Here is a 55,398-nt window from a genome sequence, read left to right as displayed (position 1 = left end):
CCGGCGATCAGGCTGAACAGCGCCGCCCACAGTGCGTAATGAAAGGGCAGGAAGCTGCCGACCATGGTCATCAGCTTGACGTCACCGGCAGCCATGCCACCGACGGCGTACATGGGCAGGAACAGCGCGAAACAGATCAGCATGCCCAACAGGCTGTCGCCGAGCCCGCCAATCCCGTCTGTATAAATCTGGCTGGCCAATCCCAAGGCCAGGCCCAACAGCACCAGCGTGTTGGGGATGCGGTGGCGAAGCAGATCGCTCACCACCGCCACACCCAGTAGTCCTAGCAGCAATACCGTCGACATCAGCAATTCCATGGACATGATGCGTCTCCATCGTGCGGTTGGAGTTAGCAGGCAGAGCCTTTTACCGCGGCGCAGAGCGCAGTGATCCGATCATTCACCGCACCGCCCAGCAGAACAAACATCGCGGCAACCGCCACCGTAATCAGCCCACCGGCCACGGCATATTCCACAATGGTCAGGCCGTCTTCATCATCGATAAACTTAACTATCGAAGTTCTGAGTCTTTGAACTTTCATGTCATTTACCTCACTTCAACGGTCATAAAACCGGCTGATAAAGAACAATGCGAAGCCCATTGAGCAAATACTTCGAAGCTTTATCAGGCAATGCTGAAACCGGCGCCTCGATGGGCTTCATCCCATTCCCGAAAGGGAGCGGTTGTCAGCAGGCAGAGCCCTTGACCGCGGCGCAGAGTGCGGTAATCCGGGTGTTCACGGCGCTGCCCAGCAAGACGAACATCGCCGCCACAGCCACCGTGATCAACCCACCGGCCACGGCGTATTCCACAATGGTCAGGCCGTCTTCATCTTTGGCGAACTTCAGTACCGAAGCCTTGATAGTTTGAAGAGTCATTTCGCACACCTCATCGGGGTTGTTTTTCAAAGAGGCAGTACATTGCGAACTGCCTGATGCAACCCTAGTCAGCAGGTGGTCATAGCCGTTAGGAGGATTTTGCACATCGCTAGGATTTTTTTGCGGGAATGGAAAATGACTCGAATCGGGGAAATCCATCCCGTGCGGCAGCACAAGCGGGTGCTTGCAAGCGGCGCATGGCGGGGACGGCGCTAAAAGATCGGTTTTTTATAAAAAATTATTCGGCGAAGTGATAGCACTGTGACAATACTGCTAGCTAAAGGGCAGAAAGAACCTCTGGGTAGTCGTCCTATGGCGCCAAGTCTGACTGAAAAACCAAAGCTGTTATGGTTCGATCTGACTCACGATCGGTCCACCAAGGAACTCGTCTCCCAGTTCCAGGACACCTGCGACTGCACGCTGGCAAAGAACGCCATGCTGCCCGGCGGGGAACAGGTCGACATGATCTGCATCCACTTCGATCGCCCGGACACGCCGGGCCTGCGGCGCCTGTTGGAGATCAAGCGGACCGTTCCTGCCACCCCCATCACCATGTTCACCGTGCAGCACTCCGAAGAACTGGCGGTGTGGGCCATGCGCTCCAGCGTCTGGGAATACATGGTGGTGCCCTTGTCTACCGCCGAGAGAAAGCGCTACCTGACGGCCGTGGTGCAACTGTGCGAACTGCGTCGCAATACCAGTGGCCGGGGCAAGACCTCGCAGATCGACCACTCCCCGACCCTGCCGGACAGTATCCGCCTGACCTCCGGGCACCAGAAACACCAGGCCCTCAGCCACATCATGCTGTACATCGACCAGCATTTTCGCGAAAGCATCGATCAGCGCGATCTGGCCAAGCGCTGCGGCATGACCACATTTCGCTTCAGCCGGGTGTTCAAGGAGGCCAACGGGCTCGGCTTCACCGACTACGTGCTGAACAAACGCATGAGCTTTGCCAAGGAACTGCTCGATAACAGCCAGATGCCCATCACCAGCATCGGCTACGAGGCAGGTTTCAAGGACCCGTCCTACTTCGCCCGCGCCTTCAAGCAATACGCCAGTTGCACCCCCAGTGAGTACCGTCTTGCGTACCAGATGCGCAGCGCAAACCCTGCACCGCCACCTCCGGATGAGGCGGCTCTGGAAGCGATTGAAAACCTGGTGCACAGCCTTGAGGGGTGAGCCATGTTTGTTCAGCAAAGTACGTAGTCAGTGCGCAGCACCCAGGCTCATGGGGCGAGCTTTCTTCTCTCGATAGGAATGGACAGGACAATGCTGGTACGCGTCTCTCCGTACGCGTTGATTTTCGCAATGATGTCCTCGATCTCAGCCATGGATCTGGCGTAGATCCGGATCAGATAGGAGTCGTTTCCGGTGATGTGCAGGCACTCTACGACTTCGGGTATGTCGGTGAGCGTTGCTATTAATTTGGACTTCGCCGGCTTGAGAGTGGTGATGCCGACGACAGCTGATATGCCGTACCCCAGTTTGGTTGGATCTAACTGAGCGCAATAGCCCTTGATCACCCCTGAGTCTTCAAGTTTACGCAACCTGTCATTGGTGGCAGGAATAGAAAGACCTGCGTGCTTGGAAAGCTCTGTGATGGAAATGCGACCACAGTCCTGTACCTTACCCAGGATTTTGACGTCTATACGATCCATGTGCGTTTTCCCCGGTTAAAAGTATAAATTTTAATGAAAAGCCCGCGTTTTTCATTAAAAAAAACATGCACCAAAATAAAGCAGAGCGCTAGTCTATTTCCAGCCTGAAAGCCTGAGGGCAATCAATAGCCCTGCTCTTTAGCGTGACGCACTCATAATAAAATATTCTCTCCAGGGATGGTGTTCGCATGGAAGATGAAAAGATAAAGTGTGAAAAAAAGTCATACTCTTTCACCCAGCACATTGGCACGCAAGTGCTAAATCTGCGACGATTCAAGAAGGACCAGATCCTGATGTACTTGATGGGTGTCGGTCTCTTTTCGCTGGGTGCCAAGTGTTTCATCATCAGTCAACTGGGCACCGACCCACTAGACGTCTTGATCATCTCGATCGATAAAATATTTATGCTGGGCATGGGCATCTGTTCAGCTATCGTGTCCCTCTTCTTCCTGACATGGTGGATGCTCTGGAACAAAAAATACCCGCCGATAAGCCCCTTTATTACAACAACACTGACCGGTCTGTTGATTGATCTCTGGTCATGGCTGGGGCTCGGAGAGTATTTGATCGCGAGAATGAATGAGTACACGTTATTGGCGACGGGGCTGATGTTATGTGCCTATTCCTCCGCGTTGATCATCATGAGCGGTATTGGAATCAGAATCATGGACCTCGTGGTACTGACCATGGTTTCCAAGTGGGGCTGGTCATTCACCAAAGCCAAAATGATCATTGAAATCGGCATCTTTTCGAGCGGCTGGCTTTTAGGCGGCCCATTCGGCGTGGGAACGATTGCATTCCTGTTAGTGATCGGCCCGCTTATCCAACCCTTCATGAACATGAATGCCAAGCGCTTTTCACTCAAGAACCATGGATTGATTCGCGCTTCATCCGCCTACTAATACCCATAAAGATGATTGCCATTCATGGCGACGGGATTGTTTCGCCTCGACTTTTTCAACCGATGATATTGACAGCAACTTCCGTGATGAGGAGTGAGAAAGATGGACACTACAAAAAATAAGAACTGGACCTTGGAAAGCAGCCCGGCAAAACTGGAAGAAATACTCCCAGGGGGCGTCGTCAAGTGTCATCTTTCCCCGCGAAACTGTGTCATACAGGAGGGCAAGGTAGGTTTTTGCAAAGTGCGCGGAAACCGTGGCGGCCGACTCGTTACATTGAACTACGGCAAAGGCGTTCACAGCACGGAAGAAACGATTGAGACCGAAGCCGTTTTCCACTTTGCGCCTGGAGAGCGGATCCTGTCCCTGGGCAATATCGGCTGCATGCTCAACTGCGGTTATTGCCACAACTGGAAGACCTCGCAAGCCAAGTACGTCACCGACAAAGACGTTTACTACTACACCCCTGAACAAGTTGTGGAAACCGCACTCAAGCACGGAATACGCGTCATTTCCTGGACGTATAACGATCCCGTTGTCTGGCATGAATTCATCCTCGACACGGCAAAGCTGGCCAAGGAAGCGGGCCTGATCAACCTGTATAAATCGGCGTTCTTTATCAGTGAAGAAGCCATCGATGAATTACTGCCGGTCATCGATATTTTCTCGATTTCGCTGAAATCCATTTCCCCGGAATACTACCGCAAGGTCACGACCGGCTGGGTAGAACCGGTCCTCGCGGGCATCAAGAAGGTCTATGACGCCGGCAAATATGTCGAGGTCAGCACCTTGATGGTGACCGACATCAGCGACGACGAGGAAACGGCCCGGAAAATCAGCCAGTGGGTATTGGATGAGCTGGGCCCGAATGTGCCGCTGCACTTCGTCAGGTTCCACCCTGATTACAAAATGAGCAACAGCATCCGCACCCCTGTGGACCGGCTGCTGAAGGCTCGGGACGTAGCTCGCAGCATGGGCGTTGAGCATGTCTACCTGGGCAACGTGAATGATGTCGAGGGAACCAACACCAGTTGCAACAACTGTAACGCCCTGCTCGTCACCCGCTACGGCTTGAACGCTGAAATCATCGGGCTGGACAGCAAGGGTTGCTGCTCTCGATGCGGGCACGATGCGCATTTCAAATTACTGGGCGAACACCAGGCGAACGCTCCAGTCGAGCTGCGAGAGGACGCGCTGAGCGCTTACGAGAAACGCAAGTTCGAGTGGCATGGGGATATCGTGTCGCTGCACGCCCAAGTGCTCAATACCGAAGATTTCGAACAGACCGTCTACCTGCGGCGCAACTATACGGACGGGCACAACAGCGATTGGAAATCACTGACGCTGCGGCCGCATGAAAGCTATCGATTCATTATTGCCAAGGCACGCATCGATGAAACCGGTCCTGAGGTCTGGCTCCCCAACGGAGTGAACTCGAACCTTCATGAAGTATTCGACAGGGCTCACTTCCCCACGGAGTCGATTGAAGAGATTGGTATTTCGCAAAACGACATTACCCCGACCATTGGTTACGAGGGCAAGCAGAACATGTATGAACAGGTCATCAAACTGGTCAGCCAAGCATGAAAGTGTCCACTGAAATACTTCATATCAAGGTCGATGACCGGGACGCGCGTCCTTCGGTCACTCCTATTTATCAGTGCAGCGCCTTCAGCGCCGATTCGGCCTTCTTCTACTCAAGGAAGGCCAATCCCAATGTGACCGAATTGGAACAGGTTGTCGCGTCCCTGGAGGGCAGCGAATATGCCCTGGCCTACAGCACCGGGATGAGCGCCATCTACATGGTGTTGGAACTGTTGAAACCGGGTGCTTCGCTGGTCATCAACAAATACATCTATGGCTGCTCTTATAAATTGTTCCAGCGCTATGCGGCACGTATCGGCGCACACCTGACGATTCTGGATCTCACCACACAAGATGGGTTGAATGCCTTGCCGGCGAACGTCGACATGGTCATTTTCGAAACACCGACCAACCCGTTCCTGAAAGACATCGATATTCATGCGGTCAGCCGGGCCGTCAAGCAAAACAACCCGCAAGCACTGGTGGTGGTTGACAACACCTGGGCCACGCCGATATTTCAGAAGCCGTTGAATTTTGGCGCCGACATTTCACTGTACAGCGCAACCAAATACTTCTCCGGGCATAGCGATGTCATGGGTGGCCTGGTTCTGGTCAACAGCGAAATGATTTACAACCGCCTGCTTGAGGGTCGCTTTTATTCAGGCACGATATTAACGCCCAATAGCGCATGGCTGCTTCGCAGAAGCATGCAGACGTTCAACCTGCGCATGGAAAAGCACAGCCAGACGACAGCAAGCATGCTCAACTATCTGCGCGAGCTGCCTTTTATTGAGCATGTCTATTATCCACGCGTCGATGGCAAACAACTGACCGGTTACGGCGGCATTGTGTTTGTTGATATTCGGCCCGACCTGGTTCCCTTCTACAAAACGTTCACCAGCACGCTCAAATGGTTTGGCACGGGCACTGGAATGGCCTGCGTGACATCAATGGTTGCCCAGCCCTTCAGTGGCAGCCATGCCTCGATGACAGATCAGGAAAAAGCGGACATGGGCATCGAAAAAGGCCTGGTTCGATTGTGCTTTGGCCTGGAGGACCTGGATGACCTCAAGGACGACCTGCTGCAGGCATTCGAAGCCATGGAGAGGCAGGTCGATCAAGAACGCTCACTCGATCCTGCGTAGCGGGTGTTGATCATGAGCAACGGGCCTTCAATGGCTCGTTGCTTTTTATGGAGAAGCGAAAGTGTCCAGCGCATTCGAAAGCACGATATTCGACGACCCCATCCTGAACGTCATCCACCTACTGAACTCCATTGCCCAAGAGAACCCGGAGGCCATTTCACTGGCCTCCGGTCGACCCGATGATGAGCAGTGCGACCCTTCGCTCATCGACAGGGGCCTGGCCCAATACAAAGATCACGTTGCCGGCACCGAACAGTCACTTGCGACGCTGCTCTGCCAGTATGGAAAAACCTCTGGAATCATCAATGAAATAATCGCCAGCCATTTGCAGGTGGATGAAGCGATCAACGTTTCCGACCCTGAAAGCATTGTGGTGTGCATGGGCTTTCAAGAAGCCTGCACCTTGACGCTCCTGTCCATTTTTGAAGGCAGTGGGGTTTTATTGGTACCTGACCCGGTGTTTTCCGGCATCACGGGTATCGCAAAACTGCTGGGTATAAAAATAGTCCCCGTCCCCATGACGACCTTTCTTGATCCGATCGCCCTGCGCAGGCTCATTGAAGCGCTGGAATCCAGAGGTGAAAGAATCAAGGCGCTTTATGCGATTCCTGATTTCAGCAATCCTACCGCCGACAGCCTTTCCCATGACAACAGAAGAGCCATGCTCTCCCTGGCCGATGAAAAGAACTTTTTCATCCTCGAAGACACTGCCTACCGCTACTTCAGGTACGAAGGCGATGCCATTGCGTCCATGAAGTCCATCGATAGCCGCCGAGTGTTCTTGCTGGGCTCGTTTGCCAAATCGATTTTCCCGGGCTTGCGCATGGGCTATGTGGTCGCCCCAGAGGGCACTGGGGTCATGTCCTTCAGCAGCCGATTGTGCAAAGCCAAAAGCCTGATCACGGTGAACACCCCTGCCTTGTGCCAAGCGGTTGTCGCAGGCCTGCTGATCGAGCACAACTACTCGTTGAAAGGACTGAACCAACCCAGGGTGCTGTCTTATACAAAGAAAAGAAATCACATGCTTGAATGCCTTGAGCGCGAATTTCCATTCAGGATCGGCGCTCAAAGAGCGGTCAGCTGGAATCATCCGGCAGGCGGCTTCTTCATCAATGTGCAGCTGCCTTTCGTCTTTGGATATTCTGAAATGCGCGAGTGCGCCAGGCTGTTCAAGGTGATTGTATTTCCCACCACCTTGTTTTCGCTGATGAATGAGGCCACCACCCAGGTCAGGCTGTCGTTCAGCAATGCAACCGCCTCGCAAATCACCCAGGCGATAGGCCGTTTCAGGGCGTACGTCGAGTTCAGACTGCAATAAAACGTCCCCATGCAACGCAGGGGAGATACCAGGCTTATGCCTCGCTCAGCGAGGCATAAGCTCCAGGTCAGGTTCCCGTGGCGAGCATGACGCCAGTGGCGACCTGGTAGGCTCCCAGGATGGTGATGGTTGCCCCTGAAAAGTAGTTGATCAGCCTGAGCTTTGATTCGGCAATCCGCGCCTTGAAAATGGAGGAGAACCCACTCAACCCCAGCCACCAGGCAGCCGAGCCCAGGAAGATACCGGTCACCATCGGCAGCAAGGCGTGCTGGCCGCCTTGGTCACTGGCCATGCCGTCACTCAATGCGGCAAATATCGCGATAAACGACAAGATGGTCATGGGGTTGGACAGCGTCAGGAACAGCGTGGTCGAGTAGGCTTTGAACATATTGGCCCGCTCGCCCGCCATGGCCGTCGAGCCGCCCTTCGATCGTATTGTCTGATAGCCAATGTAGGCGAGGAACAGCCCTCCAAAGATACACAACCAGGGTTTGAAGCTGATGAGCGTCGCAATGATGGCCGTGACACCCAGGGCACCGATGAATCCATAGATCGAATCGGCTGTGGCCGCGCCCAATCCCGTCGCGAAACCGGCTCTCCACCCAAGCATCAGACTTCGCTGTATGCACAACAGCCCAATGGGTCCTACAGGGGCTGCAATGCACAGCCCAATGACCATCGATTTAACGAAAATCAGCATAAATGCATCTCCAGAATGGGTACTGGAAGGTTAGGAGAAGTGCATTTCTTTAGGAATGAACTATTAATCTTCCTAAGCGTTTTCCCTTAAATTTTGCAGGAAGTATTCTCACCTCCCCTTCAATATTAAGGAAAATCGTCGCCAGCCCCCGCAGACAACGCAAATCGATGGTTAAAGGCCCTTGAGCGCCGGATACATAACCTTGGGCATTGAAATGGCTTTTTTACGCGCATAAAAAAACGCCGCTCAAGTGAGCGGCGTTTTTTTGAATTTGGAGCGGGAAACGAGACTCGAACTCGCGACCCCGACCTTGGCAAGGTCGTGCTCTACCAACTGAGCTATTCCCGCAAATGGCGTCCCCTAGGGGACTCGAACCCCTGTTACCGCCGTGAAAGGGCGGTGTCCTAGGCCACTAGACGAAGGGGACACGCTGCCCGGAACACATGGTGTGTGTTCCAGTGCCCAGACCCGCCTCCGAAGACTTGGTTCTGGTTTCACTCAGCCCTGCCCGAAAGCAACGCTGTTTAAAATTGGAGCGGGAAACGAGACTCGAACTCGCGACCCCGACCTTGGCAAGGTCGTGCTCTACCAACTGAGCTATTCCCGCATTGGCGTCCCCTAGGGGACTCGAACCCCTGTTACCGCCGTGAAAGGGCGGTGTCCTAGGCCACTAGACGAAGGGGACACACGTACAACATTCACTACTTATAGCGTTTGGCTGAGTGCTTTACGCTGTAAGTGGCGCGCATTCTATGGATGGATTGAAGGGTCGTCAACCCCCAGATATAAATTTATTTAAATCAATGACTTCGCCCGGTTTGGAGGCGATCCGGACATTTTGCCCGCCCGGTCTCTGACGCCTATATTCTGTCACCCGCCGAGACGCTATAGTCGCGCCCGGCAAATGATGGCAATGTGCACCCACCCGGTTATGCTTCCCATAAACAGCACGACGCCCGTCTAATCGCGTCGCTCGGGCCTATGCGCTTAAAAGCCAAGCCACTACACTCATGACATGCGTACCACAATAAAGAGGTCTTACCGGTGACACCACTCATGATCACCCTGCTCGTCGTAGCCGGGATCGCCCTGTTGATCGCCATTGGCTACATGAACCACGTGGTGGAAAACAACAAGCTGGAAAAGGCCCGCACCAAGGTAGAACTCAACGACCGCATGCGTCGCTGTGGCGAGCTCACCGAAACCTTCCCCGGGCAATTGATGACCCCGGCCCTGAAGTTGTTGATGACGCGCCTTGAGATGAACGTCTGTCAGCGCTTGCTGAACCTGGACAAGACCAATTCCGCGGTCAAGGCACGCCTGGACGAGTTGAGCGCACTGGCCGCCCAGGGTGAATCGATCCCGGTGAACAATCCACCGGCACCGATCCAGACCGAAGCCAAGGCCAAGGACGTACGGTTTCTGCTCGAGGCCTTGCACGGCCAGATCACCCGCGCCGCCCAGGACGGTTTCCTGCCGCCTAACGAAGCCAAGCGCTGGATTCGCGAAGTACGGCACATTCTGGTGCTGCTGCACATCGAGTTCTTCAACAACCTCGGCCAGCAAGCCCTGCAGCAAGAACAACCCGGGCAGGCCCGCCTGGCCTTCGAGCGCGGCGTGCAGTACCTGCGCAAGCAACAGGAACCCCAGGTCTACGCCGAACAACTGGCCTACCTGGAGAAACTCCTGGCCCGCGCCAATGCCCAGGTCCTGGCCAGCACCCAGCCGGTCGAAGGCGAGGTCAACCAGTTGACCGAAGGGCTGAAGGACGCCGAAGTCAACGACGAGTGGAAGAAGAAGAAGGTTTACGACTGAGGATTCATTGTCGGATACGAATCATTTGTGGCGAGGGGATTTATCCCCTCGCCACAAGGGGTTGCGTCGTCTTTGTCACAACTTGAAATGCCCCACCATCCCTTTCAGCTCAACCCCCAACTGCGCCAGCTCGATGCTGGAAGCGGCATTGCCGCGCATCGCCAGGGAGGATTGATCGGCACTGGCGCGAATGCTGGTGACACTGCGATTGATCTCCTCGGCCACCGAACTCTGCTGCTCGGCCGCCGCCGCGATCTGTTGGTTCATCTGCTGGATCAGTGATACCGCCGCCGCAATACTGCCCAAGGCGCTTTCGGTCTGCAGTGCATCGCTGACCGCCATCTTCACCAACTCGCCGCTGCTCTGGATCTGCTGCACGGAAGCCTGGGCCGCTGAACGCAAGGCGCTCACCAGTCGCTCGATCTCCTCGGTGGACTGTTGCGTGCGCCTGGCCAACGCCCGCACCTCATCGGCCACGACCGCAAAGCCCCGGCCCTGCTCCCCGGCCCGGGCCGCCTCGATAGCGGCATTGAGCGCCAACAGGTTGGTTTGCTCGGCCACGCTCTTGATCACACTCAGCACCGTGCCGATGTTCTGGATCTCGGCGCTGAGGCTTTCGATGCTGGAGCTGGCCGACGTGGCCGAATCGGCCAACTGCTCGATGCGCACCATGCTCTGACGCACCACTTGCTGGCCGCTTTCGACCTTGTCGTCGGCAGTCTGGGCCGCTTGTGCGGCTTCTTCCGCGTTGCGTGCCACATCATGCACAGTCGCCGTCATCTGGTTCATCGCCGTGGCGACCTGCTCGGTTTCCTCTTTCTGGCTGCTGACTTCCAGGTTGGTCTGTTCAGTCACGGCCGACAGCGACTGGGCCGAATTGGCCAACTGCTCGATACCGGCCTGTAGACCGCTGACGATACTGCTCAGCCCCGCGCCCATCTGTTGCATCGCCTGCATCAACTGACCAATTTCGTCCCGGCGCGTCACTTCGACCGTGGCGCTCAAGTCACCCGCCGCAATCTGCTGGGCCACGCGAATGACACTGCGCAGCGGCGTCACGATCAGCCGGGTTATGACCCACGCAGCGATCAATCCCACCAGCAACGCCAGGGCCGACGAACCGATGATCAGCAGTGAATTCTTCTTCAGTTCGGTCTGCATGGCATGGTCTTCGGCACTGAAGGCCTGGTCAACCCGCGCCACCACTTGATCGGCCCGCTCGTGCAGTTGCTGGTAGACGACTTTTTCCTTCGCCAGCAGGCCGGTGTATTCGGCCAATTGTTCATTGAACCCGGCGATATGCCCGGCCACTTCATTCAGCACGGTCTGGTAACCGGGGTCCTTGACGGTGGTCTTGAGCACTTCGGCCTGTTTCATCGCCTGCTCGGCCTGTTCGATGCTGCCTTCTGCGGCGCCCTCGACATTGCCTTTGCGGCTCTGGTCCAGGCGGACCCGCGCTTCGTTCATGGCCTGCAACATCAAGCGTGATACTTCGCTGACCTGGTTGGCCTGCTCGATGAACTCGGCCCCCTCCTTGCCCTCGGAATCTTTCAAGGTATAGGCGCCGTCATCCGCCAGCCCGGCCTGCAACACATCCAGGTTATTGGCGACGCTGGACACCGACCAACTGGCCATTTCCAGCGCCAGGTCCTTGCTCTGGCTCAACCCGACAAATTCGTCGAACGCCTTGCGATACGCGGCCAGCGCCTGCTCCACGTCGTTCATCACCGGCACGTTGGCAGCCGACTGCACCTTGAGTTCGTTCGCCTGGGCCAGCAGTCCATCGACGCCCTGGCGCAGGGCATCGGCCGTCTTGGGATCGGAGCGCGAGGCGTATTCCTGCTCCAGCAGCCGAACCTTGAGCAACCCGCTGTTGAGGGAGGACATCTGTTTCAAGCCATCGAAGCGATAACTGATGGTCTGCAGGGACCAGACACCGATGGCCGCGACCACCGCGGTCAGCAACAGCACCAGGACAAATCCGATACCCAGTTTCTTTGCCATACCCAGGTTGGCAAAACGTCCTTGCACGGCCGAAATCATTGCGCTCAGTCCTCTGCCAGTGTGTGTTGATTGCAGATTCGCAACGAGACGCCCTGCAGCACAAGATGCTGGCGTCGGAATAATGGCAAAAAGCTACAGCCGCGTCGTTTTCAGGACACTAGAGGTCGATCCAGAGCCGCGGCCCGGAAGAACGCCTGCGCCCTGGGGTCACGGGCATACGCCACGTTGATCCGTAGCCAGTCGCTGTCGGCGCCCGAAGGGCTGAATGCGCTACGCGAAGACAGCAGCACGCCGAAACGCCTGGCCAGACCTTGTACTCCAGCGTAGTCACACAATGGCGGTCTTGCCCAGATGAAAAGCCCGCCGGCCGGTTTGCCGAAGACCTCCCAATCGGCGTCTTCCAGAACCTGCAACAGCGCCGCCATATCGGCGCCCAGGCGCTGCCGCTGGCGCTGGACCAACTTGCGATAGGCACCATTGGCCAGAAGGCAGGCAAGGACCGACTCACAGAACCGCGATCCACCCATGCTGGTAATACCCTTGACCTCGCTCAGGCGCGCGATGATGGAGGGCCCGGCCACCACGAAACCGACGCGCAACGAACTGCTCAGGGTTTTCGAGAAGCTGCCCACGTAGACCACCTCGGGGTCCAGTGCCGCCAGCCGGGTCCGTGCCGAGCTCTGGAAATCGCCATAGGCATCGTCTTCGATCACCAGTACGCCGTGTTCCTTCGTCAATTGCAGCAGCCGTTGAGCAACAGCCGGAGCCAGGCTGCTGCCAGTCGGGTTATGGCAGGCGCTGTTGACGAACAGCGCAGTGGGCCGGTGCATCGTCAACAGGTCTTGCAGCGCATCGACGTCCGGGCCGCGCGGGGTCCTGGGCAATTCGATCATGTCGATGTCGTGCAACCTGAGCAGGTCGAACAGGCTTGAATAGCCGGGGTTCTCCACGACCACGCAGGAACCCGGCGGCAACAGCGTCCGTACGATCAGGTCCAGCCCGTGGGTCGCTCCGGTGGTGGTCAGGATCAGGTCTTTATCGGCCTCGATATTGAATTGTTTCAAGCGCCTGGAAAGTTGCTCACGCAGGGCGGGCAGCCCCAACGATGTGCTGTAGTTGAACAATCCCGCCATGTCGGTGCGAGTGACCTGACGGATCGCATAGCCCAGGTCATCGCTTTCGCGCCAGCTCTCGGGCAGCCCGCCACACCCCAGCTTCAATTCCCATTGCGAGCTGTCGCCCCCGTCGGCGAACGTGTCCTGCTGTCGATTCTGATCGTTGGGCTCGGGCCCGGGCGACGGGGGTGGTGCGACAAAAAAGCTGGAACCATGGCGGGACGCCAACAGGCCCTGGGCGACCAGGCGTTCACACGCTTCATTGACGCTGGACTGGCTGAGCAGGTTCTCCCGCGCCAGTTGACGGACGGATGGCAGCCGAGTTCCCGGTTGCACCGCATCCTGTCGGATCCAGCCGGTCAGCGCGTCGACGATTTGCTGCACGACAGGCACCAGGGCCTGTCGGTCGATTCTCAACTCCATGAGTAACCAAGCTCCTAAGCGTTTGTTTTATTTCCGGAAACAGTTAAGCACAGGCCGCTATGGGACGATGTACGACAACGTCGCCAAAACCGTCGATTCTCACCCTTTGAAACACATTGAGGGCCGTTCCGAGGTTTTTTCGGCCCTACACGAAAAAGCCCGCAACCAGTGCGGGCTTCGTCCTACAAGCTGAGGGACACGTCCTCAGAACGCCGTGACGCCGCCGTCCACCGCCAGGGAATGGCCCGTGGTGAAAGCCGCCCCGTCGCTGCACAAATACAGCACGGCGCTGGCGATTTCCTCGACTTTGCCGATACGTCCCACCGGGTGCATGGCGTTGGCGAACTCGCCTTTTTTCGGGTCCGCTTCATAGGCACGACGGAACATGTCGGTGTCGATCACCGCCGGACAGACTGCATTGACGCGAATCTTCTTCTTGGCGTATTCGATGGCGGCCGATTTGGTCAGGCCGATCACGGCATGCTTGGACGCCGCATAGATGCTCATCTTCGGCGCCGCCCCCAGGCCCGCCACCGAGGCCGTGTTGACGATCGCCCCGCCGCCTTGGGCCAACAGCAATGGCAACTGGTACTTCATGCACAGCCAGACGCCCTTCACATTGACCCCCATGATCGCGTCGAACTCATCAAGGGTACCGTCGGCCAGCTTGCCCTTCTCGATCTCGATCCCGGCGTTGTTGAAGGCGTAGTCAAGGCGACCGTAGGTCTTGATCACCTCGTCCATCAGCTGCTGCACATCGGTTTCCAGCGTCACGTTGCAGCGCACGAACACCGCTTCGCCGCCCGAATCACGAATCGACTGTACCGTGCCCTCGCCGCCCGCCACGTCCAGGTCGGCCACCACCACCTTCAGGCCCTCTGCCGCGAACGCCAAGGCAGTGGCCCTGCCGATGCCAGCGGCGGCGCCGGTAACCACGGCGACCTGTCCGGAAAACGTCATGCTCATTGTCTGTTCCTCGAAGAATGCGGGAGATGCCGCCAGTCTAGTCACAGGTCCCGAGGACGCGGCAGCACTATCCAACTGCCGTTTGAGCACTCATGGGCGCCAGTGATAAGCCCCCCAGGCGAACTATCACTGTGTTGGATCGAACTGCATTCGCTGTACCAGCAAACCTTGCGACAAATGCTTCGAAGGTCTATCAACAAGGCTTCATTCATCTTGAGTGCCCACCATGACTGCCCAGACCAATCGCCAGTTCCTGCTCGCCAAACGCCCGGTAGGCGCGGCGACCCGCGAGACTTTCACCTATCAGCAAGTACCGGTCGGCGAACCGGCAGCCGGCCAGATCCTGGTGAAAAACGAATACCTGTCGCTGGACCCGGCCATGCGCGGCTGGATGAACGAGGGCAAGTCCTATATACCGCCGGTCGGCATCGGCGAGGTGATGCGCGCATTGGGTGTCGGCCAGGTAATTGCCTCGAACAACCCGGGGTTCGCGGTCGGGGACTACGTAAACGGTGCGTTGGGGGTGCAGGATTATTTCCTCGGCGAGCCAAGAGGTTTCTACAAGGTCGATCCGAAACTGGCTCCGCTGCCACGTTATTTGTCCGCCCTGGGCATGACGGGCATGACCGCCTATTTCGCCCTGCTGGACGTCGGCGCGCCCAAGGCTGGCGAGACCGTGGTGCTCTCAGGGGCCGCCGGTGCGGTGGGCAGCATCGCCGGGCAGATCGCCAAGATAAAAGGCTGTCGCGTGGTGGGCATCGCCGGTGGAGCCGACAAATGCAAGTTCCTGGTCGATGAACTGGGTTTCGACGGCGCCATCGACTACAAGAACGAAGACGTCCACGCCGGCCTCAAGCGCGAATGCCCCAAGGGCGTGGACGTGTATTTCGATAACGTCGGCGGCGACATCCTGGATGCCGTGCTCAGCCGCTTGAACCTCAAGGCCCGCGTGGTGATTTGCGGCGCCATCAGCCAGTACAACAACAAGGAAGCGGTGAAAGGCCCCGCCAACTACCTGTCGCTGCTGGTCAACCGGGCGCGCATGGAGGGCTTCGTGGTCATGGACTACGCCGCGCAGTTCGCCGCCGCCGGGCAGGAAATGGCCGGCTGGATGGCCAAGGGGCAGCTCAAGAGCAAGGAAGACATTGTCGAAGGGCTGGAGACATTCCCCGAGACACTGACCAAATTGTTCAGTGGGGAGAACTTCGGGAAGTTGGTATTGAAGGTCTGACACAAAACAACTGTGGGAGCGAGCTTGCTCGCGATGGGGCCGTGTCAGTCAACATTGATATGACTGACATACCGCTATCGCGAGCAAGCTCGCTCCCACATTGGGGATCTTCGGTGTTTGGTCAGGCCAGTTCGGCCACGACCGCCGCCAGCGCCTTGGCCGGGTCGGCGGCCTGGCTGATCGGGCGACCGATCACCAGGTAATCGGCACCGGCGTCCAGCGCCTGGCGTGGGGTCAGGATGCGACGTTGGTCGTCCTGGGCACTGCCCGCCGGACGAATCCCCGGGGTCACCAGTTGCAGCGACGGGTGAGCCGCCTTCAGGGCGCTGGCCTCCAGGGCCGAACAGACCAGACCGTCCAGGCCGGCCTTCTCCGCCAGCGCCGCCAACCGCAGCACCTGCTCCTGGGGCTCGACGTCCAGGCCGATCCCGGCCAGATCCTCGCGCTCCATGCTGGTCAGCACGGTCACGCCGATCAGCAACGGTTTCGGGCCGCTGCGCTGATCCAGCACTTCACGGCAGGCCGCCATCATGCGCAGGCCACCGGAGCAATGCACGTTGACCATCCACACACCCATCTCCGCAGCCGCCTTGACGGCCATGGCGGTGGTGTTGGGAATATCGTGGAACTTCAGGTCCAGGAACACTTCGAATCCCTTGTCGCGCAGGGTCCCGACAATTTCCGAAGCGCAACTGGTGAACAGTTCCTTGCCGACTTTGACCCGGCAAAGCTTGGGGTCCAACTGGTCGGCCAGCTTCAGGGCGGCGTCACGGGTGGGAAAATCCAGGGCGACGATGATGGGCGTCTGGCAGGCGGACATGAGCGGGCTCTCAGGCAAGTCGAAATCGGCGCGCATTGTAGCGGAACGAGCGCCCGTGCGGGACCCGATGATCGGTAAATCTCATCGTCCCCCTGCAGCATGGACGATACCGGCCTTTGTGTCGAAGCCGATACACTCATGACATGCGTACAACACGTCCACACGCTACCGTCCGCCGCCGCAACCCGTCCTTTCAGCGCTTCACGCCTCACGGCACGAAGCCTATGCTGAGGGCTCAACCTCGCCGCCTACTTTGCGGTTGGCAGCCTACCTGGCAGATGATGCATCCATGCAGAACACCCCTGTTGCAAATTCTGACGATCAAAAAGTGCTCGACGATGACAAGCGCTGGAACACCCGCGCGCTGATCGTCGATGACGACGTGCCGATCCGCGAGCTGCTGATCGACTACCTGGCCCGCTTCAGCATAAGGGCTAGCGGCGTGACCGATGGCGCGGCCATGCGCCAGGCGATGCAGGCCGAACACTTCGACGTGATCGTGCTCGACCTGATGCTGCCGGGTGAAGATGGCTTGCAGTTGTGCCGCTGGCTGCGCGCCGAATCGGACATCCCGATCCTGATGCTCACCGCCCGCTGCGAGCCCACCGACCGCATCATCGGCCTGGAGCTGGGCGCCGATGACTACATGGCCAAGCCGTTCGAACCCAGGGAGCTGGTGGCGCGTATCCAGACCATCCTGCGTCGAGTGCGCGACGACCGCAGCGAGCAGCGGGCCAATATCCGTTTCGACAACTGGCGGCTCAACAGCGTACTGCGCCAACTGATCTCCGCCGATGGGCTGGTGGTGCCGCTGTCCAATGCCGAGTTCCGCCTGTTGTGGGTCTTCATCGAACGGCCGCGCCGAGTGCTCAGCCGCGAACAACTGCTGGACGCCGCTCGCGGGCGCTCCATCGAGGCCTTCGACCGCAGCATCGACCTGCTTGTATCACGCCTGCGCCAGAAGCTGGGCGACGACCCCAAGGCCCCGCAACTGATCAAGACCGTGCGCGGTGAGGGCTACTTGTTCGACGCGCGGGACATCGGTTGATGCAACTGCGCCTCGACTCCCTGTTCGGCCGCCTGTTTGGCGTGCTGTTGCTGGCGATTGTCCTGGCGCATCTGTTGGCGTTTGCCTGGTTTTCTCACTACGACAGACCGCCTCCCGGGCCACCGCCGCAATTTTCCCGACAAGCCGAAGGCCCCCCGCGCTTCGGCCCGCCCCCTAATCGTCCTGCGCGGCCCTGGTTCGGCGGCCCGGTGGTGCCGCTGACCTTTCAATTCGTGTTCCTGATCGTCGCGGCCTGGTATGGCGCCAAGCTCCTGACCCGACCCATCCAGCGCCTGAGCGATGCAGCCGAGCGCCTGAGCGAAAACCTCGACAGCCCGCCGCTGGATGAAAACGGCCCCCGTGAAGCGCGACAGGCGGCCCATACGTTCAACCTGATGCAGCAACGGATTCTCGAGCAGGTGCAGCAGCGTTCGCGCATGCTCGGCGCGGTGTCCCATGACCTGCGCACGCCGCTTTCGCGGCTCAAGCTGCGCCTGGAGCAGATCGATGACATCAAGCTGCAAGGCCAGATGCGCCAGGACCTGGACGATATGATCGGCATGCTCGATGCCACCCTCACCTACTTGCACGAACAACGCACCAGTGAAGCGCTGCAATGGATGGACGTGCAGGCCTTGGTGGAATCGTTGAGCGAAAACGCCCAGGACCAGGGCGCCGATGTGCAGGTCAGCGGCACCTGCGCGCCGCTGCAGGTGCAACCGATGGCGTTGCGTTCGTGCCTCAACAACCTCATCGACAATGCCCTGCGCTACGCCGGCCATGCCTTGATTAGCCTGGAAGACCAACATAAGCAGGTGCTGATTCGAGTCATCGACCATGGTCCCGGTATCGCGGCGGACAAACGCGAGGCGGTGTTCGAACCGTTCTTTCGCCTGGAAGGCTCGCGCAACCGCAACTCCGGCGGCGTCGGACTGGGCATGACCATCGCCCGGGAAGCCACCGAACGCCTGGGCGGGCAATTGATCCTGGAAGAGACGCCAGGGGGCGGGTTGACGGCGGTGATCAGCCTGCCTCGTCTCTAAGCCCTCTTATCTCCCCTGTGGGAGCGAACGCTGTGTATTTCTCTCGGTACAAACCCCACATACCCACGACAACTACCCCGCCGAGGCTGCATAAGCCGGTGCACTCACCGGCTATCCCAGCCCAAGGAGAGCGCCCATGATTGGTAGCGTCAGCAGTTACTCGACCTATACCAGCACCAGCAGTACCGCAACCAGCAGTGCCCGCAGCCAGCAGTTTCAAAAGGAACTGCTGAACAAGCTCGACAGTGACGGCGACGGTTCGGTCAATCAGGAAGAGTTGAGCACCGCCCTGTCGCAAAAAAGCGACGACGGCATCCTGGTCAGCCTGAGCGACAATTTTGGCGACCTGGACAGTGACGGCAGTGGTGACCTGAGCAGCGAGGAAATGGCCGCAATGGCGCCGCCCCCTCCTCCACCACGCGACCAGGCACCGAGTACCGAACTGGCCGATGCGCTGCTCAGCGTCCTGGACACCGACGGTGATGGCGTGGTCAGCAGCGATGAGTTGAGCAACGGCCTGGCCAGCACGGACAGCGATGCCGACAGCCAGCAAGTGTTCTCGGCGTTGGACAAGAATGAAGACGGCACTGTCAGCCTCGACGAACTCGCCGCCAGCCTTGCGCCACCGCCACCACCGCAACAGGCCTCCAGTGAAGAGTTGTTCAGCCAGCTCGATGCCGATGGCGACGCCACCGTCACCGCCAGCGAACTGAGCAGCGCCTTGCAGGCCAGCAACGGTACGTCCACGAGCACCGACACCAGCGCGATGCTGATGGAAGCACTCGACAGCGACAGCAGCGGTGGCGTCAGCAGCGACGAATTCAACAACGCCTTGCAGGCCGGTCGCCGCAGCGACAGCTCCACCGAACAGGCCAATGTCAGCGAGGCGTTGAACAGAATGATCGCCAACCTCAGCCGGCAATACTCGCTGGATAACGTCGCCACTGTAGGGAAACACCTGAACGTGGCGACCTGATTCACCGGCAAGCCTGGATTGAAACTCACTTGTGGCGAGGGGATTTATCCCCTCGCCACAAAGGTTTGTGCTTGCCTCTGGGGTGGGTTACCGCGCCTGGCTCTTGCTCCAGTCCGTCAACAGGCTATACGCCACCGCCAGCAGGGTCGGGCCGATGAACAGGCCGATGAAACCGAAGGCGATCAACCCGCCGAACACCCCCAGCAGCACGATGACCAGGGGCAGGTTTCCGCCACGGCTGATCAGGTACGGCTTGAGCACGTTGTCCACGCCACTGATGATGAACGTGCCCCAGATGCCAAGAAACACCGCCATCCCGTACTCACCCTTCCACGCCAGCCACGCCGTGGCAGGGATCCACACCAGCGGTGGCCCCATGGGGATCAGGCTCAACAGGAACGTGACGATACCCAGTACCAGCGCCCCCGGGACCCCGGCGATCAGGAAGCCGATCAGCGCCAGCACGGCCTGGGCTGCCGCAGTGCCAATCACGCCGTTGACCACCCGTTGCACCGTACCGGCCACCAGTTCGATGTAGTAACCGGCGCGGTCGCCGATCAGACGCTCCAGCAACCCGTGGACGAACACCGCCAGGCGCGGGCCGTCGCGATAGAAAAAGAACACGAACACGATGCTCAGGGTCAGTTCGAGTATGCCGCCACCGATCTGCGCACTGCGGGCCAGCAGCCAGTTGCCGACCTGTCCCAGGTAAGGCCTGGCGGACACCATCAGCGCGGCCCCCTGCTGGTCGATGCTGTTCCAGATGCCGACCAGCCGTTCGCCCACCAGCGGTACACCGGCCAACCAGGTCGGGGCTTCGGGCAGGCCGTCGACCTGTGCGTCCTTGATGAATGCGGTGGCATCGCGCACATGGTCGGCCAGGTTGAAACCCAGCCACACCAGCGGCACCGCCACCAGCAGCATCCAACCCACCGTCAGCAACGCCGCCGCCAGGGATTCGCGGCCATTGACCCAGCGGGTCAGCAGGCGCATCAGCGGCCAACTGGCGAACGCCAGCACCGCGCCCCAGAACAGCGCCGACCAGAACGGCGCCATGACCCAGAGGCTTGCACCGAACAACACCAGGAGCAGGATCTGCACCAACAGCCGATCGTTATTGATCATGTAGGGTCTCGAAAAAATGAACAGGAGCGAGGCAACGGCGTGAAAGCCGCCGCCCCGAAACAGCTTAGCGCAGCAACTCCAGATGCAATCCCGCCGCCTCGCCGCTGGCGGCCTCCATGCGCGCCGCCCGAACGCCCTGGCCCGCCAGAGCCTCAAGCCAATCCTCGGCCCGGGGCCCGGCGATACTGACCCGCAAGCCCGTGTCCAGGTTCAGCGCCCGGGACAACAGGCGCAACCAGGTATCGTCCGGCTCACCGGCAAGACGCGGCAAATCCAGGACCCCTGTGTCCTTGAGCTGGCGCAGCAGCGTGGCCGACGTCGGCAACAGGTCCCCCAGCGCTGCGCTCGCCTCGAACTGCTCGACATGCAGGTAGGCCTTGCGATTGCCGCGGGTGATGGCATACAGCGCAATCAGTGTGTTGTCCGTCGGTGGCGCCAGGCGCAGCAGCAGGAAGGCCTGGCCGTTGTCGGCGCCATAGAGCTTGGAGTTGCCGAAGACGTCGTTGGCCCACAGGCTGCTTTCGCCGCAATCGCGGGCCTGACACCAGAACAACAGCTCGGCGCCCTGTTTCTGCAACGCTTCGCGCGCTGCGGTAAAGGCCTGGGTGGCGGAATGTTCCGGCGGCAGTTCGTAGGTGACCGACGTGACGTTCCCACGGGCATCGACCTGGCCGTCGAAGCGCAGCTGGCCGCTGATCTTGCGGATCGAGCCCATGGGGTAGACGCGTTCCAGGTCGCTGGTCTGCCGGTAATCGACAATCTGCGCGTCGGGCATGCGCGGCACACGCTCCAGGTCGCGACTGCCTGGCACATCGGCGGCGAACGACGCCGGGCTGAAGCAGGCCAGCACCAGCAGGACGAGTGAGTGAACGGATAATTTCATCGGGTCGGCTTGGCCTGGGACGCTTGGACGCAACGGGCGTCGTCGATGCACCGCGAGGCTGATAAACAGAGGTCTGTCATGGTTGTCTCCCTTTCAACCCGCCCAGCCTCGACAGTTGCCCGCCGCAAGTCAAGGAACGGTGAAGAACCGATTGAAACAGTCTGCTACAAGCGTGGCACCGACCTCGTCGTTCAGGTGTAGATGATGGCCGCCGGGCAACTGCTCATGACTGAAGGGTAGACGCTCCAGCAACGCCGGGTGCTGGGCCAGCATGCCGTCGGCCGCCACCACCAGATGCGCCGGACAAGCGACCCGCGCCACGAACGCCATGGCCTGTTCATCGGTCAGGCGCAAAGGCGATGGCAAGGTCAGGCGGTTGTCGGTGCGCCAGGTATAGCCCCCGGGCACCGGCATCAGGCCACGCTGGGCCAACAGTTCAGCGGCCTCGCGGCTGACCGCCACCAGCCCCTTCATCCGCGCTTCGATGGCCCGCTCCAGGGTTTTGTAGACCGGCTTGCGTTTCTGCTGCAGATCCAACTGGGCTTGCAGGGCCATGCCCATGCGCTCGGCCGCGTTATCGCCTTTGGCTGTCGGAGGAATCACCCCGTCGATCAGCCCCAGGTGCGTCACCCGCTCCGGCAAGGAGCCGGCCAGCACCAGCGAGACAATGGCGCCCATGGAATGCCCCAACAGAGCGAAACGCTTCAAGCCCAGTTGTTCGGCGACTTGCAGCACATCGTGGGCATAGTCCCAGAGGGCATAACCGGCACCGGGCGGCCGATGCCCGGAGTGACCGTGGCCGGCCATGTCCAGGGCAATCACCCGCAGGCCCTCGAGCCTGGGCGCCAGGCGGGCGAAGCTGTTGGCGTTGTCCAGCCAACCATGCAGGGCAATTACCGGCAGTCCGTCTTCCGGCCCGAACAGGTGGGCCGCCAGTTCGATGTGCGGCAAGCTCAGGCGGACTTCCTCGACCACACTCATGCGCTGCGCCCTTCCCAACGCTGGAACAGGTTCTTGAGCAGGTTGGCCGTGTCCTGTGGACGTTCGAGGGGGAACATATGGCCGCCGGGCATGCTCAGGGATTCGCCATGGAGCATGCGCCCCACCGAACGGGTGTGATGACGCATCACCACGCGACTCTGCCGGCCGCGCACCACGGCCAGCGGCACCTTGAGCTTGCGGGGCCGTCCGGGGCTGGTGTGCGGCACGCCGCGGTAAATGCTGATTTCGGTGGCAGGGTCAAAGCGCAGTCGCAGCCGGTCGCCGACTTGTTGCAGGCCGTGTTGCAGGTAGGCGTCGAAGCAATCCGGGTCAAAGCCGCGGAACAGGGTCTTGCCGGCAAAATACTGCCGGGCGGACTCCAGGTCAGCGAACTCCTCACGCCGACCCAGGGTCCGGCCCGCGGGTGTCAGGCGGTCGATGAAGCCCAGGCGCTTGGCGGCCAGGATCACCCACTGGTCGGTACGGGTCAGCACCGGCGAATCGAGCATGACCACGCCGCGATACAACTGGGGGCAGCGCAACGCCGCGTGCAGGTGCAGCACGCCGCCCAGGGAGTGACCAACGCCCCACACCGGCGCCGGTTGCAGCTCCAGGTGATGAATCAGTTCGTCCACCAGGTTGTGCCAGTTATCGTCCACCGGGAAACGCGGGTCATGACCGTGCAACTCCAGATGCGCGACCTGGTACTGCGGCGCCAGCGCGGCGAACAGTTTGCCGTAGGTGGCCGAGGGAAAACCGTTGGCGTGGGCGAAAAAAATCTGTTGCGACATGACAGCCGATCCATTGGGGGAACTGGGGCAGATTGTCCGCAGAACCCGACGGCACGGCAATGACCGTAACTGACAGGAATGATGACAGTCGGGCTTGGGCTATGGGGCTATCAAGCGGTAAGCACTGCCCCATGTGGCGAGGAGACTTGTGGGAGCAAGGCTCGCCCGCGATGCAGACGCTGGGGTGGATCAGGTGTTGCGCGTCGACGCCATCGCGGGCAAGCCTTCTCCCACAGGAAATCACCCCATGACAGGATTGCGTCCAGCTAGAACATCAACGCGCCGGCGGTTGCTCGCCCAGCGGCACCACGGCCATGGTCAGGCGCGACACGCAGTTGACCTTGCCCTCGTCATTGACCAGGCGAATGTCCCAGACCTGGGTGGTGCGGCCCAGGTGGACCATCCGGGCCGTGGCGGTCACCCGTCCGCTGCGCACGCCGCGCAGATGGTTGGCGTTGATCTCCAGGCCCACGCAATAGAACTTGCTGGCATCGACACAGAGATAGGCCGCCATGGACCCGACCGTTTCGGCCAACACCACCGAAGCACCGCCATGCAGCAGGCCGAACGGCTGGTGAGTGCGATGATCGACCACCATGCTGGCGGTCAGGGATTCGTCGTCGAACGACTCGAAACGAATGTCCAGCACTTCACTGATGGTGTTTTTACCGGCGGCGTTCAGTTGCTCGATGTTGGGGGTGGTGCGCCACAGACTCATCGTTGCCCTTCCTGTGTGATTGTTGTTTTACCCAGTCCTGCAATCGATCTGCTCAGGGATGCCTGATCCCTTTGAGCTTCATCGCCCCGGCCAGCGGCATGTCGCCTTCCAGCTCGGCCAGGCCGGCGGTTTGCACTTGCTCGGGGTGCTGCAGATGGCCGTGCTGCAGAAAGCCTAGCAAGCTGCCCACCAAGGGGTTATGACTGACCAGCAGCACATTGTCCTGGTCCTCGAGGCGCTCCAGGACTTTTTGCGGCCGGGTGTCCGGAGTGAGCCAGTTCACCGTGATCAGCTCAGGCTGAAAACCCAGCGCTTCGCGCACCAGTTGTGCGGTCTGTTGGGCGCGCAAGTAGGGACTTGCGTAAATGGCGGCCAGGGGCTGGCCGATCAATTGCGCGGCACTGCGCAACACTTCCTCGCGACCGTGAGCCGTCAGGGCCCGCTCCGGATCCGGACGGGCACCGTACGGCTCCGCCTCACCATGACGCAACACCCACAACTTCATAGCTTCGGCTCCTCGTCCCGGGCGGGATGCGGGGCCGGCGCCACGGTGTGAGGTGCTTCACCTTCCGGCGTGCGCGGGGTCGGCCAGTCCGCGAACGGCCAGGGTTTCTGGTCGCTGTGAAAGGTGCCGAAACGACCGATCTGGGCCAGGAACTGGCTCAGGCTGTCGCCGAAACTCATCAGGCTGGCACTGGGTGCGCCGTAGATCAGCCGATAGATCAACTGCACCAGCACCACGGCGCCGAGGATGAATTGCGCCACCTGCCAGACCAGCAGGTAAATCACCATCCACAGCACACGCAGCAGGATGGATTCGTATTGGGGTTGCCCTTGCGGATCGTTCATGGCTCGCTCCTGCTTGCGGTCAATAAAGGTTCAGTTGAAACCGCTGGTGGAAATGAAATCGACATCGGTCTTCGGTTCGCCACGCATCAACAGCTCGATCACCTGTTCGAGCGTGCGCCCTTCAAACAGGATCGCGTGCAACCCGGCGACCAGTGGCATGTACACCCCCGCCTCCTGGGACTTGGCCTTGAGCACCTTGAGGGTATTGACCCCTTCGGCCACTTCACCCAGGCGCGACACGGCCTCGTCGAGGCTCAAGCCTTGGCCGAGGGCAAAACCGACCTGGTAGTTGCGGCTCTTGGGCGAGGAACAGGTGACGATCAGGTCGCCCACGCCGGCCAACCCCAGGAAGGTCATCGGATTGGCGCCCTGACTGACGGCAAAGCGGGTCATTTCCGCCAGCGCACGGGTGATCAGCATGCTCTTGGTGTTCTCGCCCATGCCCAGCGCCACCGCCATGCCGGCGATGATGGCATAGACGTTCTTCAACGCCCCGCCCAGCTCCACACCGAAACGGTCGGCACTGGCGTAGACCCGGAAGGTACGGCCATGCAGTGCCGCCTGGACCCGCTGGCACAGCTCCTCATCCTCACTGGCGACCACCGTAGCGGTCAGCGCATGCTCAGCGATTTCCCGCGCCAGGTTCGGCCCGGAGATCACACCGATCCGAGCCTTGGGCGCGATTTCTTCGAGAATCTCGCTCATCAGCTTGAAGGTCTTGGCTTCGATGCCCTTGGTCAGGCTCACCAACAGCTTGCCGCTCAAGCGTTCCGCGTAGGGCGCCAGCACCGAACGCAAGGCGCTGGACGGCAAGGCGACGAAGAACAGGTCGCTGCCCTCCAGGGTTGCCTGCAAGTCAGTCACCGGTTCCACTTCCGGGCGGATCTTGATGCCCTTGAGGTAACGCGGGTTCTCGCGATTGACCCGGATGGCCTCGGCCTGCTCCGGGTCACGCATCCACTGGCGCACCGGGTGACCATTCTCGGCCAGCAGGTTAGCCACGGCGGTGCCGAAACTCCCGCCTCCCAGGACCGCAATCGGGCGCTGTTCAGTCATATGCAATCCGTTCATCCATACCAAGTGGCAATGCGGGGCATTATACGGAGCGGCCAGAGCGCGACCAGCCCCGGCAACAATTACCACCAGTTGTAGGAAGCTGACCATCAATTCCTAGGAAAATGCTGTCAACGCGAATGGAAAAGTCGTTCAGCTCGGTTAACATGCCCGCCATCCACCCTATCTCAAAGGCTGTGCCGTGTCCGTTGGCCCTTCCCGTCCAGGTTCGTCCCTGCTATTGGCACTGATCATCAGCCCGCCAGTGCTGGGCGACGACCTGTTCGTGGACAGCCAGCCCATGCCCCAGGTGCTGACGGCCACGCGCCTCAAGCAATCACCAGCGGCAGTGCCAGGCAGCATGACCGTGCTCGACAGCGAGTTGATCAAGGCCAGCGGCGCCCGCGATATCAGCGAACTGCTGCGCCTGGTGCCGGGCATGATGGTCGGCAACATCAGCGGCAACCAGGCTGCCGTGAACTACCATGGCACCAACGCCAGCGAAGCCCGCCGCATGCAAGTGCTGATCGACGGCCGCTCGGTATACCGCGCCGGCCTGGCCACGGTGGACTGGAGCGATATTCCGGTGGCTATGGAGGACATCGAGCGGATCGAAGTCTTCCGCGGCCCCAACACCGTCAGCTACGGCGCCAATGCGCTGATGGCGGTGGTCAATATCATCACCCGCGCCCCGGCCGACAGCCATGGCACCCGGCTGAAAATCACCCGTGGCCAGCGTGGCATAAGCGACTGGTACGCCAGCCAGGGCAGCGGCTGGGACGGCGGCGACCTGCGGCTGTCGCTGTCCGGCCAGGAAGACGATGGCTTTGACAGCGACCGCAACGGCGCCGATTACCGCGACAGCCGCCGCCTGAACCGCTTCAACCTGTCCGTCAGCCAGACGTTGGACGAGCAGCAAAGTATCGATTGGCAATTGAGCGCCAAGGACGGGACCAATCAGCGGCCCTATACCTACCATCCGGTGTTTGCCGGGATTACCGCCGCTGGGGATAACTCCGACGTCATCGCCAAGGACTACGCCGGCTCACTGCGCTGGAACCTGGACCTGGACCCCAACCACAGTCTTTATGTACAGGGCTCGATCCAGCACTGGGATCGCCAGCAGACCTGGCGCGCATGCGACGCCGAGGTGTCCTTCAGCCCGCAACTGACCGACCTGTGGCAGCTCAACCCCAACTATGCCGAGAAGCTGGCACGCAATATCCCCAGCTACATCAACAGCGGCGCGCCAGCCGGCACGCCACAGGAACAAACGTTGGCCAATCAGGTGCTCGACCAGTGGCGCAACGGCGCCTCGCAAACCCTGTGCGGCGATATCGACCAAAGCGCCCGGGAATCGCGCTACGACCTGGAGATCCAGGACACCCTGAGCCTGTCCGACAGCCTGCGACTGGTCACCGGCGCCAACTATCGCTATGACCGGGCCGACTCGGAGACCTACTTCAACGGCACCCTGGACGACACCACGTGGCGCCTGTTCGGCCAGCTCGAATGGCGGGCCACCGAACATTGGTTGTTGCAGGGCGGCGCGATGTTCGAAGACACCCGCCTGACCGGCAGCTCGCTGACCCCACGGGTCGCGGTCAACTACCTGATCACCCCGCGCCACGGCCTGCGGGCGGTGTACTCCGAAGCCGTGCGCTCCCCGGACATGTTCGAGAACAACGTCAACTGGAGCTATCAGGTCACCAACCTGCAACCCGCCGCCTTCGGCCAGAACAGCGCCCGTTACTTCGTCCGGACCCGCGGCCCGGGCAACCTGGAGCAAGAGCACATGCGCTCCCGGGAACTGGGCTACAACGGTTATTTCGTGGACCTGGGGCTGGCGGTCGATGTGAAACTGTTCCATGACGAAATCACCGGCATGATCAGCGAACCGTTGCGCAACAATCAGTACATCGCCAGCAACAGCAACGAATCGCAATTCTCCGGGGCCGAAACCCAGTTCGACTGGCGCTTGACCAGCACCGACCGCCTGCGCCTGACCTATGCCTATGTCGACGCCCAGGCCAGCAACCCCCTCGACGAACAACTGACCGCCCGCAACAGCGGTTCGGCCGGCTGGCTACGGGACTGGGGCCAAGGCTGGAACAGTGCGTTGTTCTATTACGCCGCCGACGCCCTCAATGGCTATCGCTACGAACGGATGGACACCCGCCTCGCCCGGCGCATTCCCCTGGGCAAGGCCAGCCTGGAACTGGCGGGGGTCCTGCAGCAACGCCTGGATAACCAGCCCACCACCTTTATCGACAACCGCTACGACTCCCGCCATGTCGTGTACTTCAGCGCGGAGTTGTCCTTCTAGATGTCCCGACGCCCACCGCGCAAGACGCCATTTCATGGCCGCCTGACGCTAGCCCTATGCCTGGCGTTTGCCGGTTGGCTGGCGACCATCGAGGCCCGGGCCGCCGAGATCCTGCTGACCGGCGCCGAGGACAGCCCCGGCGTGCAATCTTTTACCCAGGCCCTGAAAACCCTGCGCCCCGAAGACAGCGTGCGGTTCACGCCGCTGGCCAACCTGCCAGCGCCAGACAAGTTGCCGGGCAATGTCCGCCTGGTCCTGCTTGACCTGCCCAGCCTCGACTGGCGCCTGCAAGACGCCCGGGGGCCGGCCACCCTGGTGCTGCGCATCAGCCGCCAGCAAGCCCGCGATCGCCTGGGCGAAGCAACGCCTGCGCACCTGAGCCTGCTGTGGAGCGATCCACCGATGGCGCGGCAATTGCGGCTGATTCGCACCATCCTGCCGCAGGTGCGACGGGTCGGCGTGCTCTACGACACCCACAGCGAATTCCTGCTCAAGGACATTCAACAGGCCGCGGCACCGCTGGGCCTGGCCATCGTCAGCGAACGCTGGGACGACACCAACGACAGCCGTCCCCTGCAAAACCTGCTGGGCCAGAGCGACGTGCTGCTGGGTCTCGATGACCCCGACTTGTACAACCCCAAGACCGTGAAGAACCTGTTGCTCAGCAGCTACGCCCGGCAACGCGCCCTGATCGGGCCCAGCGCCGCGTTCGTCAAGGCCGGCAGCCTGGCCAGCACCTATAGCGACCAACAAGACTGGCTGGCGATTCTCGACGAGCTGCTCGACCGCCCCGCCACCACCTGGCCGCGCACCCTCTATCCGGACCGTTTCAAGGTCCTGGGCAACCGGCAAGTCTCCCGCTCACTGGGGATCGAACCGATTGATGCCGAATCCGTCGCGGCAACGTTGGCCGAAGGAGAACACCGCCCATGACCTTGCGTCGCCGTTGGGACATCAACACCCGAACCCAGCTCATCGCCCTCGGCCCGGCATTGTTGCTGACCGTGCTGCTGATCAGTTTCTTTACCTTCGTGCGGATCCAGGACTTGCGCCAGGAACTCAATCACACCGGGCAACTGATCGCCAACCAACTGGCCCCTGCCACGGAATACGGGGTGATTTCCGGCAACAAAGAAGTGTTGGAAAGCCTGCTCACCGCCACCCTGGCAACCCCGCACGTGCGCTTCCTGGAGGTCCAGGACAGCACCGACAAGGTCCTGGTGTACGTCGAACAACCCGAGCAAACCCGCAGCCGTGCCCAACAGGTCGAAGTCTTCCAGGCCCCGGTGCGCCTGCAGCGCATCGCCCTGAACAATGACTTCCTGCAGGGCAACAGCCCATCCGTGGAGGCCTCCGGCGAAGATTACCTGGGCCGCGTGATCGTCGGCATGTCCAGTGACGCCTTCAGTCAGCGGCAGCAGGAAATCCTGTTCAAGGCCGCGATCCTGGCGCTGTTCGCCCTGCTGTTCACCTTCCTGGTGGCACGCCGGCTGGCGACCAACCTGTCCCGGCCGATCCGCGATATCGGCAACGCGGTCAAGGCCATCCAGCAAGGCGACTACAGCACCCCGCTACCCATCGTCGACGACGCCGAACTGGGGGCCTTGTCGCGGCACATCAACAACCTGGCCGATGGTTTGGGGCAAGCCAGCCGCGAACAGCACCAGGCCATGGCACAGTTGATCAAGACCCGCGAAGAAGCGGAAAAAGCCAACAGCGCCAAGTCCGAATTCCTGGCGATGATGAGCCATGAACTGCGCACGCCCATGAACGGCGTACTGGGCATGCTGCAGTTGTTGGAAACCACCCGCATGACCGACGAGCAGCACGAGTACACGGCGTTGGCCTCGGAATCCACCGAACACCTGCTGAAGGTGATCAACGACATCCTCGATTTCTCGCGCATCGAACGCTCGGCCCTGGAGCTGGAGCACATCCCGTTCAACCTGGCAGAGCTGGTGAGCAGTTGCGCGCAGTCGTTCCAGCACAGCGCCGCGCAGCGCAAGCTGGGCCTGGACCTGCTGGTCCCGGACGACATGCAGGCCTTGCAGGTCCAGGGCGATCCGACGCGGATACGGCAGATCCTGGTCAACCTGATCGGCAATGCACTGAAATTCACCGAGCAAGGTCGTGTCACCGTGCAATGCCAGTGGCAGGCCCTGGACCACGAACTGCTGTGGTTCACCTGCACAGTGCGCGACAGTGGCATCGGTATCCCGGCAGAGAGCCTGGAGCGCATGTTCGACGCCTTCCAGCAGGCCGACAATTCGATCTCCCGGCGCTACGGCGGCACCGGCCTGGGCCTGCCGATCGCCCGTACCCTGGCCGAGCGCATGGGCGGGACGCTGCGGGCCCAGAGCGAAGAAGGCCAGGGCTCGGTGTTCACCCTCGAAATCCCGCTGGCCCTGTCGCGCCAGACACCACCGATCCTGGCGCCGCGCCTGCCGGTTGGCAGCGGCGATGGCGAAGGCCGCAACGTGTTGCTGGTGGAAGACAATCCGGTCAACCAGACGGTGGTCGAAGCCATGCTGCGCAGCCTCGGCTTCACCGTCAGCATCGCCACCGATGGCGCCCAAGCTGTACGCAGCGCCGAAAGCCTGATTTTCGAAGCGATCCTCATGGATTGCCGATTGCCCATCATCGATGGCTACGAAGCCACGCGGCAGATCCGTCAGTTGCCAGGCTGCGGCGAGGTGCCGATCATCGCCCTGACGGCCAACGCCTTGCAGGGTGACCGCGAAGCCTGCCTCGCGGCGGGCATGAACGATTACCTGGCCAAGCCGTTCAAAAGGAACGACCTGCAGCAGATTCTGCAGCGCTGGGTGAACTAGAACAGGTCACTGGACCATCTGTGACTGGCGTGAAAGGCGAAAGTGCGGCAGTCTTAGGCACCCGAACAAGCCTCGATTGGGGCTTGAATAAAAATTTCAGTGCACAGGTGTACATTCATTTCCCGTGTGCTGTGACTTTCACTACAACGCAATAGTCTATGAGTAGGCTGTCGACTCGAGGCATGAACGCTTCGATCGGCCGGGAAGATTTGCCCCACCCTGCCGCATGGGACTATTGAGGAGCTCGCATGACCAAACAAAACGCCTTTACCCGGGAAGATCTGCTGCGCTGCAGTCGCGGTGAGCTGTTCGGCCCAGGTAACGCGCAACTGCCCGCCCCGAACATGCTGATGGTGGATCGCATCACCCATATCAGCGAAGAGGGTGGCAAGTACGGCAAAGGTGAATTGGTCGCCGAGCTGGATATCACTCCGGACCTGTGGTTCTTCGCCTGCCACTTCGAAGGTGATCCGGTGATGCCGGGCTGCCTGGGCCTGGACGCCATGTGGCAACTGGTCGGTTTCTTCCTCGGCTGGCAAGGCCTGCCGGGTCGCGGTCGCGCCCTGGGTTCGGGCGAAGTGAAGTTCTTTGGTCAGGTCCTCCCGACCGCCAAGAAAATCACCTATAACATTCATATCAAACGCGTCCTCAAGGGCAAGCTGAACATGGCCATTGCCGATGGTTCGGTTGCCGTGGATGGTCGCGAGATCTACACCGCCGAAGGCCTTCGGGTCGGCGTTTTCACCTCCACTGACAACTTCTAAGGGTTATCCGCATGCGCCGCGTCGTTATCACTGGTCTGGGCATCGTTTCGTGCCTGGGCAATGACAAAGAGACCGTCTCCGCTAACCTGCGTGCAAGTCGCCCTGGCATCCGGTTCAACCCGGAATATGCCGAAATGGGTCTGCGTAGCCAGGTTTCCGGCTCCATTGACCTTCCCCTCGAAGAGCTGATCGATCGCAAGATCTACCGTTTCGTCGGCCACGCGGCGGCTTACGCCTACCTGGCCATGAAGGACGCCATCGCTGACTCCGGGCTGACCGAAGAGCAGGTTTCCAACCCGCGCACCGGCCTGATCGCCGGTTCCGGTGGCGCCTCCACCTTGAACCAGATGGAAGCGCTGGACATCCTGCGCGAGAAAGGCGTCAAGCGCGTTGGCCCATACCGCGTCACGCGGACCATGAGCAGCACGGTTTCCGCCTGCCTGGCCACGCCGTTCAAGATCAAGGGCCTGAACTACTCCATCGCCTCTGCCTGCGCCACCAGTGCCCACTGCATTGGCAACGCCATGGAACAGATCCAGATGGGCAAGCAGGACGTCGTGTTCGCTGGCGGCGGTGAAGAAGAACATTGGAGCCAATCGTTCCTGTTCGACGCCATGGGCGCCCTGTCCAGCAAGCGCAACGACACGCCGGAAAAAGCTTCCCGTGCCTACGATGCCGACCGTGACGGTTTCGTCATTGCCGGCGGCGGTGGCATGGTGGTGGTCGAGGAGCTGGAACACGCCCTGGCCCGTGGCGCCAAGATCTACGCGGAAATCGTCGGCTACGGCGCCACTTCCGACGGCTACGACATGGTCGCCCCAAGTGGCGAAGGCGCCATCCGTTGCATGCAGATGGCCATGTCCACCGTTGACGCACCGATCGACTACCTGAACACCCACGGCACCTCGACCCCGGTCGGCGACGTCGCGGAAATGAAAGGTGTGCGCGAAGTGTTCGGCGGCAATGCCCCGGCCATCAGCTCCACCAAGAGCCTGTCGGGTCACTCCCTGGGCGCCGCCGGCGTTCACGAAGCGATCTACTGCATGCTGATGATGGAAGGCAACTTCATGGCCGGTTCGGCCAACATCGACGAGCTGGACCCAGAAGTAGCCGACCTGCCAATCCTGACCAAGACTCGCGAAAACGCCACCATCAATACCGTGATGAGCAACAGCTTCGGCTTCGGCGGCACCAACGCCACCCTGGTACTGAAGCGCTGGCAGGGCAAGTAAGCCCCGCCGCTACGCCGCACACAAAAACGCCCCGACTGGTTCGGGGCGTTTTTTTTGCCTGGCGAATATGCCTGAGTTCATTGTGGGAGCGAGCTCGCTCCCACAGTGTTCCCTCAATCAGCGCACGACAAACCGCTGCTGCGCCAGCAGCCGATCACCCTGGAACACCATGAACCGCCACTCCCCCGGCACCACTTCGTGGCTTTCGGTGAATTCGTAGGCCATGACATCCTGGGGCGCGCCGGGCACCAGTTTCTGGATGACCTCGAACTTGTCGTGGCGCACGCCATCAGGGGTGCGGATGCCGGGGGTGAAGTACAACAGGGTCAACGGCTGGTCATCCGCGACCTTGCCGGCCAACTGGTAGCGCATGCCGAACTTGGTACCCAGCTTCGCCGGCACGCTCTCGGTCTGGCGGATCTGCTCGTTGCCGCGCCGCAGGACCCGCTCTCCCGATTGCAGCTCGGCTTGCGGCCCTTCGAAAACACCGTACTCCACCGGGCCTTCGACACGGACTTCGGCCTGTGCCAGGCCGCAGGTCAACAACAGCGCGACCAGTGCGCTTGAACGGGTGAGGTGCATAGTGCGCTCCTTGATTGAGATGAGCGCGAGGGTATGACGCGGGAGTGACAGGCTGATGACAAAGCGATGTTGCTCTGTGGGAGCAAAGCTTGCTCGCGATGCAGGCACCTCGTTTCCCCGAGAACCGGCGTCGTCTTCATCGCGGGCAAGCCTTGCTCCCACACAACACCGCCAGAAAGTTATCCCGCGCTACCTTCCGCGCCACGTCTTGCGGCAAGGCATCGAGGAACGGATCGAAGCTGCGCAGCTCCTTGCCCAACCTGTCGAACCGCCCGACGACATCCGAGCCCACCATGAAGCGCTCAGGAAAGCGCTCCACCAGCGTTACCCACTCATCCCGGGGCTTACCCGCCTCGTCCAGCAAGTACGGCGTGAGCACGCTCCAGGAAAGGTCTATGTACAGATTGGGATAGGCCTCGAGCATGCGGGTCAGGGTCGGCAACAGAAAATCCAAGCGGGTCTGGTGGCGATGGATTTCCATGCTGGTACCGGCGTGGGCCCAGATGAAGCGCGTGTGCGGATGATTGCGCAACGGCTCCTCGATTTCTGCCAGGTACAGCGGATTTTTCTCACGCTTGGAAGTGATGTTGGAATGCAGCATCACCGGCAGGTCGTTCTCGGCCGCCAGGTGATAGATCCGCGTCATGGCTTCGTTGTTGGCCCGTGGGGTGTCGCCTGAGGTCAGCGCCGTCAGATCGTCATGGCGGGTGAAGGCCTCGCCGATGCCTTGCCACAAACCCGGGTAGAGATCGAGCATGCGCTGGATATGGGCGGCGGAGTTCTTGTCGTTGGGATTGAAGCCCGACAGGAATGGATGAAAGTGCCGACGCTGCTCGTCGGTCAGCTTGCTCACCGCCGCGGCGACAATCACGTCGGTGGCGCTGTACCAATAGGCATCCGCATCGTCACCGGCGTAATAGCGTGGACGCTTGGGCTCGTCCTCATGCCATTTCTTGGCCACCGGCACACCGGAAATCATCACATGCTCAATGCGATTGTCCGCCATCGCCTGGAGCAACTTGGGCATGCCGGCGGTTTCCTGGAAGAAATCGACGTAATGCAGGTGTGCATCGCTGTAGGCATATTCGCGAGCCACGGCGCCGCTGCTGGAAACGACCAGTAGCCAGGCGCAGATCAAACGGGTCAGGGGCACGGGCAGTCTCCAGAAGCCTTGAAGAGCGTAGACCCCAACCGTCCCGCCGGGGTTCAAGGCGTATCTGCCGCGTCTGCCGGCGACGGGTTATGCTTCGTGCAACCGTTGTTCAACCTGGAAGACAACATGACCACTCCCCTGACCGTTCGCCCCCGCGCCGAAGATGTCGAAGGCCAGCCGATTCTTCGCCCACTGCCGTCCGCCAAATGCCGCAGCGTCGGGCCTTTCGTGTTCTTCGATCACATGCTGCAAACCACCTACCCGGCCGGGAGAGGCATGAATATCCGCCAGCATCCGCATATCGGCCTGTCCACCCTCACCTACCTGTTCGAAGGAAAACTCCAGCACAAGGACAGCCTGGGTTCCGACCAGGTGGTGGACGCCGGAGATGTCAGCTGGATGACCGCCGGCAGCGCCATCGCCCACGTCGAGCGCACCCCCGAGTCATTGCTGGGCAGCGCGTTCGTCATGCACGGATTGCAAGTCTGGCTGGCCTCGCCCAAGGCCCATGAACAAGGCCCCGGGCACTACAGCTATCACCCGGCACAGAGCCTGCCGGTCAGCGAGAACCTGGGGGTCAGCATCCGGATGATCGCCGGGTCAGGCTTTTGCCTGGAATCGCCGGTGCCGGTGCTGTCGCCGACGCTGTATGCCGAATTGAACCTGCAGACCGCGACGACCTTGTTGATTCCCAACGAGCATGCAGAGCGAGCCCTGTATGTGCTGAGCGGCGAGGCCTTATTGGATGGCGAGCCGGTAGAAGCCCGTTCCCTGGTGATCTTGCCGACAGGGGAAGAAATGACGCTGTTTGCCGACAGTGACTGCCACGCCGTGCTATTCGGCGGTGCGCCCCTGGACGGGCCGCGACGGATCAACTGGAACTTCGTCTCCAGCGACCCGGCCCGGATCGATGAAGCCCGCCGGCGCTGGGCGGCTGGGGACTGGCCGACGGTGCCGGGGGAAAGCGAGCGGATCGAATTGCCCTAGATTCAAGGTTGCCTGTCAGGCAGTCATCGCGAGCAAGCTCGCTCCCACACTGGATCGGTGTCGTTCGCAAGTGCTGCGACCCCCCCGGTCAAATGTGGGAGCGAGCTTGCTCGCGATGGTTTTGTATCAAACGCCCCAATCTCAGCCCCTGAACACTTCATCCAACAAGTTATGCATCGACCGGAACGCCCGCCCAGCCACCTTGGCGTTGTACATCATCTTGCCCGGCACATTGGCCTGCGGGTCGGTGAACGAATGCACCGCACCGCCGTAGCTCAGCAGTTGCCAATCCACCCCGGCGGCGTCCATTTCATCTTCGAAGGCCGGTAGCTGCTCTTTCGGCACCAGCGGGTCCGAGGCGCCATGCATGACCAACACCGCGCCCTTGATGTTCTGCGCATCGGCCGGGTTCGGTGTATCCAGGGTGCCGTGGAAGGAAATCGCCGCCTTCAGCGGTGCGCCGCTGCGGGCCAGTTCCAGGGCGCAGCAACCCCCGAAGCAAAAGCCGAACGTGGCCAGCCTGGAAGCGTCGACCTGCGCTTCGCCCTGGCTCTGCAGTTGCTCGAGCGCCGCCTGCATGCGCTTGCGCAACAACGCCCGGTCGTTCTTGAGGGGCATCATCGCCGCCCCCGCCTCATCGGCATTGCTCGGGCGGACCGTCTGCCCGTAGAGGTCGGCGATCAACACCACATAACCGTTGGCCGCCACCGATCTGGCGATGTCCTCGGCCCCCGCCCCTACGCCCATCCAATTCGGCGCCATCAGCAACCCCGGGCGCGAGCCCTGTTGGCTGACGTCGAAGGCCAGGCGGCCTTCATAGGTTTGACCTTCGATCTGATAGACCAGCGAACGAACCGTAACCTGACTCATGACGGACTCCTTTTTGACTGAACACCAGAAATGAAAAAACCCGCCGAAGCGGGTTTTTCCTGCACTTGTTTAAGCTGACAGTTCAACCAGCAGCTTGTTCAGGCGACGCACATACGCCGCCGGGTCCTTCAGGCTGTCGCCAGCCGCCAGGGCCGCTTGGTCGAACAGGATGTGCGACAGATCGCCGAAACGCTCTTCGCTCTGCTCGTTGTCGAGTTTTTCCACCAGCGGGTGCGCCGGGTTGAATTCGAAGATCGGCTTGGAGTCCGGGACTTTCTGGCCGCTGGCTTCGAGGATCTGGCGCATTTGCAGGCCCAGGTCCTGCTCACCGATGGCCAGGATCGCCGGGGAATCGGTCAGGCGGTGCGAGACACGCACTTCGCTGACAGCATCGCCCAGGGCCGTCTTGATCCGCTCGACCAGGCCTTCCTTGCTCTTGGCGACTTCTTCGGCGGCTTTCTTGTCTTCTTCCGAATCCAGATTGCCGAGGTCCAGGTCACCACGGGCCACGTCGACAAAGCTCTTGCCGTCGAACTCGTTGAGGTAGCTCATCAGCCACTCGTCGATGCGGTCGGTCAGCAGCAGCACTTCGATGCCTTTCTTGCGGAAGACTTCCAGGTGCGGGCTGTTCTTGACCTGTGCATAAGTTTCACCGGTCAGGTAGTAGATCTTGTCCTGACCTTCCTTGGCGCGAGCCAGGTAATCGGCCAGGCCAACGATCTGCTCGCCATCATCACCTTGGGTCGACGCAAAGCGCAGCAGGCCGGCGATCTTCTCTTTGTTGGCGAAGTCCTCGGCCGGGCCTTCTTTCATCACCTGGCCGAAGTTTTTCCAGAAGCTCTTGTACTGCTCGGGCTCGTTCTTCGCCAGTTTTTCCAGCATGTCCAGCACGCGCTTGGTCAGTGCCGACTTCATGGAATCGATGATCGGATCTTTCTGCAGGATTTCCCGCGAAACGTTCAGCGACAAATCGTTGGAGTCCACCACACCCTTGATGAAGCGCAGGTACAGCGGCAGGAACGATTCGGCCTGGTCCATCACGAACACGCGCTGCACGTACAGCTTCAGGCCGCGTGGCGCTTCGCGCTGGTACAGGTCGAACGGTGCACGGGCCGGCACGTACAGCAGCGAGTTGTACTCCAGCTTGCCTTCGACCTTGTTATGGCTCCAGCTCAGCGGGTTCTCGAAGTCGTGGGCGATGTGCTTGTAGAACTCCTGGTATTCCTCGTCTTTCACCTCGGTGCGCGGACGGGTCCACAAGGCACTGGCGCGGTTGACGGTTTCCCATTCCACTTCAGGCTTTTCTTCGCCTTCGGCAGCGGTGACTTCCTTCGGCAGCTCGATCGGCAGCGCGATGTGGTCGGAGTACTTCTTGATGATGTTGCGCAAGCGCCAGCCATCGGCGAACTCGTCTTCACCGGACTTGAGGTGCAGCACGATGCGGGTACCGCGATCAGCCTTGTCGATAGTGGCGACTTCAAACTCGCCCTCGCCCTTGGACGACCAGTGCACGCCTTCGCTCGCAGCGAGGCCGGCACGGCGACTGAACACTTCGACCTGGTCGGCAACGATGAACGCGGAATAGAAACCGACGCCGAACTGGCCGATCAGGTGGGAATCTTTCTTCTGGTCGCCGGACAGGTTCTTCATGAAATCGGCAGTGCCAGACTTGGCGATAGTGCCCAGGTGCGTGATCACCTCTTCGCGGCTCATGCCGATGCCGTTGTCTTCGAGGGTGACGGTTTTCGCGTCCTTGTCGAAGCTCACACGGATTTTCAGCTCAGCGCCGCCTTCCAGCAATTCAGGCTTGGAAAGGGCTTCGAAACGTAATTTGTCGACAGCGTCAGAGGCGTTCGAAATCAACTCGCGAAGGAAAATTTCCTTATTGGAATACAGCGAGTGAATCATCAGGTGAAGCAGTTGCTTCACCTCGGTCTGGAAGCCCAGGGTTTCCTTTTGAGTTTCCACGCTCATGGTCATCAAACTCCAAGTGGATGGTGGTGTCCGCCTCGCTGAGATTGGCGGCGGGATGTCCTCAAGGTGGGGGCAACGCTGATGATTTCAAGGGCGATCCGGTTTTGACGGCTCCTGGATCTTGAAATGCGCCTGGGCAGTGGCGATGGGTTCGGCCTCGACGTCTTGCCAGTTGGTGATTGCGACGTTGGCCACCCGCCTCTGGCACCTGGCCGGGTACTGATGGAAATGTGTTGCGAAGAAATTGCCTGAGCCACGGATAATCGCTGCTTTAATACCCGACGGCGGTTCACGAAGAACAATGGCCGAGTAAAAAGGAGCATCAATGCATCAGGTAAAGCTGCCATCAGGTGGAGCATTATGGATGGCAGCAAGCCTGCTTTCATTCATAGGCATGGCTGTCGCGGCCCGAGAGCTTTCCAAGTTCATGTCGATCTTCGAGATCCTGTTTTTCAGGTCCTTGGTCGGACTGATCATTATTTTTCCGGTTATTTACCAACAGCGCGCCAAGCTCAAACAAGCCCGTGACCTGGGCCTGCAGATTGGCAGGAACGCGGTTCACTTCGCCGGACAATATGCCTGGACCATTGGCGTGGCATCGCTTCCGTTGGTCAAGGTCTTTGCCCTGGAGTTCACCACGCCGATATGGGTTTCCCTCCTGGCGTTTTTATTCTTGAAGGAAAAACTCTCCACCGCCAGGGTATTCGGCGCCATCGGCGGTTTCCTGGGCGTCCTGGTCGTTCTAAGGCCCGGCCTTGATAGCATCGAACCCGCCGCGTTTATCGTTCTTCTGGCCGCCATGGGCTATGCAACATCCATCATCATGGTGAAAAAACTGACGTTGACCAGCAGTCCCGCCATCATCGTGATCTGGATGGTGCTTCTACAATTGCCCTTGGGCCTTGGCCTGTCCCTGGCACAATGGCGTACCCCTACGCTTGCCTGCATCCCCTGGATCCTGCTGTTGGGCATAACAGGTTTAAGTGCGCACTTCGCCATGGCCAAGGCGCTCAGCGTCATGGAAGCCTCCATTGCCATCCCGATTGATTTTTTCAGGGTGCCGCTCATTGCCGTCGTTGGTTTTTTTCTCTACGGCGAGCCTCTCGAAATCTGGGTACTGGTCGGCGCAGTGATTATCTTCGCCTCAAACTATCTGACCTTCCGGGTCGAACAAAAGAACATGCCATCATCAACTTCACCGAGCTCTGAGTGATCAGTTCAAGGGCGATCCGGTTTTGACGGCTCCTGGATCTTGAAATGCGCCCGGGCAGTGGCGATGGGTTCGGCCTCGACGTCTTGCCAGGCGGTGATCGCGACGTTGGCGACCCGCCGGCCCTGGCGCCAGACCTGGCATTTGGCATAGGTGTCGCGAAACTGCCCGGTGCGCAGGTAATCCAGGGAAAAATCGATGATTTTCGGTATGCCTGGCGTGCCGGTGGCGATCAACAGATGCACGGCAGCGGCCAGTTCCATGAAACCGGCGATGACCCCACCATGGATGGCCGGCAGTAAAGGGTTACCAATGTTGTCTTTGTTGGCCGGCAGGCGAAACAACAAGTCGTCGCCCTGGCGCGTGCATTGGACGCCGATGAGTTGGGCATAGGGGATCGAAGCGAGCAGCAGCGCGTAGTCGCCCTGCTCGCAAGCGCGGCGCAGTTGTTCCTGAGTGATATCGGTCATGGCTGGCCCACAGCGGTCATCGGGCCGCCCTTCCCTATTCCCCTGGCATGCTGGCCCAGGCGCATGAAGGTACCCACCACATGGGCGATGGGTTGTTCGGGATCGTCCTGATAGGCGAAACCCCGGGTGAAGATCACGTCCGGGGTGACTCGGTAGCATTGCGCGAAGCCGTAGACATCCTTATGGGGCTCGGCGGCGTGCATGTAGTCGATGCGCAGGTCGAGGGTGGGACAGACTTCGAATTGCGGCAGCACACATAAGGTCGACATGCCGCACGCGGTGTCCATCAATGAGGTCAAGGCCCCGCCGTGGATGATGCCCGTCAGTGGATTGCCGACGATTTGCGGGCTGAACGGCAGGATGACCGTCAGCCCGTCACGACTGGCACTGTGCAACTTCAAGCCCAGCACCTGGCAATGCCTGAGTGCGGATAAAAAACGTGTCGCACGCTCAAAAACGGGGTCTTCGGCCATTCGATTAGCGCTCCAATGAGTGACGAGACCTGAAAACAGGCGCAATGCACAAAGTTCCATTGCAGTGCAAAGTTATATATCTGTTACGCAACAGGAACTTAATCCGAGGGGCGGCGTTCAAAAGGCCAGTAGTTATTTCCATAAGGAGAAACACCCCATGCGTAAGACTTTTGCTATTGCCTTGATGTTGGCCGCCTCCCTCGGCCTCGCTGCCTGCGATAAAAAATCCGAGGACAAAGCTCAAGATGCCCAACAACACGCTGAGCAAGCTCAGCAAGACATGAACAAAGCACAGGATAAAGTGAACGACGCGGCGAAAGAAAACGCCGAAGCCGCCAAAGCTCAGTCTGAATCGAACAGCGCCGCCCAGCAGGAAGCACCTGCTACCGCGCCTAAAACCAACTGATACGGTTTTAGCAGTAGAGAAAACCCGCCTGGTGCGGGTTTTCTTTTGCCTGCGATTTGGCGGCGACGCCTGTCAGGCCGCTTCCTTGCCCACCTCGGACACTGGCGCTTCGGTGGGGGTATAGACCATCACGTCCAGCACATCGGAGTGAAACTCGCGCTGATACAGCACGAACACCACACCAGCACTCATCAGCATGAATAACCACGGGCTGACGAACCACGCCAACATGGTCATGCCGAAGTAATAGGCACGCAGGCCGAAGTTGAACTGGTTGGCGGCCATGGAGATCACTCGCGCCGCCCTCAGCGCAAAGGCCTTGCGCTCCTGCTCCGACACATGGCGCTCGCCGATCATCGGCGCCGAGCCAATCAGCACTGCCGCAAAGTTGTATTGGCGCATGCACCAGCTGAACGTGAAGAACGCATACACGAACACCAGTGCCAGGCACAGCAACTTGACCTCCGCCATGCCCTGGGAAGCCTGCTGCACCATCGGTATGTCCGCCAGCAACGACACCGCCCGATCAGATGCCCCGAGTACCGTCAGGATACCGGCCAGGATGATCAGCGTGCTGGAGGCGAAGAAGGATGCATTGCGCTCCAGGTTGCCGATCACGCTGGCATCGGCGATACGGTTCTCACGCAGCAACATGCGGCGCATCCAGTCTTCGCGGTACAGGTGCATCACGCTGGCCAGGCACGCCGTGTCGCGCGCCTTCCAAGAGGCATAACGGGTGTAGCCCGCCCAGCAGATGATGAACCAGGCGGCGGCAAGCAGGTGGATCAGGTTGGCTTGGATGAATGACATTCGATTTCCTGTGACGAAACAAAATCTGTGGCAATAGTATCAGCGAACCCTGTGGGAGCGAGCCTGCTCGCGATAGCGGTATAACTTTCACTTCGATGTCGGCAGTTCCAACGCTATCGCGAGCAGGCTCGCTCCCACAGTCCACGGAAAAAGACACTGCACTCAAAAAAAATGCCCCGTATCGATTGATACGGGGCATTTCAGTTCTTGCCGATGGATCTGCCCGTTGTCGCTTAAGCCAAGGCTTCGCTGCGCTTGCCCAGCAGGCGATCGCACACCACCGCGACCGCCAGGGTCATCACCGAAGGCACCAGCCAGGCCAGGCCCTGCTCGCTCAGCGGCAGGTGGGCCAGTTGCGCCGGCATCCAGTCCACCAGGCCGGCCCCCTTGAGCGCATCGATCAGGCCAAACAGGAACGACACCAGCATCACCGGGCCAACGATGCGCCCCTGCTCGTGCCAGAAGTCCTTGCAGAAGCTCAGGGCCACCAGGGCGATGCACGGCGGATAGATCGCGGTGAGGACCGGAATCGAGAACGCGATCAGCTTGGTCAGGCCCAGGTTGGACACCAGCAGCGAAAAAGCCGCCAGGATCACGACCAAGGTCTTGTAGGACAGCGGCAGGACGCGGCTGAAGTACTCGGCGCAGGCGCAGGTCAGGCCGACTGCGGTCACCAGGCACGCCAGGGAGATCAACACCGCAAGGAAACCGCTGCCCAGGCTGCCGAAGGTGTGTTGCACGTAGGCATGCAGCACAGCGGCGCCGTTGGTTGCGCCCACGGCCACTTCATGGCTGCCCGAACCCAGGCGGAACAGGCTGACGTAGACCAGCGCCAGGCCCACCCCGGCGATCAGCCCGGCGATGATCGCATAGCGGGTGATCAAGGCCGGCGACTCGACGCCCCGGGAACGGATCGCGTTGACGATGACAATGCCGAACACCAAGGCGCCCAGGGTATCCATGGTCAGGTAGCCATTGATGAACCCTTGGGAGAACGGTGCCGCGATGTACTCGGGGGTCGCCACGCCGATATCACCCGCGGGCAAGGCAAACGCCGCGATGCCGAGCACGGCCAGGGCGATGATCTTCAGTGGCGCGAGGAAGCGCCCGACGGTGTCCAGCAGACGGCCCGGATAGAGCGAGATGAAAAACACCAGCAGGAAATACACTGCGCTGTAGAGGAACAGCGCCAGCGGGCTTTCACCGGTCAACGGCGCCAGGCCGACTTCGAACGAAACGGTGGCGGTACGCGGCGTGGCGAACAACGGGCCGACGGCCAGGTAGCACACTGCCGCCAGTACACCACCGGCGAGCTTGCCGATGGGGCTGCTCAAGGCGTCCATCGCACCGCCCACCTTGGCCAGTGCAACGACCGTGATGACCGGTAGCCCGACCGCCGTGATCAAAAAGCCCAGCGCCGCCATCCAGACATGAGGTCCGGACTGCAAACCGACGATAGGCGGGAAGATGATGTTGCCGGCCCCGACGAACAGGGCAAATGTCATGAAACCAAGCGCCAGGATGTCCTGGCCTTTCAACACTTTCATTAAGGAAACCACACTACTGAATCGGAATTTAGAGAGGGATTTCCCTTATGGGTGAGGGAAATGCTGCCGATCCGTATGGGACCGACCCGTTTAGCGCGGCGCTTCCTTGTGGGCAGCGGTCGCAAAAATGGCTGCTAGCCTAACGAATTTAGCGAGAGAACGCACTGTTAAGGGGCGAACTATCCGATGCGCGACGTTCGCGTGTCGCGTTTACGTATCTATTTTCCTGCGAAGCCCCTTGCTGTAAGGGCCTTTATCTGTGGAGCAAGGCTTTGTGGGAGCAAGGCTTGCCCGCGATAGCGTCAGCGTGAACTGACAGATAGAACTGAGTCGCCTGCATCGCGGGCAAGCCTTGCTCCCACAGGGCCTTGTTCTCACAAAGCCTTGCTCCCACAGGGCCTTGTTCTCACAAAGCCTTGCTCCCACAGGGCCTTGTTCTCACAAAGCCTTGCTTCAACAGTGCCGGAAACGACAAAGGCCACCCGAAGGTGGCCTTTGTTGCTGGAACGAAAAGGTCAGCCGAAGCTTACTTCTTCATTTCCCAGCCAGTCAGCTCAGCCAGGGCCTTGCCGATGTCTGCCAGCGAACGCACGGTTTTCACGCCTGCGTCTTGCAGTGCAGCGAATTTCTCGTCTGCAGTGCCTTTGCCGCCAGAGATGATTGCGCCAGCATGGCCCATGCGCTTGCCCGGAGGAGCAGTCACACCAGCGATGTAGGAAACAACCGGCTTGGTCACGTTGGCCTTGATGTAGGCAGCCGCTTCTTCTTCAGCCGAACCGCCGATCTCACCGATCATGACGATCGCTTCGGTCTTCGGGTCTTCCTGGAACAGCTTCAGGATGTCGATGAAGTTCGAGCCTGGGATCGGGTCACCGCCGATGCCGACGCAAGTCGACTGACCGAAACCGGCGTCAGTGGTCTGCTTCACAGCTTCGTAGGTCAGGGTGCCGGAACGGGAAACGATACCGACCTTGCCTGGCAAGTGAATGTGACCTGGCATGATGCCGATCTTGCATTCGCCTGGAGTGATCACGCCTGGGCAGTTAGGGCCGATCAGGGTGATACCCAGCTCGTCGCACTTGACCTTGGCTTCCAGCATGTCGATGGTCGGGATGCCTTCGGTGATGCAGACGATCAGCTTGATGCCGCCGAACGCTGCTTCAAGGATGGAGTCCTTGCAGAAAGGAGCTGGAACGTAGATCACGCTGGCGGTGGCGCCAGTGGCAGCTACAGCGTCTTTCACGGTGTTGAACACTGGCAGGCCCAGGTGCTCGGTGCCGCCCTTGCCCGGTGTTACGCCGCCAACCATCTTGGTGCCGTATTCGATGGCTTGCTGGGTGTGGAAACTACCTTGCGAACCGGTAATACCCTGGCAGATAACCTTGGTGTCTTTATTGATCAGGACGCTCATTATTTGCCCTCCGCAGCTTTGACAACTTGTTGAGCAGCGTCGGTCAGGCTGGTAGCAGCGATGATGTTCAAACCGCTTTCTGCCAGTACTTTAGCGCCCAGCTCAGCGTTGTTGCCTTCAAGGCGAACAACAACCGGGATTTTCACGCCAACTTCTTTCACGGCGCCGATGATGCCTTCGGCAATCATGTCGCAGCGAACGATGCCGCCGAAGATGTTGACCAGTACTGCAGCGACGTTGGTGTCGGACAGGATGATCTTGAACGCTTCGGTTACGCGTTCCTTGGTAGCACCACCGCCCACGTCGAGGAAGTTGGCTGGCTTGCCGCCATGCAGGTTGACGATGTCCATGGTACCCATGGCCAGGCCGGCACCGTTGACCATGCAGCCGATGTTACCTTCCAGGGCCACGTAGTTCAGTTCGAACTTGGCAGCGTGCGCTTCGCGCGGATCGTCTTGCGACGGATCGTGGAAAGTCTTCAGCTTAGGCTGACGGTACATGGCGTTGGCATCGATGTTGATCTTGGCATCGAGGCAGTGCAGGTCGCCGTCGGCCTTGATCACCAGCGGGTTCACTTCCAGCAGTGCCAGGTCGTGGTCCTGGAACAGCTTGGCCAGACCTACGAAGATCTTGGCGAATTGAGTGACCTGCTTGCCTTCCAGGCCCAGCTGGAATGCCAGCTCGCGACCCTGGAATGGCTGTGCGCCAACCAGTGGATCGATGGTGGCCTTGAGGATTTTCTCAGGGGTATCGTGAGCGATTTTCTCGATGTCCACGCCACCTTCGGTGGAAGCCATGAACACGATGCGGCGGCTCGAACGGTCAACGACAGCGCCCAGGTACAGCTCTTTAGCGATATCAGTGCACGATTCAACCAGGATCTTGGTGACTGGCTGACCGTTGGCGTCAGTCTGGTAAGTCACCAGACGCTTGCCCAGCCACTGCTGTGCGAAGGCTTTGGCGTCTTCTTTGCTGCGAACCAGCTTGACGCCGCCCGCTTTACCGCGACCACCGGCGTGAACCTGGGCTTTGACAACCCATTCGCTGCCGCCGATTTTGTCGCAAGCTTCTGCTGCCGCTTCCGGGGTGTCTACCGCGTAACCGGTGGATACTGGCAGGCCGTACTCAGCGAACAGCTGCTTACCCTGATACTCGTGAAGATTCATGCTTATTACCGTCTTCGTTAGGTACTGCGCATTCGGTGCTGCACCGTTCTGGTGCCGCACCACCTGTGACTGCTGCTTGCGTAGCGTTCCGGTTAACCGGTTCGGCTACGCAAGGCTGCGTCCAGCGGATATTCCGCGGTGAGTCTTGCTCGCAAGGCTCACGACGGGCCAAACCGCCGTGGTTTCTTATTGTCTATTAACGCTTCTTGCGGTTGGCCACGTGGATGGCGCCGCCATTTACGGCCAGGGCCGCTTCGTGCAAGGCTTCGGACAGGGTCGGATGGGAGAAGACCATCATGCCCAGATCTTCAGCGCTGGTGCCGAATTCCATGCCGATCGCGCCTTGCTGTACCAGCTCGGCAGCGCTTGGGCCAATGACGTGAACGCCCAATACGCGATCCGTCTTGGCATCGGCGATGACTTTCACGAAACCACCGGTATCGTTGGCTGCCATGGCACGGCCACTGGCTGCGAACGGGAAGGTGCCGACGTTAACTTCAACGCCTTCGGCTTTCAAGGCCTGCTCGGTCTTGCCAACCCATGCGATTTCCGGGTGGGTGTAGATAACCGAAGGGATCAGGTCGTAGTTCATCTGGGCTTTGTGGCCCTTGATGCGCTCGACAACCATGATGCCTTCTTCGGATGCCTTGTGTGCCAGCATCATGCCGCGAACCACGTCACCGATGGCGAAGACGCCCGGTACCGCGGTTGCGCACTGGTCGTCGACGGCAATGAAGCCGCGCTCGTCGATTTCCACGCCGCTATCGGCAGCCAGCAGGTCAGTGGTCACAGGACGACGGCCGACCGCGACGATCAGCTTGTCGAAGGTGATGGTCTGTTCGCCGTTGGTGTCGGTGTAGGTCACCACGACTTCTTCGCCGTTGACCTTCGAACCGGTCACGCGAGCGCCCAGCTTGATGTCCAGGCCCTGTTTGGTCAGGGTTTTCAGCGCTTCCTTGGAAACCGCAGCGTCAGCGGCCATCAGGAAGGTATCGAGGGCTTCCAGTACGGTCACTTGCGCACCCAGGCGCGACCATACCGAACCCAGCTCGAGGCCGATCACGCCAGCGCCGATCACGCCCAGGCGTTTTGGCACGGTCTGGAATTCCAGGGCACCGGTGGAATCGACGATCACGTTCTGGTCGACCGGAGCCGGTGGAATGTCGATCGGACGCGAGCCTGGCGCCAGGATGACGTTCTCGGCTTCGATCACTTCAACCGAGCCGTCTGGCTTGGTCACTTCGACTTTCTTGCCCATCAGCAGCTTGCCGTGGCCTTGGATCGAGGTCACGCCGTTGGCCTTGAACAGGGTGGCAACACCGCTGGTCAGGTTCTTGACGATGTTGGCCTTGCGACCCACCATCGCCGGCACGTCCATCTTCACGTCGCCCGTGCTGATGCCGTGGATCGCGAAGCCGTCTTGGGCTTCGTGGAACTTCCAGGAGCTGTCCAGCAGCGCCTTGGAAGGAATGCAGCCGACGTTCAGGCAAGTACCGCCGAGGGCCAGCTTGCCCTCCTTGTCGGTGTATTTCTCGATGCAGGCAGTGGTAAGGCCCAGTTGCGCAGCCTTGATGGCCGCTACGTAGCCGCCAGGGCCCGCACCAATCACTACCACGTCGAATTTCTGAGTCATGAGTCATTCCTTTTCGAATCAAACCGGACGGTCACTTGTGATGACCGTCGAGGGACGAAACCGGTTGTTTCAGCAAGAGGCCGGTCAAAACAGACCGGCCCTCGCGGCGAAAATCAGATATCCAGCAGCAGACGAGCCGGATCTTCAAGCAGGTTCTTGATGGTTACCAGGAACGTCACGGCTTCTTTACCGTCGATCAGGCGGTGATCGTAGGACAGTGCCAGGTACATCATCGGACGAATCACGACTTGACCATTGATCGCCATAGGACGCTGCAGAATGTTGTGCATGCCCAGGATAGCCGCTTGCGGCGGGTTGACGATCGGGGTCGACATCATCGAACCGAATGTACCACCGTTGGTGATGGTGAACGTACCGCCGGTCATCTCTTCGATGGACAGCTTGCCGTCACGGGCCTTCTTGCCGAAGGTGGCGATGCCGCCTTCGATTTCGGCCAGGCTCATCAGTTCGGCGTTGCGCAGTACCGGAACCACCAGGCCACGGTCGCTGGAAACAGCGACACCGATGTCGGCGTAGCCGTGGTAGACGATGTCGGAACCGTCGATCGACGCGTTGACGGCCGGGAAGCGTTTCAGCGCTTCGGTGGCAGCCTTGACGAAGAACGACATGAAGCCCAGGCGTACGCCATTGTGGGACTTCTCGAACAGATCCTTGTACTTCGAACGCAGGGCCATGACTTCGGTCATGTCGACTTCGTTGAAGGTGGTCAGCATCGCCATGTTCGACTGGGCTTCTACCAGACGCTTGGCCACGGTAGCGCGAACGCGGGTCATCGGAACGCGTTTTTCAACGCGGTCACCGGCAGCGAACACCGGAGCGGCAGCGGCAGGTGCGGCAGGCTTGGCTGGCGCGGCGGCTGGAGCGGCTTTCTTGGCGGCAACGGCTGCAACCACGTCTTCCTTGGTCACGCGACCACCCTTGCCGGTGCCGGCAACGGAAGCGATGTTGATGCCGTTCTCTTCAGCCAGCTTGCGCGCAGCAGGGGCAGCGACTGGATCGTCTTCGCCACCAGCGGCTGGCGCGGCGGCCTGGGCGGCAGCCGGTGCAGCAGCGGCGGCCGGAGCAGCAGCGGCAGCACCGCCTTCTTCGATCGAGCCCAGGACCTGGTTCGACAGAACGGTAGCGCCCTCCTCGGCAATGATTGCGCCCAGCACGCCGTCAGCTTCGGCCAATACTTCCAGCACGACCTTGTCGGTCTCGATGTCGACGATCAGGTCGTCACGCTTGACGGCCTCGCCTGGTTTCTTGTGCCAGGTGGCAACGGTGCCATCGGCAACCGATTCCGGGAATGACGGGGCTTTGATTTCGATAGCCATTATCTGTGGGTCCTTAAAATTCGGTTTCAGTCAGCGCGAAGGCGTTAAACAGTGAAGGCATCTTGCAGCAGTTTTTCCTGCTGCTCGGCGTGCATCGACGCATAACCACACGCAGGTGCAGCGGAAGCATCACGGCCGGCATACTCCAAGACCAGGGCCTTGTTATGGTTGCCGATGCTGCGACGCAGGTGATGCTGGCTGCTGTACCAAGCGCCTTGGTTCATCGGTTCTTCCTGACACCACACCACATGGGTGAGGTTGGTGTAAGGCGCGATGGCCTCCATCAGGTCTTCTTCCGGGAACGGGTAAAGCTGCTCGATACGCACGATGGCGATGTCTTCGCGGCCTTCGGCACGACGTTTTTCCAGCAGGTCGTAGTAGACCTTGCCGCTGCACAGGACCAGGCGAGTCACCTTCGCCGCGTCCAGGGTGTCGATTTCCGAAATAACGGTCTGGAACGAGCCTTCGGCCAGATCCTCGAGCGTGGAGATCGCCAGTTTGTGACGCAGCAGCGACTTGGGTGTCAGCACGATCAGCGGCTTGCGCAGCGGACGGATGACCTGACGACGCAGCAGGTGGTAGATCTGTGCCGGCGTCGTCGGTACGCAGACCTGGACGTTGTGCTCGGCGCACAACTGCAGGTAACGCTCCAGACGTGCCGAAGAGTGCTCCGGCCCCTGCCCTTCATAACCGTGCGGCAACAGCATGGTCAGACCGCAGAGACGGCCCCACTTGTGTTCGCCACTGGTGATGAACTGGTCGACAACCACCTGGGCACCGTTGGCGAAGTCGCCGAACTGGGCTTCCCAGATCACCAGCGCATTCGGCTCGGTGGTGGAGTAGCCATATTCGAACGCCAGGACGGCTTCTTCGGACAGCAGCGAATCGTACAGGTCGAAACGTGGCTGGCCTTTGTACAGGTGTTGCAGCGGGATGTAGGTGCTGGCGTCTTTCTGGTTGTGCAGCGCCGCGTGGCGGTGCGAGAAAGTGCCGCGGCCTACGTCCTGGCCGGTGATGCGCACCGGGTGACCTTCGAATGCCAGGGTCGCGTACGCCATGGTTTCGGCATAACCCCAGTTGATCGGCAGGCCGCCGGCTTGCATCTTCTGCCGGTCTTCGTAGATTTTCGCGACCTGGCGCTGAACCACGAAGCCGTCCGGGATTTCCAACAGCTTGGCGGACAGTTCCTGCAGGGTCTTGAGGTCGAAACGGGTGTCGTGACGCGCGGTCCAGGCGTGGCCCAGGTACGGACGCCAGTCCACGAACAGCTCTTTGTTCGGCTCTTTGACCAGGCTTTTTACAACGTGCAGGCCGTTATCCAGGGCATTGCGATATTCATCGACTTTTTCCTGGACGCGCGCTGCATCCAGCACACCGCCCTGGGTCAGGCGCTCGGCATACAGCTCACGGGTGGTGCGCTGCTTGGCGATCTGCTGGTACATCAGCGGTTGAGTACCGCTTGGCTCGTCGGCCTCGTTGTGGCCGCGACGACGGTAGCAGACCAGGTCGATCACCACGTCGCGCTTGTACTGCATGCGGTAGTCGATGGCCAACTGGGTCACGAACAGCACGGCTTCCGGGTCATCGCCATTCACATGGAGAATCGGCGCCTGGATCATTTTCGCAACGTCGGTTGCGTACTCGGTAGAGCGCGAGTCTTCCGGGTTGCTGATGGTGAAACCGACCTGGTTGTTGATCACGATGTGCACGGTACCGCCGGTTTTGAAACCGCGGGTCTGCGACATCTGGAAGGTTTCCATGACCACGCCTTGACCGGCGAATGCCGCGTCACCGTGGATGGAGATCGGCAGCACCTTCTCGCCGGTCGGATCGTTGCGACGATCCTGGCGCGCACGGACCGAACCCTCGACCACCGGGGAAACGATTTCCAGGTGGGACGGGTTGAAGGCCATGGCCAGGTGGACTTCGCCACCTGTGGTCATTACGTTGGACGAGAAGCCCTGGTGGTACTTCACGTCACCGGAACCCAGTTCGACCTTCTTCTTGCCTTCGAACTCGTCGAACAGCTCGCGCGGGTTCTTGCCGAAGGTGTTGACCAGTACGTTCAGGCGGCCACGGTGGGCCATGCCGATGACAACTTCCTTGGTGCCGTAGGAACCGGAACGCTGGATCAGCTCATCGAGCATTGGAATCAGGCTCTCGCCGCCTTCCAGGCCGAAACGCTTGGTGCCCGGGTATTTGGTACCCAGGTATTTCTCCAGGCCTTCACCGGCGGTGACGCGCTCGAGCAAGTGGCTCTTGATGTCGGCGGAGTACGTCGGACGGCCACGAACGCTTTCCAGACGCTGCTGGAACCACTGGCGCTGCTCGGAATCGGTGATATGCGTAAATTCAGCGCCGATGGTGCGGCAATATGTCTGCTGCAACGCTTCGTGAATTTCGCGTAGGCTCGCTTCCTCTTTGCCGATGAACAGGTCGCCGGCACGGAAGGTCGTATCAAGGTCGGCATTGGTCAAGCCGTAGTGAGTGATCGACAGGTCTGCAGGTGCAGGACGCTGCCACAGTCCCAGCGGGTCAAGCTGGGCTGCCTGGTGGCCACGCATCCGGTAGGCCTGGATCAGTCGCAATACTTCAACTTGCTTCTTCTCGTGCTCGGAGCTCACGCTGCCGGCAGACACCGGTTGAGCGCGGCGCTGGTTCTTCGCCAGCAGCACGAAATGATCGCGAATCGTCGAGTGCGAAACATCAGTGGCAGAGTTACCGTCAGCCGGCAACTTCTGAAAGTAGGTGCGCCATTCTTCTGGCACAGCGTTAGGGTCGTGCAGGTAGAGCTCGTAAAGCTCTTCCACATAGGCAGCGTTACCACCGGAAAGGTGGGCACTGTTCCACATGCGCTGCATCACGCTTTCTTGCATGCTTGGTCACCCTCGATTAGGGGAACACCACCGGCGAAAACACCGAGCAAACTTGCAGAAGTCCGAGTGCAGCGACTAAAACAAGCCACTTAGGATCACGCTGATAGTCCGGGTACCAGCCCGGATGCCCCTGCTTGTCTCATTTCTTCAAAATAAGAACTGCCGCTTTGTGAGCGGCTGTTCTGGTTATAGCCATGACGCGGGTTGAAGCCCGCGCCCTGGCCTTTACGGGTACAACGGTCCTACGGGTACAGCAGCTGAATCAAACGCCGCTTTGCAGCAGCATGTTACGAATGTGACCGATGGCCTTAGTCGGGTTCAGGCCTTTCGGACAGACGTTGACGCAGTTCATGATCCCGCGGCAGCGGAATACGCTGAACGGGTCATCCAGCGAAGCCAGACGCTCGGACGTCTTGGTGTCACGGCTGTCTGCCAGGAAGCGGTACGCTTGCAGCAGGGCGGCCGGGCCCAGGAACTTGTCCGGGTTCCACCAGAACGATGGGCACGAGGTCGAGCAGCAAGCGCACAGGATGCACTCGTACAGACCGTCGAGCTTCTCACGCTCTTCAGGAGTCTGCAGACGCTCGATGGCCGGAGCCGGCGTGTCGTTCTGCAGGAATGGCTTCACCTTCTCGTATTGCTTGTAGAAGATGCTCATATCGACGACCAGGTCACGGATAACCGGCAAACCTGGCAGCGGACGAACGATCAGCTTGTTGCCCTTGACCACGGCAGACAGCGGCGTGATGCACGCCAGGCCGTTCTTGCCGTTGATGTTCATGCCGTCGGAGCCGCAAACGCCCTCACGGCAAGAGCGACGATAGGAGAAACCCTCGTCCTGCTCTTTGATCAGGGCCAGCACGTCCAGCACCATCAGGTCTTTACCACCGGTATCGACCTGGAAGTCCTGCATGAACGGCGCAGCGTCCTGATCAGGGTTGTAGCGATAAACACTGACTTGCAACATAGCGGTCACCCTTAATAAGTCCGGACTTTTGGTTCGAAAGTCGGAACAGTCTTCGGCGAGAAGTTCACGGCACGCTTGGCGACGCGTTTTTCACCCGGGAAGTACAAGGTGTGGCACAGCCAGTTTTCGTCGTCACGGTCTTCGAAGTCTTCGCGGGCGTGGGCGCCACGGGACTCTTTACGCACTTCTGCGGCGATGGCGGTGGCTTCGGCCACTTCCAGCAGGTTCTGCAATTCCAGCGCTTCGATACGGGCAGTGTTGAACGCCTGCGACTTATCGTTGATCTTCACGTTGGCGATTCGTTCACGCAATTGCGCCAGCTGGGCAATACCCTTCTGCATGTATTCGCCGGTACGGAATACACCGAAGTAGTTCTGCATGCAGTTTTGCAACTCACGACGCAGGGTCGCCACGTCTTCGCCTTCGGTACGCTCGTTCAGAGCGGACAGACGCGCCAGGGCAGCTTCGATGTTGGCGTCGGTGGCATCGTCATATTCGATACCGTCGGACAGCGCTTTTTCCAGGTGCAGGCCGGCAGCGCGACCGAAGACCACCAGGTCGAGCAACGAGTTGCCGCCCAGACGGTTGGCACCGTGGACCGATACGCAAGCCACTTCACCCACTGCGAACAGGCCAGGGATGATTGCGTCCACGCCTTCGGCGTTCTGGGTGATCGCCTGGCCATGAATGTTGGTGGCAACGCCGCCCATCATATAGTGGCAGGTTGGAACCACTGGAACTGGCGCAACGACCGGGTCGACGTGAGCGAAGGTCTTGGACAGTTCGCAGATGCCTGGCAGGCGGCTGTGCAGCACTTCCTCGCCCAGGTGGTCGAGCTTGAGCATCACGTGGTCGCCATTCGGACCGCAACCGTTGCCAGCGATGATTTCTTTAACCATCGAACGGGCAACCACGTCACGACCGGCAAGGTCCTTGGCGTTCGGAGCATAACGCTCCATGAAACGCTCGCCGTGCTTGTTGATCAGGTAACCACCTTCACCACGGCAACCTTCGGTCACCAGTACACCGGCGCCGGCGATGCCGGTCGGGTGGAACTGCCACATTTCGATGTCTTGTACCGGCACGCCAGCACGCAGGGCCATGCCGACGCCGTCACCGGTGTTGATCAGGGCATTGGTGGTGGATGCGTAGATACGGCCTGCACCGCCGGTCGCCAGTACGGTGGCCTTGGCGCGGATGTAGGTGGTTTCGCCGGTTTCGATGCAGATCGCGATCACGCCGACGAAGGCGCCGTCCTGGTTTTTCACCAGGTCAACGGCGTAGTACTCGTTCAGGAACGTGGTACCGGCTTTCAGGTTGCCCTGGTACAGGGTGTGCAGCAGCGCGTGACCGGTACGGTCGGACGCCGCGCAAGTACGTGCAGCCTGGCCGCCCTTGCCGTAGTCCTTGGACTGGCCACCGAACGGACGCTGGTAGATACGACCTTGCTCGGTACGCGAGAATGGCATGCCCATGTGGTCCAGCTCGAACACCGCAGCCGGGCCTTCCTGACACATGTACTCGATAGCGTCCTGGTCACCGATGTAGTCGGAACCCTTGACGGTATCGTACATGTGCCAGCGCCAGTCATCGTTCGGGTCGGCCGAAGCGATGGCGCAGGTGATGCCGCCCTGGGCGGAAACAGTGTGCGAACGGGTCGGGAAAACCTTGGTGATCACGGCAGTCTTGTGACCGCCCTGTGCCAGTTGCAGCGCTGCGCGCATGCCGGCACCGCCACCACCAATGATGATGGCGTCGAAAGAAATCGTTGGAATGTTAGCCATGGATCAGATACCCCAGAGAATCTGCACACCCCAGACGAAGTAAGCGAACATCGCAACGCCGCATACTGCCTGGAAGAGGAAACGTACGGCAGTCGCCGACTTGCCGAACGCCATTGGCGTCAGGTAGTCGGTCGCGATGGTCCACATGCCGACCCAGGCGTGAGCGCCCAGTGCAACAAGTGCCAGCAGACTGAAGATACGCATCCAGTTGTTTGCGAACAGTTCATGCCATTGGGCGTAGCCCAGGCCTGGGTTTGCTACGACATATCCGATCAGGAAGATGAAGTAAGCCGCGAGAACGACCGCAGACACACGCTGCGCCATCCAGTCATAGAGGCCCGAACGCGAAAGGTTCGTGACGTTGGTTACCATATCCAGACTCCTGCCAGAACGATCAGCACCGCAGACACGGCGATAATGATTTTCGAGCCCAGCTTGCCGCCTTCCAGCGTCTCACCGATGCCCATGTCCATGATCAAGTGGCGCACACCGGCAACCAAGTGATACAGCAAGGCGGACAGGATGCCCCAAATCACTAGCTTGGCTAGCGGACTGGTCAG

At 60.1% G+C, this 55,398-nt stretch carries 52 protein-coding genes, 4 tRNA genes and 2 pseudogenes (2 of these 58 running past the window's edge); 18 read left to right on the top strand and 40 right to left on the bottom strand.

The features are described 5' to 3' along the window. The 3 genes from AB4O09_RS09535 to AB4O09_RS09525 all read right to left on the bottom strand — a co-directional run. Positions 1-323, bottom strand: partial view of an A24 family peptidase gene (locus AB4O09_RS09535; protein WP_003204338.1) — the 5' portion only. Its footprint begins 208 nt before the window's first position; the window shows 323 of its 531 coding nt (coding positions 1-323); its start codon is at positions 321-323; its stop codon lies beyond the left edge, outside the window. A 26-nt stretch (positions 324-349) separates the two neighbouring features. Then, entirely contained in the window at positions 350-541 is a 192-nt protein-coding gene (locus tag AB4O09_RS09530) for a Flp family type IVb pilin (RefSeq protein WP_003204340.1), read from the bottom strand. Between the two features lie 145 nt (positions 542-686). Further along, positions 687-878 carry a Flp family type IVb pilin gene (locus tag AB4O09_RS09525; protein ID WP_003204342.1) on the bottom strand — a complete coding sequence of 64 codons (192 nt, stop codon included), beginning with the start codon at positions 876-878 and terminating at the stop codon, positions 687-689. Positions 879-1,190: 312 nt separating this feature from the next. Here AB4O09_RS09525 and AB4O09_RS09520 point away from each other — a divergent pair, with 312 nt between their 5' ends. Next, entirely contained in the window at positions 1,191-2,060 is an 870-nt protein-coding gene (locus tag AB4O09_RS09520; protein ID WP_028237399.1) for a response regulator transcription factor, read from the top strand. 47 nt (positions 2,061-2,107) lie between these two features. On the opposite strand, the gene AB4O09_RS09515 is transcribed toward AB4O09_RS09520, so the two are convergent. Next, positions 2,108-2,539 carry an Lrp/AsnC family transcriptional regulator gene (locus AB4O09_RS09515; protein ID WP_003204346.1) on the bottom strand — a complete coding sequence of 144 codons (432 nt, stop codon included), beginning with the start codon at positions 2,537-2,539 and terminating at the stop codon, positions 2,108-2,110. A gap of 188 nt (positions 2,540-2,727) precedes the next feature. Here AB4O09_RS09515 and AB4O09_RS09510 point away from each other — a divergent pair, with 188 nt between their 5' ends. The 4 genes from AB4O09_RS09510 (at position 2,728) to AB4O09_RS09495 (ending at position 7,488) form a co-directional block, all read left to right on the top strand. After that, the gene (locus AB4O09_RS09510; protein WP_003204348.1) at positions 2,728-3,441 is read left to right on the top strand and encodes a YczE/YyaS/YitT family protein; all 714 of its coding nucleotides are present in this window, start codon (positions 2,728-2,730) and stop codon (positions 3,439-3,441) included. Between the two features lie 102 nt (positions 3,442-3,543). Next, positions 3,544-5,028 (top strand): AmmeMemoRadiSam system radical SAM enzyme, encoded by a 1,485-nt coding sequence (gene amrS, locus AB4O09_RS09505; RefSeq protein ID WP_003204349.1) that lies wholly within the window; start codon positions 3,544-3,546, stop codon positions 5,026-5,028. After that, complete coding sequence (locus AB4O09_RS09500) at positions 5,025-6,170, top strand: PLP-dependent transferase (RefSeq protein WP_003204351.1); 1,146 nt, start codon at positions 5,025-5,027, stop codon at positions 6,168-6,170. Before amrS ends, AB4O09_RS09500 begins: the two co-directional genes overlap by 4 nt. A gap of 61 nt (positions 6,171-6,231) precedes the next feature. Next, positions 6,232-7,488 (top strand): aminotransferase-like domain-containing protein, encoded by a 1,257-nt coding sequence (locus AB4O09_RS09495; RefSeq protein WP_003204353.1) that lies wholly within the window; start codon positions 6,232-6,234, stop codon positions 7,486-7,488. A 67-nt stretch (positions 7,489-7,555) separates the two neighbouring features. Here the strand turns inward: AB4O09_RS09495 and AB4O09_RS09490 are convergent, their stop codons facing one another. The 5 genes from AB4O09_RS09490 to AB4O09_RS09470 all read right to left on the bottom strand — a co-directional run bounded on the left by AB4O09_RS09490 (position 7,556) and on the right by AB4O09_RS09470 (position 8,873). After that, positions 7,556-8,188 (bottom strand): LysE family translocator, encoded by a 633-nt coding sequence (locus AB4O09_RS09490; protein ID WP_003204356.1) that lies wholly within the window; start codon positions 8,186-8,188, stop codon positions 7,556-7,558. A gap of 272 nt (positions 8,189-8,460) precedes the next feature. Then, positions 8,461-8,536: transfer RNA gene (locus tag AB4O09_RS09485), tRNA-Gly, on the bottom strand. Between the two features lie 3 nt (positions 8,537-8,539). Next, positions 8,540-8,615: transfer RNA gene (locus tag AB4O09_RS09480), tRNA-Glu, on the bottom strand. Between the two features lie 104 nt (positions 8,616-8,719). Next, positions 8,720-8,795 (bottom strand) — tRNA-Gly (locus tag AB4O09_RS09475). A 2-nt stretch (positions 8,796-8,797) separates the two neighbouring features. Continuing rightward, positions 8,798-8,873, bottom strand: a tRNA-Glu gene (locus AB4O09_RS09470). Positions 8,874-9,244: 371 nt separating this feature from the next. On the opposite strand from AB4O09_RS09470, the gene AB4O09_RS09465 reads away from it, so the two are divergent. Beyond that, positions 9,245-10,003, top strand: coding sequence for a hypothetical protein (locus AB4O09_RS09465; protein WP_003204357.1), 759 nt, complete (start codon positions 9,245-9,247; stop codon positions 10,001-10,003). Positions 10,004-10,078: 75 nt separating this feature from the next. Here the strand turns inward: AB4O09_RS09465 and AB4O09_RS09460 are convergent, their stop codons facing one another. From AB4O09_RS09460 to AB4O09_RS09445, 4 genes and pseudogenes are all read right to left on the bottom strand, one after another. After that, complete coding sequence (locus tag AB4O09_RS09460; protein WP_371103551.1) at positions 10,079-10,942, bottom strand: methyl-accepting chemotaxis protein; 864 nt, start codon at positions 10,940-10,942, stop codon at positions 10,079-10,081. Further along, positions 10,940-11,164 (bottom strand): annotated as a pseudogene (locus AB4O09_RS09455) (HAMP domain-containing protein); the annotation flags it as partial. The gene AB4O09_RS09460 and the pseudogene AB4O09_RS09455, both read right to left, overlap by 3 nt. A 992-nt stretch (positions 11,165-12,156) precedes the next feature. Next, on the bottom strand, positions 12,157-13,545 hold the full coding sequence (locus AB4O09_RS09450; protein ID WP_003204362.1) for an aminotransferase-like domain-containing protein: 1,389 nt from the start codon (positions 13,543-13,545) through the stop codon (positions 12,157-12,159). 204 nt (positions 13,546-13,749) lie between these two features. Then, entirely contained in the window at positions 13,750-14,511 is a 762-nt protein-coding gene (locus AB4O09_RS09445) for an SDR family oxidoreductase (RefSeq protein ID WP_003204364.1), read from the bottom strand. A gap of 226 nt (positions 14,512-14,737) precedes the next feature. On the opposite strand from AB4O09_RS09445, the gene AB4O09_RS09440 reads away from it, so the two are divergent. Further along, a complete protein-coding gene (locus tag AB4O09_RS09440; protein ID WP_003204366.1) occupies positions 14,738-15,742 on the top strand; it encodes an NADP-dependent oxidoreductase in 1,005 nt (334 codons plus the stop codon). Positions 15,743-15,863: 121 nt separating this feature from the next. Here the strand turns inward: AB4O09_RS09440 and pyrF are convergent, their stop codons facing one another. Then, entirely contained in the window at positions 15,864-16,562 is a 699-nt protein-coding gene (pyrF, locus tag AB4O09_RS09435) for an orotidine-5'-phosphate decarboxylase (RefSeq protein ID WP_003204369.1), read from the bottom strand. Positions 16,563-16,851: 289 nt separating this feature from the next. Between pyrF and AB4O09_RS09430 the strand changes: the two genes are divergently transcribed. The 3 genes from AB4O09_RS09430 to xopAW all read left to right on the top strand — a co-directional run bounded on the left by AB4O09_RS09430 (position 16,852) and on the right by xopAW (position 19,629). Further along, positions 16,852-17,610, top strand: coding sequence for a response regulator (locus tag AB4O09_RS09430; RefSeq protein ID WP_003204371.1), 759 nt, complete (start codon positions 16,852-16,854; stop codon positions 17,608-17,610). Beyond that, positions 17,610-18,653 carry a sensor histidine kinase gene (locus AB4O09_RS09425; RefSeq protein ID WP_003204373.1) on the top strand — a complete coding sequence of 348 codons (1,044 nt, stop codon included), beginning with the start codon at positions 17,610-17,612 and terminating at the stop codon, positions 18,651-18,653. The genes AB4O09_RS09430 and AB4O09_RS09425 overlap by 1 nt, the downstream gene beginning before the upstream one ends. 136 nt (positions 18,654-18,789) lie before the next feature. Continuing rightward, positions 18,790-19,629, top strand: a complete 840-nt coding sequence (gene xopAW, locus AB4O09_RS09420; protein WP_013694024.1) for an EF-hand domain-containing protein — start codon at positions 18,790-18,792, stop codon at positions 19,627-19,629. A gap of 87 nt (positions 19,630-19,716) precedes the next feature. Here xopAW and AB4O09_RS09415 read toward each other — a convergent pair whose 3' ends face one another. The 8 genes from AB4O09_RS09415 to AB4O09_RS09380 all read right to left on the bottom strand — a co-directional run bounded on the left by AB4O09_RS09415 (position 19,717) and on the right by AB4O09_RS09380 (position 26,032). Next, positions 19,717-20,754 (bottom strand): AI-2E family transporter, encoded by a 1,038-nt coding sequence (locus AB4O09_RS09415; RefSeq protein ID WP_003204378.1) that lies wholly within the window; start codon positions 20,752-20,754, stop codon positions 19,717-19,719. 64 nt (positions 20,755-20,818) lie between these two features. Continuing rightward, positions 20,819-21,637: a DUF4892 domain-containing protein gene (locus AB4O09_RS09410; protein WP_003204380.1), complete on the bottom strand. Its 819-nt coding sequence runs from the start codon at positions 21,635-21,637 to the stop codon at positions 20,819-20,821. Positions 21,638-21,766: 129 nt separating this feature from the next. Next, positions 21,767-22,618, bottom strand: a complete 852-nt coding sequence (locus AB4O09_RS09405; RefSeq protein WP_003204383.1) for an alpha/beta hydrolase — start codon at positions 22,616-22,618, stop codon at positions 21,767-21,769. Next, positions 22,615-23,409: an alpha/beta fold hydrolase gene (locus AB4O09_RS09400; RefSeq protein ID WP_003204386.1), complete on the bottom strand. Its 795-nt coding sequence runs from the start codon at positions 23,407-23,409 to the stop codon at positions 22,615-22,617. The genes AB4O09_RS09405 and AB4O09_RS09400 overlap by 4 nt, the downstream gene beginning before the upstream one ends. Positions 23,410-23,683: 274 nt before the next feature. Beyond that, complete coding sequence (locus AB4O09_RS09395) at positions 23,684-24,127, bottom strand: hotdog fold thioesterase (RefSeq protein WP_003204388.1); 444 nt, start codon at positions 24,125-24,127, stop codon at positions 23,684-23,686. A 52-nt stretch (positions 24,128-24,179) separates the two neighbouring features. Continuing rightward, entirely contained in the window at positions 24,180-24,632 is a 453-nt protein-coding gene (sixA, locus tag AB4O09_RS09390; protein ID WP_003204390.1) for a phosphohistidine phosphatase SixA, read from the bottom strand. Then, complete coding sequence (locus tag AB4O09_RS09385) at positions 24,629-24,976, bottom strand: DUF4389 domain-containing protein (protein WP_038856298.1); 348 nt, start codon at positions 24,974-24,976, stop codon at positions 24,629-24,631. Before AB4O09_RS09385 ends, sixA begins: the two co-directional genes overlap by 4 nt. A 30-nt stretch (positions 24,977-25,006) precedes the next feature. After that, complete coding sequence (locus AB4O09_RS09380) at positions 25,007-26,032, bottom strand: NAD(P)H-dependent glycerol-3-phosphate dehydrogenase (RefSeq protein ID WP_003204394.1); 1,026 nt, start codon at positions 26,030-26,032, stop codon at positions 25,007-25,009. Positions 26,033-26,231: 199 nt separating this feature from the next. Between AB4O09_RS09380 and AB4O09_RS09375 the strand changes: the two genes are divergently transcribed. The 5 genes from AB4O09_RS09375 to fabB all read left to right on the top strand — a co-directional run bounded on the left by AB4O09_RS09375 (position 26,232) and on the right by fabB (position 33,182). Beyond that, positions 26,232-28,355 carry a TonB-dependent receptor plug domain-containing protein gene (locus tag AB4O09_RS09375; protein ID WP_003204396.1) on the top strand — a complete coding sequence of 708 codons (2,124 nt, stop codon included), beginning with the start codon at positions 26,232-26,234 and terminating at the stop codon, positions 28,353-28,355. Then, positions 28,356-29,288: an ABC transporter substrate-binding protein gene (locus tag AB4O09_RS09370; RefSeq protein WP_003204397.1), complete on the top strand. Its 933-nt coding sequence runs from the start codon at positions 28,356-28,358 to the stop codon at positions 29,286-29,288. It abuts the gene before it with no gap. Continuing rightward, entirely contained in the window at positions 29,285-31,186 is a 1,902-nt protein-coding gene (locus tag AB4O09_RS09365; RefSeq protein WP_003204399.1) for an ATP-binding protein, read from the top strand. The genes AB4O09_RS09370 and AB4O09_RS09365 overlap by 4 nt, the downstream gene beginning before the upstream one ends. Positions 31,187-31,434: 248 nt before the next feature. Then, positions 31,435-31,950, top strand: a complete 516-nt coding sequence (gene fabA / locus AB4O09_RS09360; protein WP_003204400.1) for a 3-hydroxyacyl-[acyl-carrier-protein] dehydratase FabA — start codon at positions 31,435-31,437, stop codon at positions 31,948-31,950. Between the two features lie 11 nt (positions 31,951-31,961). Then, on the top strand, positions 31,962-33,182 hold the full coding sequence (gene fabB / locus AB4O09_RS09355; protein WP_013694028.1) for a beta-ketoacyl-ACP synthase I: 1,221 nt from the start codon (positions 31,962-31,964) through the stop codon (positions 33,180-33,182). A gap of 117 nt (positions 33,183-33,299) precedes the next feature. Here fabB and AB4O09_RS09350 read toward each other — a convergent pair whose 3' ends face one another. Together AB4O09_RS09350 and AB4O09_RS09345 are read right to left on the bottom strand one after the other, a co-directional pair. Then, entirely contained in the window at positions 33,300-33,764 is a 465-nt protein-coding gene (locus AB4O09_RS09350) for a DUF3859 domain-containing protein (protein WP_003204405.1), read from the bottom strand. A 136-nt stretch (positions 33,765-33,900) separates the two neighbouring features. Next, the gene (locus AB4O09_RS09345; protein ID WP_460108125.1) at positions 33,901-34,917 is read right to left on the bottom strand and encodes an amidohydrolase family protein; all 1,017 of its coding nucleotides are present in this window, start codon (positions 34,915-34,917) and stop codon (positions 33,901-33,903) included. 126 nt (positions 34,918-35,043) lie between these two features. On the opposite strand from AB4O09_RS09345, the gene AB4O09_RS09340 reads away from it, so the two are divergent. Next, entirely contained in the window at positions 35,044-35,904 is an 861-nt protein-coding gene (locus tag AB4O09_RS09340; protein ID WP_460108122.1) for a pirin family protein, read from the top strand. Positions 35,905-36,045: 141 nt separating this feature from the next. Here the strand turns inward: AB4O09_RS09340 and AB4O09_RS09335 are convergent, their stop codons facing one another. The 3 genes and pseudogenes from AB4O09_RS09335 to AB4O09_RS09325 all read right to left on the bottom strand — a co-directional run. Beyond that, positions 36,046-36,774 carry a dienelactone hydrolase family protein gene (locus tag AB4O09_RS09335; RefSeq protein WP_039013693.1) on the bottom strand — a complete coding sequence of 243 codons (729 nt, stop codon included), beginning with the start codon at positions 36,772-36,774 and terminating at the stop codon, positions 36,046-36,048. Positions 36,775-36,843: 69 nt separating this feature from the next. Next, positions 36,844-38,748 carry a molecular chaperone HtpG gene (gene htpG / locus AB4O09_RS09330; RefSeq protein ID WP_003204412.1) on the bottom strand — a complete coding sequence of 635 codons (1,905 nt, stop codon included), beginning with the start codon at positions 38,746-38,748 and terminating at the stop codon, positions 36,844-36,846. A gap of 87 nt (positions 38,749-38,835) precedes the next feature. Continuing rightward, a pseudogene (locus AB4O09_RS09325) lies at positions 38,836-38,955 on the bottom strand (PaaI family thioesterase); the annotation flags it as partial. A gap of 118 nt (positions 38,956-39,073) precedes the next feature. On the opposite strand from AB4O09_RS09325, the gene AB4O09_RS09320 reads away from it, so the two are divergent. Further along, positions 39,074-39,961 carry a DMT family transporter gene (locus AB4O09_RS09320; RefSeq protein ID WP_003204414.1) on the top strand — a complete coding sequence of 296 codons (888 nt, stop codon included), beginning with the start codon at positions 39,074-39,076 and terminating at the stop codon, positions 39,959-39,961. Positions 39,962-39,966: 5 nt separating this feature from the next. Here the strand turns inward: AB4O09_RS09320 and AB4O09_RS09315 are convergent, their stop codons facing one another. Beyond that, positions 39,967-40,428, bottom strand: coding sequence for a PaaI family thioesterase (locus AB4O09_RS09315; protein WP_003204417.1), 462 nt, complete (start codon positions 40,426-40,428; stop codon positions 39,967-39,969). After that, entirely contained in the window at positions 40,425-40,901 is a 477-nt protein-coding gene (locus AB4O09_RS09310) for a PaaI family thioesterase (protein WP_003204420.1), read from the bottom strand. The genes AB4O09_RS09315 and AB4O09_RS09310 overlap by 4 nt, the downstream gene beginning before the upstream one ends. Before the next feature lie 157 nt (positions 40,902-41,058). On the opposite strand from AB4O09_RS09310, the gene AB4O09_RS09305 reads away from it, so the two are divergent. Then, positions 41,059-41,307 carry a hypothetical protein gene (locus AB4O09_RS09305; protein ID WP_003204422.1) on the top strand — a complete coding sequence of 83 codons (249 nt, stop codon included), beginning with the start codon at positions 41,059-41,061 and terminating at the stop codon, positions 41,305-41,307. A 72-nt stretch (positions 41,308-41,379) separates the two neighbouring features. Here the strand turns inward: AB4O09_RS09305 and AB4O09_RS09300 are convergent, their stop codons facing one another. The 11 genes from AB4O09_RS09300 to sdhC all read right to left on the bottom strand — a co-directional run. Next, the gene (locus tag AB4O09_RS09300; protein WP_003204424.1) at positions 41,380-42,117 is read right to left on the bottom strand and encodes a DUF599 domain-containing protein; all 738 of its coding nucleotides are present in this window, start codon (positions 42,115-42,117) and stop codon (positions 41,380-41,382) included. A gap of 233 nt (positions 42,118-42,350) precedes the next feature. Next, positions 42,351-43,664, bottom strand: a complete 1,314-nt coding sequence (brnQ, locus tag AB4O09_RS09295; protein ID WP_003204426.1) for a branched-chain amino acid transport system II carrier protein — start codon at positions 43,662-43,664, stop codon at positions 42,351-42,353. A gap of 526 nt (positions 43,665-44,190) precedes the next feature. Further along, positions 44,191-45,075, bottom strand: a complete 885-nt coding sequence (sucD, locus tag AB4O09_RS09290) for a succinate--CoA ligase subunit alpha (protein ID WP_003179236.1) — start codon at positions 45,073-45,075, stop codon at positions 44,191-44,193. After that, positions 45,075-46,241 carry an ADP-forming succinate--CoA ligase subunit beta gene (sucC, locus tag AB4O09_RS09285; RefSeq protein ID WP_003179235.1) on the bottom strand — a complete coding sequence of 389 codons (1,167 nt, stop codon included), beginning with the start codon at positions 46,239-46,241 and terminating at the stop codon, positions 45,075-45,077. The genes sucD and sucC overlap by 1 nt, the downstream gene beginning before the upstream one ends. A 196-nt stretch (positions 46,242-46,437) precedes the next feature. After that, positions 46,438-47,874 (bottom strand): dihydrolipoyl dehydrogenase, encoded by a 1,437-nt coding sequence (lpdA, locus tag AB4O09_RS09280; RefSeq protein WP_003204429.1) that lies wholly within the window; start codon positions 47,872-47,874, stop codon positions 46,438-46,440. A 113-nt stretch (positions 47,875-47,987) separates the two neighbouring features. After that, a complete protein-coding gene (gene odhB, locus AB4O09_RS09275; RefSeq protein ID WP_053163102.1) occupies positions 47,988-49,211 on the bottom strand; it encodes a 2-oxoglutarate dehydrogenase complex dihydrolipoyllysine-residue succinyltransferase in 1,224 nt (407 codons plus the stop codon). 44 nt (positions 49,212-49,255) lie between these two features. Beyond that, positions 49,256-52,087 carry a 2-oxoglutarate dehydrogenase E1 component gene (locus AB4O09_RS09270; RefSeq protein ID WP_003204433.1) on the bottom strand — a complete coding sequence of 944 codons (2,832 nt, stop codon included), beginning with the start codon at positions 52,085-52,087 and terminating at the stop codon, positions 49,256-49,258. Positions 52,088-52,349: 262 nt separating this feature from the next. Then, the gene (locus tag AB4O09_RS09265; RefSeq protein WP_003204434.1) at positions 52,350-53,054 is read right to left on the bottom strand and encodes a succinate dehydrogenase iron-sulfur subunit; all 705 of its coding nucleotides are present in this window, start codon (positions 53,052-53,054) and stop codon (positions 52,350-52,352) included. An 11-nt stretch (positions 53,055-53,065) separates the two neighbouring features. Further along, positions 53,066-54,838, bottom strand: coding sequence for a succinate dehydrogenase flavoprotein subunit (gene sdhA / locus AB4O09_RS09260; RefSeq protein WP_003204436.1), 1,773 nt, complete (start codon positions 54,836-54,838; stop codon positions 53,066-53,068). A gap of 3 nt (positions 54,839-54,841) precedes the next feature. Further along, positions 54,842-55,210 carry a succinate dehydrogenase, hydrophobic membrane anchor protein gene (sdhD, locus tag AB4O09_RS09255; RefSeq protein WP_003204438.1) on the bottom strand — a complete coding sequence of 123 codons (369 nt, stop codon included), beginning with the start codon at positions 55,208-55,210 and terminating at the stop codon, positions 54,842-54,844. After that, positions 55,204-55,398, bottom strand: partial view of a succinate dehydrogenase, cytochrome b556 subunit gene (gene sdhC / locus AB4O09_RS09250; RefSeq protein ID WP_003179220.1) — the 3' portion only. Its footprint extends 180 nt past the window's final position; 195 of the gene's 375 nt are visible here — the last part of the coding sequence; the start codon falls outside the window, past its right edge; its stop codon occupies positions 55,204-55,206. Before sdhC ends, sdhD begins: the two co-directional genes overlap by 7 nt.

This window comes from Pseudomonas sp. H1_F01, assembly GCF_054681425.1.
This window is presented reverse-complemented; position numbering and strand designations above follow the sequence as displayed.

What these genes read in the sequence shown, in the direction of transcription:
- AB4O09_RS09400 (WP_003204386.1), bottom strand. Translation starts at nt 23,409, where the DNA reads ATGTCGCAACAGATTTTTTTCGCCCACGCCAACGGTTTTCCCTCGGCC.
- AB4O09_RS09510 (WP_003204348.1), top strand. Translation starts at nt 2,728, where the DNA reads ATGGAAGATGAAAAGATAAAGTGTGAAAAAAAGTCATACTCTTTCACC.
- sdhA (WP_003204436.1), bottom strand. Translation starts at nt 54,838, where the DNA reads ATGGCTAACATTCCAACGATTTCTTTCGACGCCATCATCATTGGTGGT.
- AB4O09_RS09500 (WP_003204351.1), top strand. Translation starts at nt 5,025, where the DNA reads ATGAAAGTGTCCACTGAAATACTTCATATCAAGGTCGATGACCGGGAC.
- AB4O09_RS09300 (WP_003204424.1), bottom strand. Translation starts at nt 42,117, where the DNA reads ATGTCATTCATCCAAGCCAACCTGATCCACCTGCTTGCCGCCGCCTGG.
- fabB (WP_013694028.1), top strand. Translation starts at nt 31,962, where the DNA reads ATGCGCCGCGTCGTTATCACTGGTCTGGGCATCGTTTCGTGCCTGGGC.
- AB4O09_RS09430 (WP_003204371.1), top strand. Translation starts at nt 16,852, where the DNA reads ATGCAGAACACCCCTGTTGCAAATTCTGACGATCAAAAAGTGCTCGAC.
- AB4O09_RS09520 (WP_028237399.1), top strand. Translation starts at nt 1,191, where the DNA reads ATGGCGCCAAGTCTGACTGAAAAACCAAAGCTGTTATGGTTCGATCTG.
- sixA (WP_003204390.1), bottom strand. Translation starts at nt 24,632, where the DNA reads ATGAAGTTGTGGGTGTTGCGTCATGGTGAGGCGGAGCCGTACGGTGCC.
- AB4O09_RS09405 (WP_003204383.1), bottom strand. Translation starts at nt 22,618, where the DNA reads ATGAGTGTGGTCGAGGAAGTCCGCCTGAGCTTGCCGCACATCGAACTG.
- AB4O09_RS09445 (WP_003204364.1), bottom strand. Translation starts at nt 14,511, where the DNA reads ATGAGCATGACGTTTTCCGGACAGGTCGCCGTGGTTACCGGCGCCGCC.
- fabA (WP_003204400.1), top strand. Translation starts at nt 31,435, where the DNA reads ATGACCAAACAAAACGCCTTTACCCGGGAAGATCTGCTGCGCTGCAGT.
- AB4O09_RS09425 (WP_003204373.1), top strand. Translation starts at nt 17,610, where the DNA reads ATGCAACTGCGCCTCGACTCCCTGTTCGGCCGCCTGTTTGGCGTGCTG.
- AB4O09_RS09305 (WP_003204422.1), top strand. Translation starts at nt 41,059, where the DNA reads ATGCGTAAGACTTTTGCTATTGCCTTGATGTTGGCCGCCTCCCTCGGC.
- AB4O09_RS09410 (WP_003204380.1), bottom strand. Translation starts at nt 21,637, where the DNA reads ATGAAATTATCCGTTCACTCACTCGTCCTGCTGGTGCTGGCCTGCTTC.
- AB4O09_RS09320 (WP_003204414.1), top strand. Translation starts at nt 39,074, where the DNA reads ATGCATCAGGTAAAGCTGCCATCAGGTGGAGCATTATGGATGGCAGCA.
- AB4O09_RS09395 (WP_003204388.1), bottom strand. Translation starts at nt 24,127, where the DNA reads ATGAGTCTGTGGCGCACCACCCCCAACATCGAGCAACTGAACGCCGCC.
- AB4O09_RS09490 (WP_003204356.1), bottom strand. Translation starts at nt 8,188, where the DNA reads ATGCTGATTTTCGTTAAATCGATGGTCATTGGGCTGTGCATTGCAGCC.
- AB4O09_RS09440 (WP_003204366.1), top strand. Translation starts at nt 14,738, where the DNA reads ATGACTGCCCAGACCAATCGCCAGTTCCTGCTCGCCAAACGCCCGGTA.
- AB4O09_RS09340 (WP_460108122.1), top strand. Translation starts at nt 35,044, where the DNA reads ATGACCACTCCCCTGACCGTTCGCCCCCGCGCCGAAGATGTCGAAGGC.
- lpdA (WP_003204429.1), bottom strand. Translation starts at nt 47,874, where the DNA reads ATGACTCAGAAATTCGACGTGGTAGTGATTGGTGCGGGCCCTGGCGGC.
- AB4O09_RS09265 (WP_003204434.1), bottom strand. Translation starts at nt 53,054, where the DNA reads ATGTTGCAAGTCAGTGTTTATCGCTACAACCCTGATCAGGACGCTGCG.
- htpG (WP_003204412.1), bottom strand. Translation starts at nt 38,748, where the DNA reads ATGAGCGTGGAAACTCAAAAGGAAACCCTGGGCTTCCAGACCGAGGTG.
- AB4O09_RS09385 (WP_038856298.1), bottom strand. Translation starts at nt 24,976, where the DNA reads ATGAACGATCCGCAAGGGCAACCCCAATACGAATCCATCCTGCTGCGT.
- AB4O09_RS09370 (WP_003204397.1), top strand. Translation starts at nt 28,356, where the DNA reads ATGTCCCGACGCCCACCGCGCAAGACGCCATTTCATGGCCGCCTGACG.
- amrS (WP_003204349.1), top strand. Translation starts at nt 3,544, where the DNA reads ATGGACACTACAAAAAATAAGAACTGGACCTTGGAAAGCAGCCCGGCA.
- AB4O09_RS09450 (WP_003204362.1), bottom strand. Translation starts at nt 13,545, where the DNA reads ATGGAGTTGAGAATCGACCGACAGGCCCTGGTGCCTGTCGTGCAGCAA.
- AB4O09_RS09465 (WP_003204357.1), top strand. Translation starts at nt 9,245, where the DNA reads ATGATCACCCTGCTCGTCGTAGCCGGGATCGCCCTGTTGATCGCCATT.
- AB4O09_RS09380 (WP_003204394.1), bottom strand. Translation starts at nt 26,032, where the DNA reads ATGACTGAACAGCGCCCGATTGCGGTCCTGGGAGGCGGGAGTTTCGGC.
- AB4O09_RS09530 (WP_003204340.1), bottom strand. Translation starts at nt 541, where the DNA reads ATGAAAGTTCAAAGACTCAGAACTTCGATAGTTAAGTTTATCGATGAT.
- brnQ (WP_003204426.1), bottom strand. Translation starts at nt 43,664, where the DNA reads ATGAAAGTGTTGAAAGGCCAGGACATCCTGGCGCTTGGTTTCATGACA.
- AB4O09_RS09415 (WP_003204378.1), bottom strand. Translation starts at nt 20,754, where the DNA reads ATGATCAATAACGATCGGCTGTTGGTGCAGATCCTGCTCCTGGTGTTG.
- AB4O09_RS09365 (WP_003204399.1), top strand. Translation starts at nt 29,285, where the DNA reads ATGACCTTGCGTCGCCGTTGGGACATCAACACCCGAACCCAGCTCATC.
- sucC (WP_003179235.1), bottom strand. Translation starts at nt 46,241, where the DNA reads ATGAATCTTCACGAGTATCAGGGTAAGCAGCTGTTCGCTGAGTACGGC.
- sdhD (WP_003204438.1), bottom strand. Translation starts at nt 55,210, where the DNA reads ATGGTAACCAACGTCACGAACCTTTCGCGTTCGGGCCTCTATGACTGG.
- AB4O09_RS09270 (WP_003204433.1), bottom strand. Translation starts at nt 52,087, where the DNA reads ATGCAAGAAAGCGTGATGCAGCGCATGTGGAACAGTGCCCACCTTTCC.
- sucD (WP_003179236.1), bottom strand. Translation starts at nt 45,075, where the DNA reads ATGAGCGTCCTGATCAATAAAGACACCAAGGTTATCTGCCAGGGTATT.
- AB4O09_RS09310 (WP_003204420.1), bottom strand. Translation starts at nt 40,901, where the DNA reads ATGGCCGAAGACCCCGTTTTTGAGCGTGCGACACGTTTTTTATCCGCA.
- AB4O09_RS09335 (WP_039013693.1), bottom strand. Translation starts at nt 36,774, where the DNA reads ATGAGTCAGGTTACGGTTCGTTCGCTGGTCTATCAGATCGAAGGTCAA.
- AB4O09_RS09515 (WP_003204346.1), bottom strand. Translation starts at nt 2,539, where the DNA reads ATGGATCGTATAGACGTCAAAATCCTGGGTAAGGTACAGGACTGTGGT.
- pyrF (WP_003204369.1), bottom strand. Translation starts at nt 16,562, where the DNA reads ATGTCCGCCTGCCAGACGCCCATCATCGTCGCCCTGGATTTTCCCACC.
- xopAW (WP_013694024.1), top strand. Translation starts at nt 18,790, where the DNA reads ATGATTGGTAGCGTCAGCAGTTACTCGACCTATACCAGCACCAGCAGT.
- AB4O09_RS09525 (WP_003204342.1), bottom strand. Translation starts at nt 878, where the DNA reads ATGACTCTTCAAACTATCAAGGCTTCGGTACTGAAGTTCGCCAAAGAT.
- AB4O09_RS09460 (WP_371103551.1), bottom strand. Translation starts at nt 10,942, where the DNA reads ATGGGCGCGGGGCTGAGCAGTATCGTCAGCGGTCTACAGGCCGGTATC.
- AB4O09_RS09350 (WP_003204405.1), bottom strand. Translation starts at nt 33,764, where the DNA reads ATGCACCTCACCCGTTCAAGCGCACTGGTCGCGCTGTTGTTGACCTGC.
- AB4O09_RS09315 (WP_003204417.1), bottom strand. Translation starts at nt 40,428, where the DNA reads ATGACCGATATCACTCAGGAACAACTGCGCCGCGCTTGCGAGCAGGGC.
- odhB (WP_053163102.1), bottom strand. Translation starts at nt 49,211, where the DNA reads ATGGCTATCGAAATCAAAGCCCCGTCATTCCCGGAATCGGTTGCCGAT.